The sequence below is a fragment of the Myxococcus guangdongensis genome, from assembly GCF_024198255.1.
Classification (GTDB): domain Bacteria; phylum Myxococcota; class Myxococcia; order Myxococcales; family Myxococcaceae; genus Myxococcus; species Myxococcus guangdongensis.
Map to the genome: position 1 here is coordinate 1 of NZ_JAJVKW010000019.1, position 57,671 is coordinate 57,671.

General features: G+C 69.3%; 37 protein-coding genes and 1 tRNA gene (1 of these 38 running past the window's edge). 26 read left to right on the top strand and 12 right to left on the bottom strand.

Annotated features, from left to right (window positions below; genetic code table 11):
* Positions 1-319: 319 nt before the first annotated feature.
* From LXT21_RS39045 to LXT21_RS39085, 9 genes are all read left to right on the top strand, one after another.
* Complete coding sequence (locus LXT21_RS39045; protein WP_254043330.1) at positions 320-1,609, top strand: serine/threonine protein kinase; 1,290 nt, start codon at positions 320-322, stop codon at positions 1,607-1,609.
* Positions 1,610-1,730: 121 nt separating this feature from the next.
* Positions 1,731-3,080, top strand: coding sequence for a hypothetical protein (locus tag LXT21_RS39050; RefSeq protein WP_254043331.1), 1,350 nt, complete (start codon positions 1,731-1,733; stop codon positions 3,078-3,080).
* Positions 3,081-3,432: 352 nt separating this feature from the next.
* Complete coding sequence (locus tag LXT21_RS39055) at positions 3,433-4,608, top strand: DUF2380 domain-containing protein (RefSeq protein WP_323395571.1); 1,176 nt, start codon at positions 3,433-3,435, stop codon at positions 4,606-4,608.
* Positions 4,605-5,072 (top strand): NUDIX hydrolase, encoded by a 468-nt coding sequence (locus LXT21_RS39060; protein ID WP_254043333.1) that lies wholly within the window; start codon positions 4,605-4,607, stop codon positions 5,070-5,072. The genes LXT21_RS39055 and LXT21_RS39060 overlap by 4 nt, the downstream gene beginning before the upstream one ends.
* Before the next feature lie 960 nt (positions 5,073-6,032).
* Positions 6,033-7,388 (top strand): OmpA family protein, encoded by a 1,356-nt coding sequence (locus tag LXT21_RS39065; protein ID WP_254043334.1) that lies wholly within the window; start codon positions 6,033-6,035, stop codon positions 7,386-7,388.
* Positions 7,385-9,067: an AMP-binding protein gene (locus LXT21_RS39070; RefSeq protein ID WP_254043335.1), complete on the top strand. Its 1,683-nt coding sequence runs from the start codon at positions 7,385-7,387 to the stop codon at positions 9,065-9,067. The genes LXT21_RS39065 and LXT21_RS39070 overlap by 4 nt, the downstream gene beginning before the upstream one ends.
* 4 nt (positions 9,068-9,071) lie before the next feature.
* Positions 9,072-9,458, top strand: coding sequence for a DUF4280 domain-containing protein (locus LXT21_RS39075; RefSeq protein ID WP_254043336.1), 387 nt, complete (start codon positions 9,072-9,074; stop codon positions 9,456-9,458).
* On the top strand, positions 9,451-10,488 hold the full coding sequence (locus LXT21_RS39080) for a type VI secretion system protein IglI family protein (protein ID WP_254043337.1): 1,038 nt from the start codon (positions 9,451-9,453) through the stop codon (positions 10,486-10,488). Before LXT21_RS39075 ends, LXT21_RS39080 begins: the two co-directional genes overlap by 8 nt.
* Positions 10,485-11,402, top strand: coding sequence for a type VI secretion system baseplate subunit TssG (locus LXT21_RS39085; protein WP_254043338.1), 918 nt, complete (start codon positions 10,485-10,487; stop codon positions 11,400-11,402). The genes LXT21_RS39080 and LXT21_RS39085 overlap by 4 nt, the downstream gene beginning before the upstream one ends.
* Here LXT21_RS39085 and LXT21_RS39090 read toward each other — a convergent pair.
* Positions 11,399-13,186: a hypothetical protein gene (locus tag LXT21_RS39090; protein WP_254043339.1), complete on the bottom strand. Its 1,788-nt coding sequence runs from the start codon at positions 13,184-13,186 to the stop codon at positions 11,399-11,401. The two genes, LXT21_RS39085 and LXT21_RS39090, sit on opposite strands and share 4 nt — an antisense overlap.
* A gap of 181 nt (positions 13,187-13,367) precedes the next feature.
* On the opposite strand from LXT21_RS39090, the gene tssB reads away from it, so the two are divergent.
* The 14 genes from tssB to LXT21_RS39160 all read left to right on the top strand — a co-directional run bounded on the left by tssB (position 13,368) and on the right by LXT21_RS39160 (position 33,118).
* A complete protein-coding gene (tssB, locus tag LXT21_RS39095; RefSeq protein WP_254043340.1) occupies positions 13,368-13,901 on the top strand; it encodes a type VI secretion system contractile sheath small subunit in 534 nt (177 codons plus the stop codon).
* A 31-nt stretch (positions 13,902-13,932) separates the two neighbouring features.
* Positions 13,933-15,426, top strand: coding sequence for a type VI secretion system contractile sheath large subunit (gene tssC, locus LXT21_RS39100; RefSeq protein ID WP_254043341.1), 1,494 nt, complete (start codon positions 13,933-13,935; stop codon positions 15,424-15,426).
* A 27-nt stretch (positions 15,427-15,453) separates the two neighbouring features.
* On the top strand, positions 15,454-16,023 hold the full coding sequence (locus tag LXT21_RS39105) for a hypothetical protein (RefSeq protein ID WP_254043342.1): 570 nt from the start codon (positions 15,454-15,456) through the stop codon (positions 16,021-16,023).
* A gap of 30 nt (positions 16,024-16,053) precedes the next feature.
* Positions 16,054-17,307 (top strand): type VI secretion system baseplate subunit TssK, encoded by a 1,254-nt coding sequence (gene tssK / locus LXT21_RS39110; protein WP_254043343.1) that lies wholly within the window; start codon positions 16,054-16,056, stop codon positions 17,305-17,307.
* 1 nt (position 17,308) lies between these two features.
* Complete coding sequence (tssE, locus tag LXT21_RS39115; RefSeq protein WP_254043344.1) at positions 17,309-17,680, top strand: type VI secretion system baseplate subunit TssE; 372 nt, start codon at positions 17,309-17,311, stop codon at positions 17,678-17,680.
* A 1-nt stretch (position 17,681) separates the two neighbouring features.
* Complete coding sequence (locus LXT21_RS39120) at positions 17,682-19,319, top strand: hypothetical protein (protein WP_254043345.1); 1,638 nt, start codon at positions 17,682-17,684, stop codon at positions 19,317-19,319.
* Positions 19,320-19,331: 12 nt separating this feature from the next.
* Complete coding sequence (locus LXT21_RS39125) at positions 19,332-19,931, top strand: hypothetical protein (RefSeq protein ID WP_254043346.1); 600 nt, start codon at positions 19,332-19,334, stop codon at positions 19,929-19,931.
* A 135-nt stretch (positions 19,932-20,066) separates the two neighbouring features.
* Entirely contained in the window at positions 20,067-21,695 is a 1,629-nt protein-coding gene (locus LXT21_RS39130) for a type VI secretion system baseplate subunit TssF (protein ID WP_254043347.1), read from the top strand.
* A complete protein-coding gene (locus LXT21_RS39135; RefSeq protein ID WP_254043348.1) occupies positions 21,692-22,333 on the top strand; it encodes a DotU family type IV/VI secretion system protein in 642 nt (213 codons plus the stop codon). The genes LXT21_RS39130 and LXT21_RS39135 overlap by 4 nt, the downstream gene beginning before the upstream one ends.
* 10 nt (positions 22,334-22,343) lie before the next feature.
* Positions 22,344-22,646 (top strand): hypothetical protein, encoded by a 303-nt coding sequence (locus tag LXT21_RS39140; RefSeq protein WP_254043349.1) that lies wholly within the window; start codon positions 22,344-22,346, stop codon positions 22,644-22,646.
* Positions 22,647-22,649: 3 nt separating this feature from the next.
* Positions 22,650-26,306, top strand: a complete 3,657-nt coding sequence (locus LXT21_RS39145) for a type VI secretion system membrane subunit TssM (protein ID WP_254043350.1) — start codon at positions 22,650-22,652, stop codon at positions 26,304-26,306.
* Positions 26,303-26,743 (top strand): hypothetical protein, encoded by a 441-nt coding sequence (locus LXT21_RS39150; RefSeq protein WP_254043351.1) that lies wholly within the window; start codon positions 26,303-26,305, stop codon positions 26,741-26,743. Before LXT21_RS39145 ends, LXT21_RS39150 begins: the two co-directional genes overlap by 4 nt.
* A gap of 134 nt (positions 26,744-26,877) precedes the next feature.
* Entirely contained in the window at positions 26,878-32,553 is a 5,676-nt protein-coding gene (locus LXT21_RS39155; RefSeq protein ID WP_254043352.1) for a choice-of-anchor D domain-containing protein, read from the top strand.
* Positions 32,450-33,118 carry a Crp/Fnr family transcriptional regulator gene (locus LXT21_RS39160; RefSeq protein ID WP_254043353.1) on the top strand — a complete coding sequence of 223 codons (669 nt, stop codon included), beginning with the start codon at positions 32,450-32,452 and terminating at the stop codon, positions 33,116-33,118. Before LXT21_RS39155 ends, LXT21_RS39160 begins: the two co-directional genes overlap by 104 nt.
* Before the next feature lie 18 nt (positions 33,119-33,136).
* Here the strand turns inward: LXT21_RS39160 and LXT21_RS39165 are convergent, their stop codons facing one another.
* From LXT21_RS39165 to LXT21_RS39190, 6 genes are read right to left on the bottom strand one after another with little or no spacing between them, the layout of a single operon-like run.
* Complete coding sequence (locus LXT21_RS39165; protein ID WP_254043354.1) at positions 33,137-34,150, bottom strand: phosphotransferase enzyme family protein; 1,014 nt, start codon at positions 34,148-34,150, stop codon at positions 33,137-33,139.
* Positions 34,151-34,158: 8 nt separating this feature from the next.
* Positions 34,159-35,907, bottom strand: coding sequence for a hypothetical protein (locus LXT21_RS39170; RefSeq protein ID WP_254043355.1), 1,749 nt, complete (start codon positions 35,905-35,907; stop codon positions 34,159-34,161).
* A 6-nt stretch (positions 35,908-35,913) separates the two neighbouring features.
* A complete protein-coding gene (locus LXT21_RS39175; protein WP_254043356.1) occupies positions 35,914-37,407 on the bottom strand; it encodes a TolC family protein in 1,494 nt (497 codons plus the stop codon).
* On the bottom strand, positions 37,404-39,515 hold the full coding sequence (locus tag LXT21_RS39180) for an ATP-binding cassette domain-containing protein (RefSeq protein ID WP_254043357.1): 2,112 nt from the start codon (positions 39,513-39,515) through the stop codon (positions 37,404-37,406). The genes LXT21_RS39175 and LXT21_RS39180 overlap by 4 nt, the downstream gene beginning before the upstream one ends.
* On the bottom strand, positions 39,512-42,235 hold the full coding sequence (locus LXT21_RS39185) for an ATP-binding cassette domain-containing protein (protein ID WP_256572367.1): 2,724 nt from the start codon (positions 42,233-42,235) through the stop codon (positions 39,512-39,514). Before LXT21_RS39185 ends, LXT21_RS39180 begins: the two co-directional genes overlap by 4 nt.
* Before the next feature lie 2 nt (positions 42,236-42,237).
* The gene (locus LXT21_RS39190; protein WP_254043359.1) at positions 42,238-43,455 is read right to left on the bottom strand and encodes an HlyD family secretion protein; all 1,218 of its coding nucleotides are present in this window, start codon (positions 43,453-43,455) and stop codon (positions 42,238-42,240) included.
* A 1,240-nt stretch (positions 43,456-44,695) separates the two neighbouring features.
* Between LXT21_RS39190 and LXT21_RS39195 the strand changes: the two genes are divergently transcribed.
* Positions 44,696-44,769: transfer RNA gene (locus LXT21_RS39195), tRNA-Ile, on the top strand.
* Between the two features lie 72 nt (positions 44,770-44,841).
* On the opposite strand, the gene LXT21_RS39200 is transcribed toward LXT21_RS39195, so the two are convergent.
* Positions 44,842-46,239 (bottom strand): metallophosphoesterase family protein, encoded by a 1,398-nt coding sequence (locus tag LXT21_RS39200; protein WP_254043360.1) that lies wholly within the window; start codon positions 46,237-46,239, stop codon positions 44,842-44,844.
* Between the two features lie 44 nt (positions 46,240-46,283).
* Positions 46,284-47,927 carry a helix-turn-helix domain-containing protein gene (locus LXT21_RS39205; protein ID WP_254043361.1) on the bottom strand — a complete coding sequence of 548 codons (1,644 nt, stop codon included), beginning with the start codon at positions 47,925-47,927 and terminating at the stop codon, positions 46,284-46,286.
* A 400-nt stretch (positions 47,928-48,327) separates the two neighbouring features.
* Here LXT21_RS39205 and LXT21_RS39210 point away from each other — a divergent pair, with 400 nt between their 5' ends.
* Positions 48,328-52,065 (top strand): serine/threonine-protein kinase, encoded by a 3,738-nt coding sequence (locus LXT21_RS39210; protein WP_254043362.1) that lies wholly within the window; start codon positions 48,328-48,330, stop codon positions 52,063-52,065.
* 129 nt (positions 52,066-52,194) lie between these two features.
* Here LXT21_RS39210 and LXT21_RS39215 read toward each other — a convergent pair whose 3' ends face one another.
* Positions 52,195-52,380, bottom strand: a complete 186-nt coding sequence (locus LXT21_RS39215; protein WP_254043363.1) for a hypothetical protein — start codon at positions 52,378-52,380, stop codon at positions 52,195-52,197.
* A 174-nt stretch (positions 52,381-52,554) separates the two neighbouring features.
* Positions 52,555-54,126, bottom strand: coding sequence for a sigma 54-interacting transcriptional regulator (locus LXT21_RS39220; protein WP_254043364.1), 1,572 nt, complete (start codon positions 54,124-54,126; stop codon positions 52,555-52,557).
* A 153-nt stretch (positions 54,127-54,279) separates the two neighbouring features.
* On the opposite strand from LXT21_RS39220, the gene LXT21_RS39225 reads away from it, so the two are divergent.
* A complete protein-coding gene (locus LXT21_RS39225; RefSeq protein ID WP_254043365.1) occupies positions 54,280-55,137 on the top strand; it encodes a hypothetical protein in 858 nt (285 codons plus the stop codon).
* Between the two features lie 12 nt (positions 55,138-55,149).
* On the opposite strand, the gene LXT21_RS39230 is transcribed toward LXT21_RS39225, so the two are convergent.
* A protein-coding gene (locus LXT21_RS39230; RefSeq protein WP_254043366.1) for an nSTAND1 domain-containing NTPase crosses the window boundary here: on the bottom strand, positions 55,150-57,671 show its 3' portion. Its footprint extends 2,149 nt past the window's final position; only the last 2,522 of its 4,671 coding nucleotides appear in the window; the start codon falls outside the window, past its right edge — the gene reads right to left on this strand; the stop codon is at positions 55,150-55,152.

The following is a 57,671-nucleotide window of genomic DNA, read 5'->3' on the forward strand; positions in this document are numbered from 1 at the left end:
GACCTCCACGCGCCGCGCGTGGGCACAGCGCTTTAGGTCTGAGAAGGCCCGATCTTTCTCCCCTCTGCGGGCATGTCCTACATTCGAGCCCTCGCTCGGCTGCCCCCTCCAAAGATCACGCCGATGACGATCGTTGGTTTAGTTCCCCTCTGAGAGCGTAAAGGGCCTTTGCAAAATGAGCCTCTCGGGTTCACTCCGGGCAAAGGATAATTCCATCTTTTTAGACCTGTCAGGTCGTTCAGGTCTGGAAGGGCTGGCAGTACCTTGAGTCTGCCTTTGCGCGAATCCCTGTCGCGCGGGCACTCGGAGCTTCCTGCCCATGTCCAATCCGTCTGACTCTCGGCCCGCCGGGAGCGCTGTCCTATTCACCCACGGCGACACCTCCTACGAGTTCTTCCGGGACTTGGGAGAGGGGCGCGTCGGAGAGCGAATCCTTCTCGCGCGGACCCGCACGCCCAAGGGCCTCGGAGAATGCGTGATGCTCAAGTGCCTGCCCCTGCCGAAGGTGGCGGACGCGACCGAGAGCCACCAGCACACGCGAGCCCGGCTGGAAGAAGAGGTGCGGCTCGCCCAGTACCTTCGCCACCCGAGCATTGCGCGCGTCCATGGCCTCTTCGAGTCGGGGATGGGCCTATGCGTGGCGATGGAGAACGTGGAAGGGCTGTCGCTCAACACCCTGTTGGCCGTTGCCCAGGCGCGTGGCCGCTACTTCTCCGAGGCGTTCATCCTCTACGTGGGCGCGGAGGTCGCGGCGGCCCTGTCCTACGCGCATGCCTGCACGGATGACGCGGGCTTCTCGCTCGGCATCGTCAACCGGGACGTGAATCCCGCACGCATCCGCCTGGGGCCACACGGCGTGGTGCGACTGACGGACTTTGGCGTGGCGCTCTCTCGCCTTTCGGGCCGGTTGGCCACGTCCCTGCCGCGTCCCCGAGGTGAGGTCCTCTACTCGGCGCCCGAGGTGTTGCTGGGCGATGTGGTGGACGCGCGAGCGGACCTGTTCTCCCTGGGGCTGACGTTGCTGGAGTTCGCTACGGGCCGACACCTCTACGACCCGGGACATGTCCGCGTTGAAGAAGTGGAGGCACGGCTGTCGAAGGAGGAACGAGAACGCGCGCTCGCGGCTTCCGTGGCCTCCGTGGTGACGGAACTGCCCGCGGTCGCTGAGGATGCCATCTGGTGCGCCATGGCCTACGGCTCCGAGGATGTCGAGCATGCGGCGCAAGGGCTCTCGGTGCCGCTCCGGGACATCCTCCACACGTTGCTGTGCCGCAACCCCGCCGAGCGCTTCGGGACAGCGGCGGAGGTGGAGCTTGTCTTTCGTGCGCAGTTGGCGCGGCTGGGCGGGTACACGCGCGCGGAGGCATTGCAGGAGGCCCAGCACGCGCTCGGGGAGGCCAGCGAGGGACTCTGGGACTTCGAGTTGCCGAGCGACGAAGGTGGCATCACACCCCCTGTTACCGAGGTGTGGCGCCGCTCCGAGCCCACCACGGATTCTGTCTCGCCTCGGGGCACGCCGCGCACGTCGTCGCGCGCCCCCGATGAAGTGCCAACGGAGCCCGGTGCAGATCCGCGCCGTCGCACGTTGACGAAGCAGCCGAGCGCGTAGCGGCGGCACCTCTTTCCCCTCACCACCGTGGATTCACCACCGGCGCGGCGCGAGTCGCTCCAGCCGACCGGGAGACGTGTGTTCTTCGTGCCTCATTCCGGGGTACGCACAGGAGGCGTGTATGCACAGGAAGCGAAGCTGTCTGGCCGCGCTGCTGCTGTTGCTGTTGCCGACGCTGGGAGGGGCCTCGGAGCCGCCCGCCCCGCAGGAAGAATCATCCACCGCCCCGACTGCACCACCCGCACGCAAGTGGCACTACCTGACGCGCGTGGAAGCCACGTCGCTCGCGCTGTTGCCTCGCGCTGGCGCGGGGGACGACGAGGGTTTCGTGCAGGTGGAGCCCACGTTCATCATCGATGGTGGCCCCGAGTTCGGCGTCAACCTTGGGGCGCCCGTGCGCTTTCGTCTTTGGGGTGGGAATGACGGCAGGGCCCTCGTGCGTCGCGAGGACTGGGACTCGCTCTCGGATTGGGGGCAGCTCGTTCGCGGGCTCCTGTTGGGTTCGGATAACGCGCCGCTCGGAATCTGGTTTGGCCCGCTGGAGGAACACAGGCTCCTCTCGGGTCATCTGGTCCGTCGCTACTCCAACCGGACCAATCCGAACTACCACCCGGCCGGAGGCATCTTCACCGGCACGTTGGGCCCGCTCTACACGGAAGCGTTCGCCTCGGATGTACTCGGCACGCGGTTGTTGGGAGCGGAGTTCTCCCTGGACATGGAGCACCTCCTCTTCGGGCAGCCCAAGCAGCGGGGCCGGTACACGCTGGCCGTGTCCGCCGTCCATGACTGGGGGCGAGCGGGAGGGGCAGCGCCGTCGATGACGCTGGCCCACCTGGACGCCATGGCGGTGGTGGTCGTGCGGCCCGGCATGGAGGCTTACGTGAATGCCGGGTGGGGTGGTCGTCCCGGACAGGGCGGCGCTTGGGGTGCTGTCGTGGGGGGCGGGGTGGACTCCCTCTCCGAGAGATTCAACCTGCGCCTGCGGTTGGAGGCGAGGCGCCAGCATGGCGGCTTCCGGCAAGGCTTCTTCGGCGCGGACTACGAGCTGGCACGCTTCCAGTCGGCTGGCTCCAATGGCGTGCCGCTCGCGGATGCGCACTTCCCGGACGGCTACTCCGCATTCGCGGAAGCCCTCGTGGAGTGGGATGCAGTCAGTTACGGAGGGCCCTACAAGCACCTGCGCCTCTCGGTGGGCGCGGAAGCCTTCTCCTGGGGGCGCGTCGACGTGGACGGTCGCGCGGCGGTGCAGCTCTTCGCGCGCGCCTTGGAAGTCGCGGTAAAGGGGCTCGCCGTTGGAACTGGGAAGCCCGGGGCTCGCTACCTGGGGGCGGCGGAGGTTCGCTGGAGGTTCCTCGGCGGGAAGCTCTACGCGATGGGGACGGGCGGCACGCTGCTGTTCCCTACGGCTGACGGGACGCTGCGACCCGGGGCCTTCGCCTCGGTGGGCCTGGGGGTGGACAATGCGCGCTAACGCACTGCTCCTGCTCGTGTTGCTTGCCACGGGATGCGCGTCGGTGCCGCAGGCTCCCGGGCGGGGCGGAACGCTGAGCTACACGCCTCGCGGGGGGACCTCTCCCGAGCGGGAGGACGTGCTGAGTGACGAAGGTCCTCATGCCTCCGGCTCCCCTCCGTACTCCCTCGCGGGCTCTGGGGCTGGGCAGCGCCTCTTCCGTCATGTCGGGCCACGAGGTGCGGCAACGAAGGCAGCACCTGGCACCGCATCTGGAGCTGTCGGAGGCAGAGGCCCGCAAGCCGCCTCGGCGCGGCAAGCCTTCCTTGACTCCCTCGACGAGGTGAAGGACTCGCTGAAGGAGTCCGAAGCCATGTTCTCCAAACTCGCGAAGAGCGCTCCCGTGTTCAGTGGCAGGGCTCTCAGTGGGGGAGCGTTCACTCGCTATCTCGACCACGGCACCCATGAAGTGGCGTGGATTCGCGGCGCCCTCGGAAGCGCGACGATGCTGGCGGGGGGCGCGTCGGAGGTGGAGGACTCGGAGATGGAGTTGGCCCTCCTTCGCATGGCGGGCCCACGGCTCCAGTCCGCGATGTTCGGTGCCCTGCTGTTCGCCACCTGGGTGGACTTCCTCCAGCTCTCCGACGTCCTGCTGCGCGAATGCCCGATGTGCGGCGACGAGAAGCTGTTCGTGGACCTCCACCGCGTTCAGGGCTTGATGGAGCCCACGCTCGCGGACCTCGCTTCTCGCGACCCCGAGCGAGTGGAGGCGGCGGCACTCGCGATGCCCGAGCTGATGGGGAAGCTGACGCGCGAGTTCAACATGATGCACGCGGATGCCAAGGCCGCCATGGAGACCGGGGGCAAGGTCATGGTGGCGGCGCAGGTGTTGGAGATGCTCGCCATGATTTCCACGCTGAAGTTGGGGATGCCCAGGCTTCCACCGTCCGCCCCTGCGACGCTCGGCGTGGGACTCGTCATGAGTTCAGGCGGCGTCATGGCGGGCTCCCAGCTCGTCGTCTCCGCTGAGTGGGTGGAGATGATGCGAAGGCTGGTGCAGGCGGGCGTCATCTCGCTTCCCGTCGTGAGCGCGGCGGTCCGCATCCACGGTGGGCAGGTGATGATGGCCCAGGCGCACCAGGACTTGCCCGAAGGCGTGCGAGAAGCGCTGGGGGACAGTCCCGAGGTGCGCGGTATGCGGGTGACAGGTAGAGCTGGGGCGGGCATGTCCGAGGCGCCAAGGCACCATGTCATGCCGAAGGAGCATCGCGAGTGGTTCGAGCAGCGCGGCTTCAAGGGCGACATGGACATCGACCAGTTCTGTGTCCGCTTGGAGAAGTCCCACCACGAGGCGATTCACGGAGGGGGGAACTGGAAGCTGGGGCGCATGTGGCCCGGAGAGTGGAGTCGGATGATCATGGAGGCCCTCCGAGACGCCGAAGCGAAGGCTGGCCGGATGTTGACGCGGAATGAGGTACTGGACATCGTCGCGGAGCGCATGACGGACTACAGGATCCCGATGAACTTCACTTCCGGGAGAGGACGATGAGCGGCGGAGAAGCTTGGCGGGGCGACATCAAGGCACGCCTATACGAACGGGTCCGCGAGCGAGGTTTCGACTCACTGACCGCCTTTGCCGATTCGCGCCCGGCCGTTCCGTTGCATGTGCTGGCCGACGAGCTTGGCCACGACGTTGCTGCCGTGCAGATCTTGAGCGGTATGCTGGCAGAGGCGGAAAGGACCAAGAAGGTCACGCGGTTTACCCGCGATGTCCTTGTGCGTCTCCTGTCGCAGAGTCTCCCCAGCGGTTGGCCCACCGTGATGGATGATGCAAACCGATTCAAGGTGGCCAAGGCCCTTGGCTCGTGGTCTGCCTATTCTCCGGAGACACACAAGGAGCGCGCTCGGCGGGTCGGAGACGCGCTCCTTGCAAATCCACCTTCAGCTGGATGGCGCCCACTCGGACCCGACGACGAGCTTCTACGGACGCTCCTGCCGGACGACGAAGCCTGAACGGAGCTGGTAGTCCTTCGAGTCAGTGACGGAGCCACCGTGTGCCCCAGTGTGCCCCTCCGGCGTGGTTCGAGGCGGCACCTGGGGGACAGCGCGTGCACCACCAGGAGCGCGCGGGAGGTCTCCCGACCCAACCCATCCCGCTCGAAGTGGATTTGCTGCCCACCCACGGCCATCACCGAGAGACGCCCGTCGCGTTCGTATTCGTAGCAGGTGTCATGGGCGGTGACTTCCCGGGACAAGCGGCCGTCCTCGTCGTATTCAAAGGAGTATCGTTCGCCAGCGGCATTGATGACTTCGGTCAGCAGCGAGGGCACCTGGCTCCACTGGTAGCGGAGCACCTGGGCGCCATGACTGAACTGGGTGAACCGTCGGCTGCACCCGAAGCGGCGGTAGACGAAGATGGAGCCATCCGGACAGACGGCGCGCAGCAACAACCCTCCCGCGTCGTATTCGAAACGAGTGCTGCGCTCGTCGGAGTGCCGTCGAACGTGAACGTCCACACCGCGCCGGTGCGAGTCACCTCGCGGACCATCCGCCCCGCGGAGTCATACGCATAGGCGCTCGTGAAGCCGGCGCCGTCGGTGACCTCCGTCAGTCGACCGTCGACGTAGCGATAGCGGACGAGGGGCACCGCGGAACGCGAGGCGTCGGAATGGAGCGCCGCCAGCCGCCCCGTGCCGTTGTACGCGAGATAGAAGGCCCGTGACGACGAGGTGCGCCTGCTCGCCGCCATGGCCCGCTGGATGTCAAACAGACCGATGACGCGCATCAACACCATCTCCCGATGACGTCCGGCGCGGGAGATGGTGAATGGACCGGGCGCGTGTCTGGACCGCCGCGCCATCCACCGAGGCTGTGAAGCTCATCACAAGTACCTCGTGAAGCCGCTCACAGCTCCCCTGGGGCCGCGTCAGCACAGTGCGCCCCATGCCCCTCCCCACTTCGCGACGAGGCGCCGTGGTGGCGCTCCTCCTGTCGGGCTCGACGGCCGGGGCACAGGTCCCCGGGGCCAGCTTCGAGCTGGAGCGAATGGAGCTCAACACCGGCCGGGGCACGCTCCAGGTCGGCAGCGGCGAGCTGCTCGCGCCCTCCGCGTGGAACGTGGGGCTGTTCGGCCACTACCAACTCCAGCCGCTCGTGGTGCGCAACGGAGCGAGTCAGCTGGCCCGGGTCCGCCATCGCACCTCCCTGCTGCTGGCGGGCAGCCATGGCGTGTTGCCGTGGCTCGAGGTCGGCGCGCAGGTGCCCGCGGTGCTCTGGCAGCGAGGCGCGGACGTCAGCGCCCTGGCGCTTCCCGCCGTGAGCGCACGGGGGCTCGGAACCCCCGTGCTCCAGGCGCGGCTCGGCTTGCTGTCACGGCGTCGGGAGCACCCCGTGGACCTCTCGGTGGACCTGGGTGTGGGGCTCCCCGTGGGCAGCAGCGCGGCCCTGTCGCGCGACCCGGCGCTGCGAGCCCATGCCCGCGCGGCGGCGGGCTGGAGCTGGGGGCCACTCCATCCCTCCTTCGACGCGGGCGTTCTGCTGCGCTCCGCGCATCCCCGCATCGGCGCCACCTCGTCGAAGCAGGTGCCCGAGCTGCGTCTCGGGGCGGGCGTCGCACTGGCCCGACGGGGCTGGCGCGGTGAGCTCAGCCTCCGAAGCGCCTTCGCCAGCGACGCCCGCCAGCCGTCCATCGAAGCGCTGGCGGGAGTCCGGGTGCCCGTCGCCACGAGCTGGGAGCTGAGCGCGCTGGTGGGCCCTGGACTCGGCAACACCCCGGGCACCCCCGCCGCTCGCGCCCTCGTGGGCCTCACCTTCCGCTCGGAGCCCCCCGCCCGCCTGGAGCGGCTCGTGGAAGCATTTCCTGCGCTCCGCCTCGAGCACGATACGCCCGACACCTTGGAGACGGTCCTTTCCCCGAGCGTGGAGCCCGTCCCCACCCGGGAGCTGCTCCCCACCGGGTCCCCCGCGAGCACACCCCCTGTCCTCCAGGCCGCGGTCCTCTTCGAGCCGGGACACGCCGAGCTGTCCGGCGACCTGGGGCCACTGCGCGCCGTGGCCCAGCACGTGAGCCGCCTCTCCGGTGCGCTCGTCATCCAGTTGGAGGGACACGTGGGCCAGGAGGCCGCGGAGCTCTCGGACCCGTTGTTGCCACTGCGCAGGGCCCAGTCCGTCGCGCGATACCTCGCGGACCGGGGAGTGTCCATGGCGCACATCCGCGTGCGCATCGCCGACGCGCGCACGTCCACCGAGCCCGAGGAGCGCGCACACGCGCGGCGGGTCGAGGTGCGCGTCTCGAGCGGGTCCGCGCCTCGCGTCGAGGAGTCACCATGACCTTCGACCTCCACGCCATCCTCCATCACGTCGAGCAGGCCGCGCCCTCCGAGGACCTCCCTGAGTGGCTCCACCGAAGCTGGACCGAGCCAGCCGCTTTCACCGCGGCGCTGGCCTCCGCGCACGTGGGCCGAGGCGCGCCCCTCAAGAGCCGCGTGGGCCAGCACCATGACTTCTTCCACGACCTGGTGGGCCGTCACGCCACCACGAACCTCATCGCGCTGCGCACGTACGAGCGCCCCCACGGGTGGAGGACGCTGAGCTATCGGCGGCTGCACGAGCAGGCCACGCGACGGGCCACGACGTGGGAGCAGCGAGGCGTCAGGCCCGGCGCGCGCGTGTGCCTGCTGCTCCATCCAGGCCCCGAGCTGTGGGTGAGCCTCTGCGCCGCCCTGTGCCTGGGCGCCCGCGTCAGCCTCCTGCCGCCCACGGGCACACGCTTCGTCTCGCGCCGACTCGACGCGCTCGCGCCGGAGCACGTGGTGGCCGAGCCTCACCAGACTCCGCTCCTGGGCACCCACGCCCGAAGTCTGTTGCCGCTCATCGAAGCCTCGACTCCGACGGCCACCTCGCACAGCTACAAGCCCGATGAGCCCGTGGGCCTGCTCTTCTCCCCACTGGCGGACCCCTCGTGGCGACCCGTGCCCCTCAAGGCCGCGGACGCGTGGCTGGGCGCGCTGGTGGATGGGTTGCTCACCTTCGCGCTGGCCCCCGGAGACCAGCTGGCCGCGCCTGGACTCCACCCGCTTCAGCACCTGCCCGCGCTCGTCTTCTCGACGCTGCTGCGCGGCGCCACCTTCCTCCACCTGGAGCCGTCGGACCTGGAGGCGCGCCCAGCGCTGCTGACGGAACATCCCGTGCGCGCGCTCGGCGTCACCCCAGCGCTGAGGGACCTGATGCTGCGCACGCGGACCCCGCTGGCGAACGTGGAGGGCTGGTTCCGCGACCCCGAGACGCCGCTCGACGGCGAGCGCTGGAAGGCGTGGGTGCAGCAATGCGGGTTGTCCTCGGCCCCCTGCGCCAACGTCCTGGTGGACTCGACGGCGGGAGGCGCGGTGCTCTGCTCACCTCGCCGCGTGGGCGACGTCCACGCCGAGGCCGCGCCCGCGCCCGGCCGCCGGTGGGCGCTCAAGGACCTCCACCGCAGCGGCCAGCCAGCCCCCACGGACGTGGGCCTGTTCACGCTGTTGCCCGAGGAGGGACGGCCTCCGGGCCACCTCGTCCTCTCTCGAGTCCGCCAGCAGTACCTCCACGCGGGCTCCCGCGACGCGCGACGCGATGGACACGTCATCCCCACCGACGAGGTGACGGACGCATTGGATGACCTGGAGCCGCCCGTCTCCACGTCGCTGCTCGTCCTCCCCACGGGCGGCCCGACGGGGGCACCATGTCGGGTGCTGCTCGTCTTCACCGGCGAGGCGCCGAGGCAGACAGCTCCGTTGCTCGCGGAGGTGCGCCGACGGCTCGAGCAGCGCCTGGGCCCCGAGCACCTCCCCGACCGGGTCGAGATCTTCCCCCTGTACCCGAGGCTCCGGGACGACCGGGTGGATCCGGCGTGGTGTCACACGCAGTACCTGACGGGCTCGCTCCATCGAAAGGCCACCGACCCCTTGTTCCAGACCCTCACCGCGTTGCGCGGCCGACTGCGGCCACTCGCCCCACTGAATCCAAGGAGCTGACCCGATGGCGGACCAGGTCGTCATGGGCGCCAGTCTCCGCTGCAGCTTCGGCAAGGCGGCGTCACCCCTGTGGGTGCTCCCGGTGAACAAGGTGCTCGCGGGCATGCCCGCCGCCAACATCCTCGACAACAAGCCCTTCTTGAACATCCTGCCCTTCGGCGCGTGCCAGTCGCCGACCAACCCCCTGGTGATGCTGGCCACCGCGTTGGCGATGGGGAAGCCCACCCCCGCACCCTGCTTCCCCGTGACGCTGGCGCCCTGGGCCCCTGGCTGTCCCAAGGTGCTCATCGGCAACCAACCGGCGCTGGACAGTGGGTCCAAATGCAAGTGCCAATGGGGGGGCGTCATCCAGGTCGAGAAGCCCGGGCAGACGGTGGTGCAGGATGGCTGAGCACGCGGCGGCGCTCCGCGCGCTGGACTCCGTGTTGGATGCGGGCTCCGGCCCTCCGTCCTCCCTGGCGGACGAGCAGCGGGAGACGCGCGTCGAGAGGGTCATCGCGATGATGGCTCGCGGCGCCCATGACGAGGCGGCGCGGACCTCCGAGGCGTTGCTGCGCGAAGGCGTTCGGGACGTGCGGCTGGTGGGCCCGTATGTCTTCGGTGCCTTCCTGTCGCATGGGGTCTCGGCCCTGCCCGCGCTGCTCTCCACGCTGCACGACGTCTTCACGCGAGGCTGGGAGCGGCTCGGGCCCGAGGACAACAAGGCCCTCCTGGCCGACAGCGGCCTGCTGTGGTTGTTCAGGTCCCTGCACCGACACCTGGACTTCCATGGACGGGCCCAGGACGACGTGTGGGAGCGCTGGTGCTCGACGTGCACGGAGCCGCACATCCAGGAGGCGCTCGAGCAGGCCCGCGCGCTGGTCGCGCTGCTCGAACAGCGGCTGAACGCGAAAGGCGGCGCGAGCAGGCTGGTCCAGGTGGTGGGCTGGCTGACCGAGAATCGCGAGCGCTTCCCCCGGCCGGTCGAGCCCCCACCGGAGACTCGCGCCGACCCTGTCGAGGTGGCCGTGACGACAGAAGCGCGCGCGGCCCCCACAGCCCCGGACGAGGTGCGCATCCCCGAGCCCACCGTGGCCCCTCCGGAACGCGAGCCGCGGTCATCCCCGCCCGCGCCTTCACCCGCGTTCGAGCAGTTGCTGCGGAAGCTGGCTGCCTTCGAGCAACTGGTGAAGCGCCAGGACTACACACGCGCAAGCGTGGTCGCCACGGATGTGCTCCACGTCATCGAACACTTCGACCCGCTCACCTATCTGCCCTCGCTCTTCTCCCCATTCCTCGCGGGCATGAGCGAGCACGCCGAGCACCTCGAGCCCCGGCTCCAGGGCGCCAGGTCCCTGGGTGGGCGCGTCCTCGAGCAGCTCTATCGGACGGACCTGGAGGCCTTCGTGCGCGGCTCGTCCAGCACGGGGGACAGGCCATGAACAGCCCTCGGCTCGAGCAGCGCATCCGCGAGCGCATCCGCGACTTCGACATCCCCGCATTGCTGTCGCTGCTCGCCGCCGCGGGCTATGGCGAGGACGCGATTGAGTACCGCAGCCACCGCACGCTGGCGCACCAGGGCCACCTGGTGGACGACATCCAGTTCCTCGACGTGCCGCGCCGCCGCGTCATCCTCACGGTGAATCTGGGGCTGCTCGGGGTGCAGTCGCCGCTGCCCATGTTCCTGTTGCGACAGGTGGAGCACCTGGACCCGGCGGAGACCGAGCGGATGGAGCGGCTCCTCGGCTACTTCGACCACGCGCTGCTCCGAGCCCGGTTCGCGGGGCTCCATCCCGAGCGGGATTCCACGCTGCTGCCCGGCTGGGAGGCCGCCACCCGGAGCCGCTTGAGCCTGATGAACCTCACCAGCCCGAGCACCCTCCACTGGCTGTTCTCGCGCGCCTACCCGGAAGCCGAGGTGTCGGTGCGCAGGGAGGTGTATCCGCGGAGGCTCGAGACTCGCGGCGCCCAGGTGAGCGCCACACGACTGGGGGACACGACGGCGATGGGAGGGTTCGCCTCGGTGCCCACGGGCGGCGTGGAGATCACGCTCGTCTTTGATGATTGCCATTGCGGCACGGGCATCCCGTGGGCTTTGGAGGCGCCGCGCAGGCTGTCCCAGGGAGTCCTGCCGCTCCTGGCGCGGACGTCGGCTCCGCTGGGCGTCTGGATGGTCTTGAGAGAGCCGCCGGGCCCCGCGCGGCTCCAGCAAGACAGCTACCTGGGGCATACCCCGCTGATGGAGGTCGAGCCGTCCCTCGCACGGCACCTGCTGTTCCGGGGTACCCCACCGGTTCCGGGTGTGGCGGCGAAGTCGCGCGAAGCGTCCCCCGCCGCCCGGATGCGACGGGCCTAGAACACCCCTTCGGCGTAGCGGAACATCGGGCGGTCCAGGGCCACGACCTCGCGGTCCAGGAGGCCCAGCAGGTAATACATCGAGCGCACCCGTCCAATCTTGGTCTGCACCACGGAGCTGTAGGCCGCTGACTTCATGTCGTTGTTCTTCACCAACCCCAAGGACTCGAGCCCGGCCAGCGTCTTCAGCGTCGCGCGCATGACCTCGTTCTCGGAGCTGAAGGCATCGAAGTCCGCCCCCGTGGAGAGCGTGGAGGAGGGCTCATCGCGAAGCGGCAGGGTGTACTGCGTCGACCAGTCCCCGCTCTTGATGCCGGAGGCCGGGCCATTGGGATTCGGACTGACGCTGCGGAAGCCAAGCTCGACGGCGGCGCACCAGGGACACGTCTCCTTCGGCCGGTTGCAGAAATCCCCCACGTCATTGATCCCCTCGTATGGAAAGCACACCAGCACATCCGCGCCCTCACAGAAGTACGACGACGCCGTCATGAGCGCCGCTGGCTCCGCGCAGTTCAGCGAGTGCCAGTGTGCCAGGGACAAGTCCACGCCGGGGGCGACCTGGGGTGTCTCCATGGAGGTCTCCTTGACGCCGATGCTGCCGACCTCCGCGAACGACACATAGCTCATCAACGCCTGGCGCGCGGGCCGCCTCAGCTTCAGCAGCGTGCGCGCGCGGTAGCCCAGCGCGGCGAGGTTGGTCCTGTGGATCATCGTCTCGTAGTTGAAATTCAACGCGTGGGCGACTCGCTGCTTGGGAAGCTCGATTCTGTGTGCCTCCCTGGCATCCTCGGCGAACTGCCTCATCTTCACGCCCAGCTCAGGTCCCGTCCCGGTGTGCTTCTCCCGGATCTCGGCCACCCCACGAGTGTACGCAGCGCTGCTGTTGTAACCGCGCTCCTCGAAGTCGGGAAGCGGCGCGCACCGCTCGAAGTTCGGAAGGCCCAGGTGTCGACCGTATCGCCCGAAGTACTCCGCATCGGGGTCGGCCTTGGAGACACTGGAGACACCCAGGACCGGCACGTAGACAGGCCCAGACTCCCCTTGATGGCGAGTCCAGGACACACAGATGCACCCCACCGTGTGATGGAAGTCGCGCAGGGTGTCCGTCCCGAAGCTCAGGAGACGATTCAGCGAGAACTGCGCGTCTCCCAGCAACGCGTAGCGCGTCATCAACCCATCGGAGATGGACTTCGCGCTCGCCAGGAACTGACTCTCCGACACCATATCCCGAAGCCACTCATTCCGCGGGAACACCGCCCCCAACGCCGTGTCCTCGGGAGCCACGATGAAGCCCCGACTCATCAACATCAGTCGAATGGCGGCGTGATACTCCCTCCGGGCCAACGCCTTCACCGAGTCCGTGGCCTCCCTCGCGGCTTTCGAGGCGACCTCGGCTCTGAGCGTCTTCAACGCCTCCTGGAACGGAACCCGCGAGGATTGCTTGTGCCACGCCAGCTGAGCCTTCAAGGACTCGCGACACTCCTGGATGTAACTCCGCTCCTCCTTGAGTTCCTCCTGGATGGCCGCTCTCGCGAAGGCCATCAACGCGTCCGAGACCCGCCCGTTCGAGCCAAGCACCCTTTCGGCGAGGCCGTCACCGCTCGCCATCCCCGCCTCGAGCTGTATCTCGTAGCCCTCCAGGTTCTTCAGCGCGGCTTCGAGCCCCCGAAGGGCGTCCTTCGGGTCGGACAACGGCTTCTTGCAATGAAGACAGTCAGCGCCGTCCTGGTCCTGGACGGAGCCCGAGGCCTTGCGCCCCGGACAGTGCGCATTGGTACAAAACATGTCACCTTCGATCACCCGACGCGACGCGCGTCCCGGCCTCCGCCACTCTCCTGGCGCTCGCGGGGGCGTGCTGTGAAAAGACTCACACTCCGCCTATGAATTCCTTCACAGCGCGGCTCGGCCGCGTCCTCCAGATTGCTGCGTCACCAGGCCTCACCTGTGCTCTGGAGGAGCTGCCCCCGTGTCCATCCAAGACACCCTACCCACGTCACGCATCACCCTCACCTACCGCACCACCATCAACGGCCAGGAGGAGGAGGTCGACCTGCCCTTCCGCATGCTCGTCCTCGCGGACCTCTCGCTCGGCTCGTCGAAGGACCGGCAGGTGGACCTGGACGAGCGCAAGCTGCGCTCCGTGAAGCCGGGCGGCCTGGATGACGTGATGAAGGACATGGGCATGTCCCTCCAGTTCCAGGTTCCGGACCGGACCTCCCCCAACGCAGAGGGCACGCTCGACGTGAAGCTCCCCCTGGAGCGGATGAAGTCCTTCCACCCGGACGAGTTCGTCCAGCACGTGCCCAAGCTCAAGGCCCTGCTGTTGATGCGCAAGCTCCTGCTGGAGATGCAGGCGGACATCGACAACCGCAAGGAGCTCTGGCGCACGCTCTCCGAGCTGTACTCGCGTCCCGAAGACATCCAGCGCCTGCTGGAGAGCGAGTCCCTCAAGGGCTTCGAGCACCTGCGCCTGCCGCCGGGTGACACGAAGAGCGCCTGACCCCACCCCTCTCACCTCCAGGGCACACCACATGGCCGAGAAAAACTACCTGCAAGAGCTCTTCAAGAGTCGGGGGCTGGGCTCCCCCCCCACGTCCGCCGAGCCGATGATTGGCACGGGGCTGGTCCCCACCTCGCTCCAGGAGAGCGAAATCTCCACCGACAGCCGGTTCCTCTCCGCGCTGGCGGCGCTGCTCCACAACGTCAAGCCGCTCGAGGACGAGGACAGCCGGCCCCGCTTCGACAAGGGCCAGGTGATGAGCGCCGTGGCCCGCCTGGACGAGGTCATCCAGGCCCAGGTGAACGAAATCCTCCACCACGAGACCTTCCAGCAGGCCGAGTCCACCTGGCGCGGCGTGGAGGACCTGGTCAACACCACCAACTTCCAGGCCAACATCACCCTGGACGTGCTGGACGTGGCCAAGCAGGAGCTGGCCCAGGACTTCGAGAAGAACGCGAGCAGCATCTTCTCCAGCTCGCTCTTCTCCAAGGTCTACACCCAGGAGTACGACCAGTACGGCGGGCGGCCCTTCGGGGTGATGCTGGGGCTGTATGAGTTCACCGCGTCCCGGCCGGACCTCCAATGGCTGGAGCGCATGAGCTGGGTGGCCAACGCCGCGCACTGTCCCTTCGTCGCGTCCGCGAGCCACAAGTTCTTCGATTGCGAGAACATCGAGCAGCTCGAGTCACTCAAGAGCCTGGATGGCGTGCTCAACCACCCGCGCTACGGCAAGTGGGCAGAGCTGCGGGAGAGCGAGTCCGGGGCGTACATCAGCCTGGCGCTGCCGCGCTACGTCGTCCGGCTGCCCTACAACCCCGTCACCTCCCCGTGCGAGGTGCTCAACTTCACCGAGGAGGCGCACGGCGACTCCAGCAAGTACCTCTGGGGCAACGCCGCCATCCTGTTCGGCCGCAACGTGGCGAAGGCCTTCGAGCTGTCCGGCTGGTGTCAGTCCATCCGCGGCCCCAAGGGCGGCGGGCGCGTCCAGGGCCTGCCAGTGGACACCTTCTCCCTGCGCGGTCAGCAGGAGCTGCGGATGCCGGTGGAGATGTGCATCCCAGACTTCCGGGAGTACGAGTTCGTCCGCCACGGCTTCATGCCGTTGGTGTACCGGAAGAACGAGGCCGAGGCGACGTTCTTCAGCACCCCGTCCATCAAGCGCGCCAAACGATACAAGGACCCCAAGGACTCGGAGAACGCGCAGCTCGTCACCAACCTGGCGTACACGTTCTCCGTCACCCGGCTCGCGCACTACATCAAGAGCATCATGCGCGACAACATCGGCAGCTCCGCGGATGACGTCTACATCCACCAGCAGATCAACCACTGGCTGATGGACTACGTGACGGCGGTCAGCAACCCGGATGACCTCACGCTGCGCCGCTTCCCGTTCAAGGCCGCCCAGGTCCAGGTGACCAGGCGCCCGGGCGAGATTGGCTGGTACGACTGCAAGGTCTCCGTCCTCCCCCACATCCAGTTCGAGGGTCTCGACGTCGAGCTCCAGCTCGAGTCGCGGCTCGGCTAGCCCCCTTCCCCTCAACCCGAGAGCGTCATGATTCGATTCAGCCGCACGCTGGACGTGTACCACGCGTTCAACTTCAAGAAGGACAAGCAATCCCATATCGGCGTCGTGCTCTCCATGAAGGTGGGAGGCAAGGAGCTGAAGGCGGACCTGGAGAGCATCAAGAATCCGGAGCAGCCCACCAAGGACCTCAAGGTCGTCGCCGTGCTCAGCAAGTTCAATTGGGACACGGGCATCACGGACCCGATTCAGCTGCTGGGTCAGCTCTCCCTCCAGAACCGCCAGACGCTCGCCATGCTGCTGTTGGGCGACCTGACGAACACCGAGGTGGTCTTCAGCTTCGCCGTCTATCAGTACGACGCGCAGGACAAGACCTACTTCAAGTCCTGCTTCCACAAGGACAAGCTCGCCGGAGTGGTGGCGAAGGACAACGAGGTGCTGACGCTGCGAGTCTCCGACGATGCGTCGGAGCTGGTCAGCTCGCCCCCGAACTTCACCTTCCAGCTCGCCGTCAAGCCGCAGCCCAAGCCACAGCAGGTGACGATCGCCAGCGCGCCGCAGATGAAGGTCGAGAAGAAGTGGGGCTCCAAGAACGGGTAGACGCCCGCCCCCTTCGAGCCCGCGCACGCCATGACTCCTCCCAGAATCGCCCGCATCCGCTGGCAGGCCGGGCAGCTGCTCCTGCCCGAGCACTTCCGGACCCAGGACGAAATCCTCTCGGCCGAGGCACGGCTCACCGCGGAGCTCACGGGTGTCCCGCTGTCTGGCATTGGAGCGCTCGAGCTCGATACGGCCCGGCTGGCCGAGGGCCTCTTCGTCCTCGGCTCGCTGACCGCCCTCATGCCCGGGGGACACCTGGTGCAGGTGCCCGGCAACGCCACGGTGGCGCCCTTCTCGTTGGAGGAGACGGGCCGCTCACGCCTCACCGTGTACCTGCACCTGATGCACGAGCAGCACGGCGCCGAGCGCAGCCCGCTGTATGCGGAGGACCCGCCCTCGCTCCACCGGGCGCTGCACGTCCTGCGGCTCTCCGTGGACCCGGCGACGGAGGGGGCGCGCGGCACGCTCGCGCTCGCGGAGCTGGCCAGGAACGAGCACGGCCAATGGGAGCTGTCGCGCGTCCAGCTCCCGCCCCTCTCTCGCACGGGCCCCCACCCGTTCCTGACGGAGTTGTTCGCCCACCTGGACGCGCTGCTGGACCAGGCGCGCGGCCAGCTGCGCACCGCCCTCCGCGACAACTTCGTGCGCGGAGACAGGCGCTCCGACACCCGCCGGGCCTTGTGCCAGGTGCGCGCCGTCCAGGGCCTGCGCGAGGACATGCGCCAGGGGCTCCACCTGCCCACCCACCACCTCTTCACGGCGCTGCGCCAGCTCTACCTGGAGCTGTGCTGCTATCTGGAGTGTGAGCCGGAAGAGGAGCTGCCCGCCTACCGGCACGACGAGCCCGGCCCGGGCCTGTGGCGGTGGATGACGCTGCTGGAGCGCGGCCTGCGCCCGAGCACGAGCCAGCGCTCGTTCCAGGCGTTCGACTGTCGCGACGGACGCTTCCTCCTGTCGGGCCTCCCCCAGCAGGAGCCCCTCCCGGACGACTTCTATCTGCTGGTGCGGCGTCAGGCGCGTGACATGCCTCGGAGCCTGGAGGGCGTGAAGCTCGCGAGCCCGCTGCGGCTGTCCCTGGTGAAGCGGCTGGCCCTCAAGGGGCTCACGCTCCGCCACGTCCCCTACCCCGCCTTCCCGCATGCGTTCGACGCGGACATCGACTGGTACCAGCTCGCGACCGACGGCGAGGAGTGGCGGGCCGCCCTGCGCGAGGACGCGGTGGCGCTGTCGGTGACGCCGCCGCTCGAGGGCGCCCAGGTCTTCCTCTACTGGCGGAGGACCTGACATGGCGCGCCGCCCGTTCCTCGACCGCTTCAGCGGCCCCACCGCGGATGCGCTGGCCCCCGTGCTGCGCAACCTGGAGGCCGTGCTCAACACGCGCGAGGGCCACGGCGCCTTCCAGCGCGGCTTCGGGCTGGGAGACCCCACCGCGGACCGAGGCGGCCAGGAGCTGGTCCCCTTCCTCACGCAGACCTTGAGACAACAGGTGGCCTGGTACGAGCCCCGGCTGCGCGACGTGGAGGTGACGCCGCGCGGACAGGATGGCGCGCTGCACCTGCACTTCGAGGTGACGGGCCTCTTGGGAGGCGCCCCCGTCCGACTGGACCTGCGCTTCGACACCGTGAGCAGCCGCGTGCGGCTGGAGAGGAAGGACTGACATGCACGAGGACCGGCTCGCCGTCTGGCTGACCCTCACCCTCGGCGGAGAGGCCCACGTCATCGCTCCCGGGAACATCCGCGCCTTCGACCTGGAGCTGCACGGCTGGGGCGTGGAGGGTCGGGTGGAGTTCATCCTCGCGGACCCACCCCCCGCGAGCGGCGCGAAGAAGGACACCCTCCTGCCCGCGTTCCTCCGGTCGGACCTGGGAGAGGTGTCGCTGGAGCTGCGCGCCGTCCACACGGACACGCGGCCCGCGCAGCGCACCACGCCCCTGAAGCTCGTGGCGCTGGTGTCGTCCAAGGAGCTGGTGGAGCTGTCGGCCGAGCCCGCGAGGAGCTCGCCCCTCCTGCACCGCCGCTACACCGTGCGCTTCATCGACGCGGCGCGCCTGCTGTGGCGCCAGCATCACCCCTGCGCGCTGTACACGCAGAAGACCTTCAAGGACGTCCTCGAGGACCACAAGGGCGACCAGCTGCACCTGAGCTACGACTGGGACGCGGTGCTCGGCGTCACCCACCCGCTGCTGTTCCTCGGTCTGGAGCGAGAGGCGGGCGCGAGCTTCCACGACTTCTTGCTGTGGTACCTGGACCGTCACCACGGCGTACTCACCTACGACGCGCCGACGGGCGGCTACACCCTGCGCGGCGCGAAGCCCGCATCGGGCAAGCCCATGGAGCTGGAGTCCTCCGACGTGGCCTCGGTGGAGGTCCTCCTGCCCGAGGTCCTCCGCCATGGCGCCACCGTCATCAACGCCGTGGCCGAGCGCCCCCAGCGCCAGTCATTGACCCACGCGCGGGCGGTGACGGGCCTGCGCCAGGACGTGCTCCTGTGCACGCCCCTGGCCGACGTGGTGCAGGCGCGGGTGGACCAGGAGCAGCTCCGGCTGAAGCCGCGAGGGTGGATGCTGGACCTGACGTGGCGGCGCATGCCCGCGGACGCCTTCGCGCCGGGCGCCCTCGTGAAGCTCTCTGCCGCCAAGGGCTGGAACCCGGCCAGCGTGGCGGCCCGGGACACCTTCCGTGTCCGCTCCCTGCGCCTGAGCGGACGCTCGCTGGAGCAGGACCTCGATGCACCCCTCGACGGCGCCGATGGCCGCTTCGCGTTCGAGATGAGCACCCGACTGGAGCACCTGGACGAGCCGCACGTCGACCTGCCCGCGTACACCCCGCCGCGCTACCCGCGCCACGTGGAGGGCGTGCTGGTGAGCGAGGTCGGCGAGAAGAAGCACGAGACGTGGCAGGTCTACACCGAGGAGAAGACCGCGATGGACTGCTACCACGTCAAGCTCCCCGTCTGGGACGACCAGGTGGTGAGCGCGCCCTTCAACCCCAACCTCCAGCCGGGCCACTTCTACTTCCCCGCCTACAAGGACGAGCGGGTGCTGGTGGCGCTCGACTTCCAGAAGGCGTGGGTCAAGCGCTTCCTGGACTGGCGCGCCGGCGCGAGGCTGCCTCAGGAGAGCCAGGGCGTGCAGTTGCTCATGGGGAAGACGCCCACCAGCGGCGCTGCCCTCCAGCAGTCGTACGAGGACGACAAGCCCGTGCTCGTCTTGCGTCGCTCGCACGAGAAGGACACGGGCGTCATCCGCCTGCGCGAGGGCGCGCTGCGAATCCAGGTCAAGGAAGAGCAAGGCTAGGAGCCCGACGCCATGGCGAAGCTCATCTGCACCATCGACCTGGACAAGGAGAAGGGCCTCATCGTCACCGTCGAGGCCCCCGAGGAGAGGCTCACCCAGACGGTGACGTTGAATGGCAAGACGCTGACGTTGGAGGTGAAGAGCGACTCCGACACGAGCACCTTCGTGCAGCGACCCGAAGGCATCCGCGTCGAATGCGGGGAGTTCGCCGTGGACGCGGACTCCATCCGACTCCACTCCCGGAAGGAGTCCGAGTGGACGAGTGACAAGGGCATGCGGTTGCGGAGCCAGGAGGACATGTCGCTCACCTCCAGCGCGAAGCTCACGCAGAAGGCCACGCAGGACGCGCTGCTCTCCTCCAGCGCGGACGTCCAGGTGAAGGCCACCCGGAAGCTGTCGCTCGAGGGGATGGAGGGGAGGCTGCGCGGCACCGCGGGGCCGCTGAAGCTGGAGGGCGTGACGCTGGAGCTCGAGGGCAAGTCCCGCGCGGAGCTCGCGGCGCCCCTCGTCAACGTGAAGGCCCAGGGCCAGCTCGGGCTCGAGTCCTCGGGTGTCGCCGAGCTGAAGGGCGAGCTGACGTCCGTGAGCGGCTCGCTGGTGAAGCTCGGCTGAGGACACGCCCGGGCCGGGTGTGAAGCCGTTCACTTCTTTCCTATGGGGCGCCTCACAGCCCCGCCGCTTCGGAAGCGCCACAGTCAGCGCTGCCTGGGTCCTCGTGGGGCCCAGGGGGAATGGATGCGTCACGCAATGGGTGCGACGACACGGCTGTATCAGGACTACCTCGCGGAGCTGGCCGCGCTCGAGCGCTTCCGCCAGGAGTTCCGACACACCTATCCCGGCGTGCCCCTGGAGCAGGAGGACCCGGACGTGCGCCGGATGGTGGAGGCGCTGGCCTTCTTCTCCGTGCAGACGCGCCACGCGACCCTCCAGAACCTGCGCTCGACGTGGACGCGGCTGTTCTCCAGCTACTTCCAGAGCCTGCTGGAGCCACGTCCCGCCGCGGGCCTGGTGCAGGCCGTCCCCACCGAGAAGATGGTGGAGGCGGTGGTGCTGCCTCGCGGCACGCAGCTGCGATTGCGGCCCGCGGGCGGCGAGCCGGGTTGCTTCCGCCTCCAGTCGGACTTGCGCGTGCTGCCCATCTTCCTGGAGGAGACGCGGGCGGTGCCCCTGGCGGGCGGCGGACATCGCCTCATCCTCCGCTTCGCCGCGGCGTTCCCGCGCAGGGACCCGGTGGGCGTGCTCGGCCTCCACGTGCGCCACCTGGAGGACTACGCCAGCTCGCTGGCCACGCACCACGCGCTGCGCCAGCACCTGACGCGGGTGAGCGTGGTGTACGACGCGAAGGCGGATGAGCGCTCGACGGGGCTGGCCTGCGAGCACTCCTTCGAGCGCGCGCCCTTCGACGTGGACAGCCGGAGCACCTACGAGAATCCCCTCGAGCGCGCCCGGTCCTTCTTCCAGCTCCCGGAGCAGGGCTTGTTCCTGCACGTGCGCGTGGCCCCCACCCTGCGGGCCTGGAGCGGCTTCAGCCTGTGTCTGGATTTGAAGAAGGCGTGGGCCGGGGGACTGTTCCATTGCTTCGTCGCGCCCGTCGTCAACCTCGAGGCCGCGCCCGCCCAGCCCATCACCCTGGATGGCACCCGCACGGAGCACCCGTTGCTCGGCGCGCGCAATGAGCGTGGCGTGCGTTTGCACTCGGTGACGGGCGTGTACCTGCAAGGCCCGCGAGGCCGTGAGCCTCTTCGCCCAGCGCAGGTCCCTGGCGCGGGGCCCGCGTACGAGTTGGAGACGCTGAGCGCTCCGGACGGAGGCCCGCTGCATCAGGTGCTGGTCCACATGCCAGCGGCGTTCCTGGAGCCGCGCCAACTGCACGTGGAGGCGCTCTGGTATCAGCCCCACTTCGCCGCGGAGGCCACGGGCCCGTTGGAGGTGACGACGCCGGGTGTGCACGTGGAGGGGCTGCGCTGGCGGGCCGTGGGCGATGTCCAGCCCGCGAGGGACAGTGACGTGCGCGAGGACGTGACGGCCCTGGTCCAGCTCCTGTCGTGGAAGAACCGCTCCACGCTGGAGCGCGACGAGTTGGTGGCGCTGCTGTCGCTGCTGGGCGCGTCGGAGCCGGGCGCCCTCCGGCCCATCACCCCGCTGCTGCGCGCGCTGCGGGTCGTGGCCCTGCCGGGAGCGAGTGCGCGAGGCACGGGGCTGCGCCATGTGTACGACGCGCTGCTGGAGCCCTTCGAGGCGGGCCTGGAGCCGCTGGTGGCGTGTTGGCTCGAGCAGGTGCACGCGCTGCTGGATGCGTGGAACGGAGAGGCGGCCGTGGAGCTGCGCGCCGAGGTGGCCGGGGCGGGCCCCTTCGAGCCCTGGGGGCGCGGATGAACCTGGAGCTCTGGAGGTGTGTCTTCACCGAGTACCGGCGGGTGCTGGGCCTGCTGGACCAATGGCTGCCGGCCGAGAGCGACGGGGCCGAGGGACGCACCGAGGTGCGCGTGGGCCGCGTGGGGCTTCAACAATTGCAGGCGCAGCTCCTGTCCTCGGTGGAGGGCTTGCGCGCAGGGCTGGGCGCACACCATCGCGCCGAGGTGGTGGAGGAGGCCTCCAGGCCCTTCATCTTCCTGGTGGATGAGCGCGTGCTGCGGCGGCTCGCCGAGGCCGAGCAGTACCTGTGGCCCCTGCTCCAGCAGCGACTGCTGGGCGAGGAGGGCGGTGGGGATTCGTTCTACGAACTGGCGGACCAGAAGCTGGACCAGCCGGGAGCATCGCCCCTGGTCTTCGAGCTGCTGCACTTCTGTCTCACCGCGGGCTTCGGTGGCAGGCACCATGGCGACACCGCGAAGCTGCGCGAGTACAAGCAAAGGCTGGCGGCCCGCCTCGTCACGCCGGAGCCCGCGCCATCGCCAGCCGCGCCGCACGCCGACGCGCGGCCTCTGCTCTACGAGTTCCCTGCCCGCTACTACGCCGGCGCGTGCCTCTGCGTCCTGGGGCTGCAGGGCCTTCTGTGGTGGCTGTCGCGCTGAGGGCCACGCCATGGACACTCCCTCTCCGAAGACTGGACCCGCGAGAGTTCCGGACGACTTCGCACCCGCGCTGCTCGCGACGCTGGAGCTGCGCGTCGATGCGGAGCTGGGCCCGCTGAAGGCCGGCGTGGCGCCGCTGATGACCGAGCTGCGCCAGGGCGTGGCGGCGCTGCACCCCGGGCCAGGAGGGCTGCACCTGCCTCCCCAGCGACAGCAGGAGGAGCGCGTGCGGCTCGCGCGGGTGCTGGACACGCTCGAGGACATCCTGGAGGCGCTGCAGCGTCGCGCTCGCGCGAGCCAGGCCGAGGACTGAGTCATGCAGACACTTCGCGACCTCTGGGCCGGCGCGGCCCCGTACAAGCCCTGGCTCCTGGCCGTGGTGGCGGCGCTGTTGCTGGTGGCGCTCGTCATCGCGCTCGCGCGGTGGATGCGTCGACGCCCGCGTGGCTCCCCGGCGTCGAGTGCACCACGGCCCATGTCGAGCCGTCGGCTGCGCAAGGTCCGCGAGGCCTTCCACGCCGCGTTGCCCTGGCCCCAGCGGACGACGGTGAAGGACTTGCCGTGCGCGGTGGTGCTCGGCCTGGCCGGCAGCGGCAAGTCGAAGCTCATCGACCTGGACGTGGACTGGCGACGACAGGCGCGCCAGTTCCTCCCCAGCCACACGAGCGACGCGCTGCTGAAGCTCTACCTCGGGCCCGACTCCGTCGTGCAGGAGCTGTCCGCCACGTTGCTCGAGGATGACACGCCACAGGCCCGCTCGGCCCTGCGTCGGCTGTGGAAGGACTCACTCGGCCGGGGACAGCACGGGCTCGCCGTGCTCGTCCTGGACGCGCGCTGGCTTTCGGAGACAGCACCCGACGAGGTGCGCCGGGCCGCACAGCTCTTGCGCGGCAAGCTCAACCTGCTCGCCGACGTGCGCGGTGGCCCCGTGGACACGCGCCTGTGCTTGACCCACCTGGACTCGCTGGAGGGGTTCGAGGACTTCTGCCGGCTGCTCCAGTCCCACCGCGTCCCGCTCTCCTTCCCGCTCCCGCCTCGCGGCGAGGAGGGCCAGGTGGCGTCCCTGCTGGCCTCGCAGGAGCAGCACCTGGCGCTGGGGCTGACGTCCCTCCCAGTGGACGCGTTCGACCGGCTGGAGCGCTTCTACTCCCAGGGACAGCGCCCCTTCGAGGCCCTGGCGCGCTTCACCACCTCGCTGCTCGAAGGCGACACGCTGGCCTTCGTCCCCCGACTGTCGCGCGTGTACCTGTCCTCGCCCTCCGCGCGGGCGACAGGGGTGCTCTCCGTGACGGGCGACGTGCATGACGCCCAGGCCCTGCGCGGGCGCTATCTGCGCACGCACCTGCGCCGCGCGGCGCTCCTGGGCCTCGCGTGTGGCGCGCCCATGGTGGCCGCCCATGCCCACCTCGCGTGGCGTCTGTCCGAGGCCCGTGAGCACGTGGGGCGCTTCGAGAGCACCGTGAAGCGGATGCGTGACCAGGGACAGGCCATCTCCGGCGGCGTGGCGCGGGAGCAGGTGCTCGCCGCGGGTCAGGCCATGGACCGGATGTGGAGAGCCATGGGGTATTGGCCCCCGCTCGCCTCCGCCTTCTCCGAGGACCGCGAGGACCTGCGCAAGCGGCTGACGCGTGGCATCCGCGAGGCCCACCTGCGCCCCGCGCTGGAGCGCTGCCACCAACAACCGGACACGTGCCGCCCCGAGCAGGTCGTCTTCCTCCTGGCCGCCCTGCACGCCTCGAGCGCCGAGCCGCTCGGCCAGTTCGTCCTCGCCAGCCTCCACGGCCAGCGCACGTGGAACCTCGGAGAGGATGCCCAGTCCCACTCCGCCACGGAGCCCGCGCCGCTCGAAGCCGGGCGCTCGTGGCTGAGCGCCGTCAACCTGGTCGAGTCGCTCGTCGGAGACTATGTCGCCATCAGCGACAGGCCCTGGCAGGCACCGGCCACACCCGAGGCGGACTGGGCCCGCTGGCCGTTCCGCGAGGCCTTCACATTGGAAGGACAGCTCGCCCCCTGGCAGGAGCACCTCAAGCGACTCCACGAGTTCCTGAGAGACCAGGCCGTGGAGCCGTGGGCGAAGACTCGGCTCGACGCGGAGCTCGCGGCGCTGCGCGACGAGCGCGGACGGCTGGGAGCCTGGCTCGACGACAGCGTGACGTTCGCCGCCCTGCCGCGCGCGCTCGAGCTGCTCGAGGCCTCCGAGGCCCGGGTCGACACGCGCCGCTTCCTGGGGCTGCCCTCCACGCTGCGAGCCCTGGAGTGGATGAACGCGCACCGCGACGTGCTCGCGGGCATCCTGCGCATGGAGGACGAGGTGTACCAGGGGCTCGAGGCCGCGCGGCGGATGAGCGTGGCGGAGCTGCTCGTACGCGACGGCCTCTGGACTCCTGGCGCCACCACCCGGGGTCCCTTCCAGGTCACCGTGACGCAGGGGCCGCTCGAGTTCCACCCGACGGACAGCGCGCGGCAACTCCACCAGGCCCTCCTGCGCCAGTACGAGAAGACGGGCCACCTGACCTTCGGTGCCGAGGAGGCGCCGGGCCTCCGACCGTCCACCCCGAGCGTCGTCGAGGCGCGGCGGACGTTCGACACCCGCATCCGCCCCCTGGTGGACGAGTTCTCCCAGCGCATGAAGAACGCCACCCTGTCCGTCGAGGAGTCCTCGCAGCGACAGGAGCAGGTCCGTCGCCAGGTGGACCAGTTCGCATCGCAGTACCGTCAGCGGCTCTTCCAGCGCGTGCGCGCCCACGCGTTCGATGCGCCCACTCCAGGCCTGCTCTCCGAAGCGCTGACGCAGCTGCTCCAGCCATCCTCGGAGCTGGTGGACCTGCTGCGCGACACGGCCAAGGGCGCGAGCCTGGAGCCGCTCGAAGGGCCGTACTACGAATCGCTCCGCAACGCCGTGGCCCCGTTCACGCCCATCGTCCAGTTGATGAAGCCGGACGAGCGCGGCAACTACGAGCTGCTCACTCCCTACCGGACGCTCGTCGCGCAGCTCTCGGACGAGCTCCACGCCACGTCACCGGCGAGCGCCCCCGCCGCGGTGGACACCGCCGACAAGCGAGGTCGAGGCGCCGCGAGGCTCACCGAGCTGCTCACCCCGCTGGGCCGGGTGGCGCTCTCGATGATGCTCGAGGAGGAAGGCTCGTACCTGCGCAAGGTGGACGCGTGGTTGGACCAGCGAGGCGTCATCGGCGAGCTGCGCGAACCCTTCCGTCAGCCATTCCTGCGAGCGCGCGCGCTGGGACAACAGGAGCTGGAGCGGACCTTGCGGCAACAGTGGGAGGAGCACAGCGCGCTCACGCTGCGCCCCCTGATGAACCGCTATCCGTTCGCCCCCGAGGCGCTCCAGGAAGTCGAGCCGGGGGACCTCGACGTGCTTCGCCGGAGGGATGGCGGGCTCTGGGCCTTCGTGGACCGCGTCGTCTCCCCCGTCGCCGAGGAGCGCGGGACGGAGTGGGTCCACCGGGGCGCGCTGCGCGGACGGCTGAACCTGCCCGAGGACCTGCTGTCGACGCTCAGCAGGCTCTCCAGACTCTCCAAGTCGCTGTGGGATGACGAGGGGCGTCCCCGTCCCCTCATGCTCCAGGTCATGGCGCTCCCGTTGCCCCAGGCGCCCAGACCCGACAGCTTCGTGACGCTGGGCTCGCTCAAGTGCGGAAGGACCGCGGCCTTCGCCTACAACCAGAGCCCCTCCTGGCAGGCGTTCTCGCTCGACTGGTGGGACCAGCAGACCGCGTCGCTCGTCCTGGAGCTGCGCTCGCCCGAGCAGCAGGCCATCCAATACGCGTCCCTGCCCAAGAGCCGCTCCGCCTGGAGCTGCTTCCGACTGCTCGAGGAGTCGCAGCCCACCGGCCAGCAACAACGGCTGTGGCGGCTGCGCTCGCGTGGCGCCGCGAGCCCCCAGCACGCGATGGAGCTGCGCTTCGGCATCCGGGGCGAGCCCTGGGCGCTCTTCCGGGAGACTCCTCGATGAGACGTCAAATCGGAGGCTGCGTCGTCGCGGCCCTGTTCTCGGCCGCCTGTGGGCCCGCCACGCTCCAGCTCAACGTCAGGGCTCCACCCGGCACCAATCAAGGGCGCCCGCTCTACATGCTCGTGCGCAAGGTGGAGCCCAAGCAGTACGCCACCGAGTCCTACGACGACGTCTCCGCCCGCGTCGTCCAGCCCGGCCCTGCGGTCATCCACTCGGAGATCATCTATCCGGGCACGCTCCTGCGCGTCCCCGTGAAGGTCCCCGCCGACTCGGCCCTGGCCGTCTCCTTCCTCTTCACCGCGCCCGACGGCGCCTGGCAGTCCTTCATCGCCACCCCGCTCCCGCCCTCCGTGGACATCGAGCTGCGCGAGGGACGCATCCAACAGCACGGCGCCGCGGAGGAGCCACCCGCGGCCCCCCCCCTCGCCAGCGACTGAAGCCAGCCCCGCGCCGCCGCCCTGAGCGCGGCATCGCCCGCCCCTCGCGGCCCACCACGCGTGCCCGGACTCCGGCGCGCGGTCGGCCGCGCCATGTCTCGACTCCCTCCCGCGAAACGCAAGCGAGGTGCGCAATGAAGTGGTCTCCTTGGCTCGTCCTGGCGGGGCTCCAGTGGCTCTGCGCTTGTGGCCCCACAGCGCCGTCCGCCCCTCCCGAGAGCCCGTCGTCCTCGGGCCTCGTCGTCAGTCCGCCGAAGGGCTCGATGATTCCCATGAAGCTCGAAACCTCGGGCCTGGGCTTCGACCCTCAGCGGGTCTGCACGCGCAGCGACGCGCGGGACGTCCTCATCCTCAACGACAGCCAGACAGCGCGGAGGCTGCACTTCGTTCGCGCGACGGGGCCCTTCGCGTACACGGAGCTCCGCGACGAGGCCGGGGCGACAGTGGCGCTGCCCTATTCCCTGGGGAGCCAGAAGACCGTCCGAGTGCGCGTCACCTTCGAGCCGAGCATCCCCGGGCACACCTCCGGGAGCCTGTTCATCCACAGCGACGAGCCGAGCGGCCTGCCCCTCGAAGTTCCTCTCTCGGGAAGAGGGACGGGCCCGAGGCTCGAGCCCATCGCCTCGCCGCTGCGAGTCTCCCTGGACGAGGCGGGTACCACGGGGACGCGCACCGTGATGTTGATGAACAGCGGCACGGAGGAGCTCACCTCGCTGAGGACCAGCGTCAACAGCCCCTTCTCGGTGCAGCTCGCGCAGTCGCGCGTGGGAGCGAACGAGCAGCTCCCCATGAAGGTGACCTTCGCGCCACCCGCCACGGGCGAGCCCCTCTTCATCGAGACCCTCGTCGTCTCCAGCAGTGACCCGTGCCTGCCCGCCCAGCGCATCCGGCTCGTCGCCTCTCGCAACGCGCACCCCACGCTCGTCCTGAGCCCTCCCTCCCTCGAGTTCGCGAGCACGGTGGGCGCGACGAGTGCCTCGCTCCCGGTGACGGTGAAGAACCAAGGAGGCGCGAGGCTGGACATCTCGAGCGTGGGACTCGTGGGCCAACCGTCGCCCGAGGCGGCGAGTCACTTCGAGGTGACACCGGTGTCCCCCGTGTCCCTGGAGCCCGGGGACGAACACACGCTCTTCGTGCGGTTCAAACCCACGCGCGCGGGCTCGCACGAGGCGCGCCTCCGCGTGACGAGCAACAGCCAGGGGACAGCGCCGACGGTCCTCCTCACGGGACAGGCCGCCGCGACCCTCCGTGCCTTGAACCTCTCCCCCTCCTCGCTCCAGTTCTCCACGCGAGCGGACGGCAGCGCGGACCGGCAGAGCCGTGAGGTGACGCTCCACAACCAGGGCAACATCCCCCTGGAGCTCGCGCTCTCCACGCTCACCGCGCGGGCCGTGAATCCCTTCGGCGTGAATCCTGGCGCGCTCGTCATCGAGCCCGGCCAGAGCAGGGCCGTGGTGGTGACGTTCGACAGCACGGGCCAGCCCAGTGGACCGGTCGACGGCGCGCTCCGACTCGTCGACGCGGTATCCAACACCGTGTTCGAAGCGCCCCTCCAGGGCCTCGTCGTCAAGAGCCTGCTCGACGTGACGCCCTCCGCGCTCGACTTCGCGGACCACGACCTGGACCTGGACAGCGCGCGCTCACAGTCCGTCCACCTCACCAATCACCGCGCGGTCCCGGTCACCATCGTCGCCTCGGTCGAACCTCCTGGCCCGCCGTACTCCGTCAGCGGCCTCCCGGTGGAGGGGCTCGTCGTACCGCCCCACGAGACGCGAAGCCTCCTCGTCACCTTCAGCCCCTCACAGCCCGCGAGATTCACGCGGACGCTCGTCATCCAGAACACCCTCGACGCGACCGGGACGTCGGTTCCGCTGACAGGCACCGCCCGCGTCTCCCTGTCGCTGGACAAGAGCGCGCTGTCCTTCAGTCCCGAGCTTCCCTTCGGCCGCTCTCCGTCCCAGTCGGTGACGCTGACGAACCAGGGGACGAGGAGCGTCACCCTGGACGGAATCTCCCTCGGCGGGAGCGAGGACTTCACGCTCGTGAGCCACGTTCCCCAGCCCCTGCTGCTCGCGCCTGGGATGGCGCAGAAGCTCGACTTCGCCTTCACACCCCAGAGCGCTGGAGCCAAGGCCGTGGCCCCCCACTTCCAGGCCCGGGTGGGCACGACGCAGGTTCGCGGCCCCGAGCTCCTGCTCCAGGGCACGGCCTCCGGTCCCATCGCGGACTTCGACCTCTCCTCGCTCGCGTTCAGCGCGACGCAGCTGGGAAACACCCGCGAGCTGATGCTGGGCATCAGCAACAGGCCCACCAGCACCGCGAGCCTCCGCATCGTGGACGTCAAGTCCAGCTCCGCCGTCTTCACGACGGACTTCATCCCGGCCAGCGAGCTCGCCATCGCGCCGGGTGGCTCGCGCAGGACACCGCTCCGGGTCACGTTCAAGCCCGTGACTCACGAGCTCTATTCGGGAGAGCTGAGCATCACCTATGAAGGCGCCACCAGCACGCCCCGCGTCACGCGGGTCATCCCGTTGAGCGGCCGGGGCGCCCAGCTGCTCGTGCAGTTCTCGCCCTCCAGCCTCGACTTCGAGACGCTCCCCGGGGGGACCCAGGAGAAGACCGTCACGGTGACGAACGCGAGCGAGGTCACCATCCACATCAATGACTTGGACATCCTGCCGTCGACGGACGCGGGGACGACCTTCACGTACGCGGTCGACCGTTGGCCGGAGACCCGCATCGACCCCGGTGCCGAGAGGGCCATCAAGGTCATCTTCAATCCGACGTCGAGCACCGCCTCCGAGACGCGAGACCTCTCGGTGAGCTTCGCGAACGCGCCGACGCGGAACATCACCATTCCCCTCACCGGACGGGTCGTCACGCCCATCGGTGACTTCGGGCCGCCGCTCACCCAGTTCACCAACGTCCCCAAGGACGAGCGCGTGGTGCAGACGCGGACCATCGTCAACCGGGGCTCGGCGCCACTCGAGATCTCCAAGCCCTACCCCGAGAGCGAGACGCCGAGCGGCATCGTCAACATCGGCGAGCCCCGCACCACCTCGGGCAGTGGGCCTCCCGTCGTGCACCGGTGGCCCATCCGAATCCCGGTGAACGGGACGGTGCTCTACGACGTCACCTTCCACCCCACGAAGGCCGTGCCGTCCTCCATCAACGAGAAGTACTTCATCCAGAGCAACTCGAACGGGGACAACACCTCCACCTTCACCTTCTTCGTGCAGGGCAACGTCACCGCCCCGGAGCTGGAGCGACTGGGAGCGACGAGCCTCGACTTCGCCCCGCCCCTGAACACCGCGAGCGCTCCGAGCACCATCGTCCTGTTGAACAAGGGCACCGCGCCGCTGCGAATCGCCGCCATCACCCTCTCCAGCGAGGCGACGCCCTACTTCTGCACGTACTACACGCTCCCCGCCGACTGCGCCGACGCGGTGACGAACCTCACCCTCCAGCCCGGCGAGCAGGTGGACCTGCGCGTCAGGACCCAGCCCATCAGCGACACGGTGACGCACACGGGGAGGCTCATCATCGTCAGCAACAACGCGAAGGCGGAGCCCAACGCCAGCTCGCTCGAAATCCCGCTGAGCGCCAAGGCCTCCGCGGGGCTGCTCGTCTCACCGCTCCAGGTCCACTTCGCGCCGACGAACGTGCTGGCGGAGTCCCCCGCGCAGCTGCTGCGGCTCACCAACGCGAGCACCGTGTCGCTGACCGTCTCCGGTGTGCAGTTCGAGCCACCCGGTGACTTCCGGACGGGCGCGCTCCCCTCCGGCTCGCTCGCGCCGCTCCAGCACGTGGACCTGCCGCTGTACTTCACGCCGCGGAGCGGCTCCTCGGCGGGGCTGAGACGGGCGAAGGGCACCGTGTTCCTCGCGGGCTCGCTCCCGGTCGACTTCGACGTGATGGGGACCGCCACGACGACCCGCCTGCGGGTGAGCCGGCCCGAGACGGGTGACACGCCGGTGAGCCAGGTGGACTTCGGTCGGGTCCGCGTCGCCACGACCTCCACGCCCATCACCCTCACGCTGGAGAACGCCGCGCGGGCGGACGCGGGCACGCAGGCGGATGGAGGGGTCACGGCAGCGGGCGAGCTGACCGTCACCAAGGTCGAGCTGGACGGCCCCGACAAGGACCAGTTCATGGTGCTGAGCCCCCCTGGGGCCACGACGCTGCCGGTGAAGGGCTCGATGAAAGTCACGGTGCACTTCAAGCCCACGCGCCTGACGAGCTCGGCCGCGAGCCTGGTGGTGACGTCGGACGACTCCTCGAGCAGCCGGTACAGCGTGTTGCTCTCAGGACGAGGCTGGTCCAGCGTGCTGGAGCTCTCGCCGGAGGAGCTGGGCTTCGGCAAGGCGGTGGCGGGGTCCGCCGTCGCGCCCAGGAAGCGGGTGACGCTCAGGAACGACTCCATCGCCCCCATCACCATCACCTCCGTGTCCGTCGTCGAGGACGCCTCGCGGACGGCCGTGGACACGCAGGCGGACCACTTCCACGTGCCGCCCTTCAGCTGGTCGCCGCTGGCCCCAGGCGAGTCCCTGGACGTGGAGGTGACCTTCCTGCCGAGGGCCGGCGTCAAATCGATGGCGGAGCTGAGAATCACGAGCGACGCGCCCAGGCCCTCGGGCACGGGGAGCGAGACGATGGAGGGCTCGGTGAATCTGCGGGGCGAGGGGCTCACGTCCGTCTTCAAGGACCTGAGGCCGGTGGTCGACTTCGGCACGCTCCGCCTGTCCGAGCGGACCTCCGAGGTCCTCGAGCTCACCAATGACAGCAGCGAGACCGTCACGCTGCTCCGCCCAACACCAGACGGGGAGCGCGCGGGCGACTTCCACGTCTCCTTCCCGGACCAGGACGACAGCAGGTCCGAGCTGAGCATCCCGAGTGGAGGACGCATCAAGATGAAGCTCGAGTTCGCGCCCCAGGTCGTCGCGCGCTCGGAGGCCCGGCTGGTATTGGCCACCTCCACGCAGCCCGAGGCCGCGACGATGACCCTCCGAGGCCGCGGCGAGGAGAGCTTCCTGTCCGTCGACACCACGAGCCTGGACTTCGGCTGGGCCGACAAGGGCGTGCCTGGGGAGCCGCGAACCGTCACCCTCACCAACAAGTCCGACGTCCCGGCCACGGTCCACGTATTGAAGCCGCCAGGAGCGGCATTCATCCTGGAGACGCAGGACTTGCCCCGGCAACTACCGCCCGGAGGCAGCCTGGAGCTGTCCCTGCGCTTCTCTCCTCAGGCGGGAGGCCCCGCCGAGGAGCACCTCGGCCTGCGGCTGGCGAGCGCGGACGCGTCACCCAGGCCATTCCAGGCGGAGGTGGTCATCACATTGCGAGGCCAGGGCCGGGCGCTCGACAGCGAAGGAGGCGGACTGTCCTGCGCCGCGGGCGGAGACGGAGCACTCTGGACTGGCGGGCTGCTCCTGCTGGGCCTGGGCGTGAGACGCCGACGCCCGTCCGGAATCCATGATGAGACAGGCCCGCACGGAGGAAGCGCCGCGAGACATGGCACTACAAGCCATTTCACGTCTTGCATTGATGGCATTGTCGCCATAAAAAGCCTATTGATTGGTATGTTTTCTTCACAGACAGCGAGCATGGGCTCAAATCGAGACGTGGCTGGACCGCCACTCCCCCAATTCCCGGGCGGAGCCAACACGCCCCAGGAGTCCCATGTCTTATTCAGGATTGCTCGGTCAGGTGACCCTCTTCGAGGGACTTCCTCGCGAGGAGGTGGACCGGATCTCCACGCTGGTCCATGCGCAGCGCTACGCCTGTGGAGAGGTCATCTTCCACCGAGGTGACATCGCGACGACGCTCCACATCATCCGCAAGGGACAGGTCTCCATGCGCCTGTCTTCCTCGGACGGGAAGGAGGTCATCCTCTCGCTGCTGCAACGGGGTGACTTCTTCGGTGAGACGTCCCTGCTGGATGGAGCGCCGCTCTCGACGGATGCCGTCGCGCGGGGGGAGGTCGATGTCCTGCGATTGCAGCGCAGGGACTTCCAGCACTATCTCTCCACGCGTCCCCAGGTCGCGCTGGGGTTGCTCACGACGCTGAGCCGGTTGGTGCGACAGGTCACCCAGCGCATCCATGACACGAGCTTCCTCGACGCGCGCACGCGCCTGGAGCGCGTGTTGCTCGAGCTCGCGAGGCACTTCGGGAGCCCGGGCGAAGGGGGCACCACCATCACCCAGAAGTTCACCCAGACGGAGCTGGCCAACCTGTGCGGCTTGACGCGGGAGAGCACGAACAAGTGGCTGCGGACCTTCGTGCGGGATGGCTGGGTCCGCTACGAGGGCGGTGACATCACCCTCGTACAGGAGCCACGGCTGGAGGACGAGTGGATGGGTTTGAACCGGCCCTGAGGGCCCCCATCCCTCGCGCTAGAAGCGCGTGAAATCAATCTGCAGGACGGGGGTGTCCGCTTCGATGTCCCGCTTGAACCGCCCCCACCGGTCGAGCGTGCTCTCGTCGAGCACGGCCGGGTCGCGATACTGGTGGAACAGCGCGTAGTTCATCGAGCGCTGGAGCGCGAGCAGGTCCGGCACGGCCGCGAGCCACTCGCGCTCCATCGGTCGGTGCTCCCGATACCCTTCGAGGAACGGCCCCAGGAACGCAGTGACGGCTGCGTCGCGCGCATCCCGCTCCTCGCCACGCGCGATGTAGAAGAGGAGCACCGCGATGTCCTTGACGAACCACGCGTACTCGCTGTTGTCGAAGTCGAACGCGGTGATCTTCCCTTCCGCGAAGCAGAAGTTGTGCATGTGGAGATCCGCGTGGATCAGCCCGTAGCTCTCCGGCGTTCGCGGCAGCTGGTTCAGTCGCGCGATGATGGCCGCGGTGCGCTCGCGAACGAGCTTTTCCTCGGGGGGCGCGAACCGGTCGATGTCGACCACGTCGTACTCATGCCATTCCTGGCGCTTGAGCCTGGGGCTCGACGGCACGTAGGTCTGGGCGCGGTTGTGGAGCCGCGCGAACAGCCGGCCCAGGTCGCGGAACAGCGGGGCCTTCCAGTAGCGCTCCTTGAGCGGAGGCGCGTCGTCGAAGACGATGCCCGGCGCGCGCTCGAACGCGGTGGCGACGAAGTAGCTGCCGGGCTCGCGGTCTTCGATGCGCTCCACGAACTGCCCCGAATCGGAGAGGACCGGCGAGGCGATGGGGATGCGCGCGGCGGCCAGGTAGCGGACGAACTCGACCTCCCCCAGCGTGTAGTCGATGGTTCGTCGCGTGCTGTGCGAGATGCGCAGGATGAGGCTCTCGCCGTCGTCGTTCTCCGCCTCGTAGACGAAGTTCTCGAAGGCCTTCAGCTCGGTGAGCTGCTCGGGCGACAGGCCATACCGGCGCGCGGCCTCATCGCGAATCGGTTCGTGGAAGCGGCGGACGAGCTCTGGATGCATCGAATCCTCTAGTCCTTCAGCGTGAGGTTGCGCTCACCGTAGCTCAGCACGGTCGAGGCGGCGTGGCTGGTGACCGAGACGCCCAGGCCGCGCGCGAGGGTCTCCGCCAAGGGGGGGCCATTGCGCGGCCTCGTGAACGCAGCCAGGTCCATGCCGGTCAGGGGGTGATCCTCGCGCCGGAGCCGCTGGTTCAGCATCGACTGCTCGCGCTCGACGACGCGCAGGCACCGACGCTCGAGGGCGAACACACTGGCAACGACGCCAGCGAGCTCACCGCAGAGGGGCTCCGCCACGACCTTGTCTCCCGGCAGCCCATGCGCGAAGAACTCGGCCAGTCTCCGCTGACTCGTGGCCTGCTCGGCGGGGTCCAGCGTCGACAGCTCATCCAGCGAGGTGCCCTGGGGCGTGCCGGGGAAGGCCTCGCCAATGCGGGCGAACAACCAGCGGCTGAGCTTGATCTCTCGCTGGTAGGTCTCGACGAGGGGGAAGTCGTCCCGGAGCAGCGGGTAGCGCGCGACGTCGATGGGCGCCTCCACGAACTCCTGCAGCGCGGTGCGCGGGAGGTGTCCGGCGAACGCCGCCCGGAGCCGCTCGTGGAGCAGCCCCTGGCTCGCCCCGAGGAAGCGGACCACCGACTCGACGCGCTGCCCGAGCAGGCCGTAATCGAGCGCGGCGTCGAGATCCCCGAGGCGCGCCGCGATGTCGGGCTGGACATCGATGGGCGCTGGGGCCGCGCCGGTCAACACCTGCATGTACTCGTTGATCAGCGCCGGCGGCCCGGCGCACACGCCGTGCGGACCATGGAAGACGGCGTGACGCTCGGCGTAGTCCATGATGGTCTGCGCGGTGACGGGCTGCTCGGGGGCCTCGCGCACCAGGTCGTTGGTGACCAGGCGGACTCCGTCGATCAACCGGAACATGGCCGAGAGCCCGCTGTCGAGCTCTCCGTTCCGCGCCGGGTCGACGCCCCGCACCAGCACGTACCCCACCGACGCGAGCGTGCAGACGACCTGCATGTGGAGCTCGCCCGCGGTGAGCACGCCCGGGGTCCGGGGCGGCATGCGCGCGAGGTAGGCCCGGCGGAACTGCTCCGTCAACGAGAGCAGCTCCGGCCACTGACGCGCCATGCCCTTCATCGCGGTCACGTTCATCGGGAGCTCGCTCTGGTAGCGGCTCCCCGCGTAGTGGCACTGCTTGCGCACGGTGGGGAGGTCGAGGAACAAGGTGCGCGGCGCGACGTTGTTCTCGCCCACCTGTCGGCCGTCACTGTCGAGCGCCGGATGCGCCACGCGGTAGACCGGCACGACCACCTCGAGGTTCGACAGCTCGAAGGCCCGCCCGAACGCCTGTTCGGTCAGCACGGGGCAACGATTGTCGTGGGCGCCGAACGTGAGCGGCTCACGCCCGGCGGGCACGTCTCCCAACCGCTCAGGGTAGGACACCGCGGTGCGGCCCACGGGCGCCTCCGAGACGCGCCTCAACACCCGCTGCTCCATCAACATCTCGAGCAGGTCCCGGATCTTCTCCCAGGAATGGGGCGCGCCGTCCGACCACGCCATGGCGTCGGAGGCTTGGAACTGCTCGAGCTGGAGCAGCTTCTCACCCAAGGGCGCGATGTCCGGCTCGTCGAAGATGAGCTCCACCTCGCCATAGAAGAGGTGCAGGACCTTCTGGCCATCACCTGCGTCGATCCGGTCGTGCGTGAGCCGCTTTCGATTGGGAATGTAGAGCAACTCATCCGCTTGCAGCTGTGCCATGGCTTATCACTCCCGATTCAGTGTGACGTCGCGCGACCAGGTGCCGCCGAGCGAACGATAGACCGCGACGCGATGGTTGAGCAGCAGCCGCTGCGCTTGCAGACTCGCGCGCTCCAGCCCGACCAGATTCGTCAGGGCGGAGAGCACCGTCAGATAGTCCGAGCGCCCCTGCTCGAAGAGCCGCCTCGCCTCGTCCAGGAGCTGCCGCCCGAGCTGGACCTGCGCACGCAGGGCGCGCAGGCTCGTCGCCCCGGTCTCCTCCTGGACCACGGCATCCTGCACCCGTCCGATCGCGGTGTTCAGGGCGAGCTGGTATTGGACATGGCGACGGTGGAGCTGGATGGGCAGGCGCTTGTGCTCGGTGAATCGCCGTCCGTCGAACAGGGCCCAGGTCAGGTTCACTCCGGCGAAGGACTGGCCGAGGACCGGCTCCGAGAGGCCGACCTTCGCGGCGCCGATGCTGCCCACCAGTTCAATCGTCGGAAGCCAGCTCGCCCGGTTCGCGTTGATGCGGTGCTCGACCTCGGCGACACGCAGCTCCGCGAGCCGCATCTCGGGCGTGTTCGCGTTCAGGTCTCCTGGCGATCCGAGCCTGGGCGAAGGAGGAAGGTCGGGGAGCTGTCGCTCGGGGGGAACGATGTCGTCCGCGGGGCTGGGGACCCGGCCCAGCAGCGCCTTCAGCTCCGAATTCAAGAGCGCGTTCCGGGCGGAGATCAGCGGCACCTGCGCTTCGAGGTTCAGCAGCAGCTGCTCCTGCTGCAGCACCGCGAGGTGGGGCGTGAGGTGCTGCTCGAACCGCGCTTGAATCAGCCGGAGCAGCTCTTTGTTGTAGTCGATCTGCCGCTGCGTCAGGTCCCGGAGCGCGCGGGCCTCGAGGATGTCGAACCAGACCTGGGTGATGCGCAGCGCCAGGTCCTGGACGCGGGCCTCGGTGAGCTGCCGCTGCTGCTCCGCGAAGTTCATTCCCGCGCGGCGCTGCGCGGCGAGGTTCCCGAACAGGTCGACCTGGTAGGACACGCCGAAATCGGCGGTGGCGAGGCTGTACCTGGCCTGGGTCGCCGGCGCGGGCGGAACGATGGCGACCACATGACTCAGCCCCGCCGGGTTGAGGATGCCGACCTGGAGCGGGTACCACCAACCTTGCGGCACGTTGGGGTCCAGCTGGTTCTCGTAGATGAGGTCCCGCACGTCGTGCAGGACCAGGCTGTTGCCGAAGCACTCCTGGATGGCCGTGTCGAGCGCCGGGTCAGCGAACGCCGACCACCAGACCTCGTCCTGGGTGACGTGCTCCGCGGGCTGCGCGGGCCCGCCCTCCTTCGGCGGCGGAGGGCTTGGAGCCGCACCCTCGGGTGCGCTGGACGGTGGGGGCGGCTCGGGGCGCGGCTCGACGGCGGTCGAGTAGCTGCCTGGCGCCGGAGGCGGTGTGACGACGACGGGACGGACCAGCCCACAACCGGAGCAGGTCGTCGCGAGGAGGGCGAGCGTGAGTCGAAGGCTCATGGGTGACTGACGACCACGAGGGCTTTCGCGTGGTTGAGGACGCAGCGCTGCGCGACCCGCATGGTCTCGGGATCCAGGGAGGCGAAGCTCTCATCGAGGATGACCAGCTCGACCCCCTGCAGCAGCGTGCGCGCGATGTAGAGCCGGCTCTTCTCGCCGTGGGAGAGCTGCCAGCCGGTCTCGCCGATCATCTCCTCGAGGCCCGCGGGCATCTTGGCGATCAACTCGTCCAGCCCGAGCTCCTTGCACAGCGCGGCGGCCTTGGTCCGCAGCTCGGGCGAGGTCGGCCACTCGCGCCCGAGCAGGAGGTTGTACGCGAAGCTGCCGGACAGGACGTGGTTCTCGTGGAACTGCGGCGCGGCGGTGATGCGCTTGCGCCAGCCCGAGGAGCCGAACGTCGCGCGGTCCAGCGCGTGCAGCAGCATCACCCCACCCTGCGGCGCCCTCAGGCCCGTGAGCAGCGACACCAGCGTCGACTTGCCACCGCCCGAGGGGCCCTCCAGCAGGATGCGGTCATCCTGCGCGATCTGGAACGAGCAGTTCTCGAGCACCGGCCGGGTGCGCGCGTCGTGCCGGAAGGTCACGCCCCGCGCCTCGATGAGGGTCCTGCTGGCGGCGTCCGTGGGCTGGCCTCCCTCCATCTCCAGTGGAACCTTCGATTCCAGCTCGGGGCGGCCCACCGCGAGCAACAAGTCGCGGATCTGCTCGAACGACACCGCCGCCTGGGAGACCTGCTGGAAGTAGACGGAGACCTCGTCGAAGGCCCGCAGCGCGAGCAGGACGCCGCCCACGGACACCGCCAGCGCGCTTGCATTGGCGGTCCCGGTGCTGAACGCCGGCAGCAGGGTCAAAAGGGCGAGCACCAGCCAGCCGTCGCGCAGGAGCGCGGTCAGCTGCATGGTCCTGCGGTCCATGACCTTCGAGACCTCGGAGTAGGCGCTCAAGCGGACGTCTTCGCCGTCATGCCAGCGCTCGAGGGGGAGCTGCGCCAGCCGCGTCCGATGGCCGAGCATGCGCTCGAGCAGGTCGTGGGTGATCTCCACACGCGAGTTCGACCAGGTCCGCTGGACGCCGTAGTGGCGGCGCGCGAGGACGAACGCGACCACGACCCACAGGACGAGCACCAGCGTCTGGGGCCACCCTCCCGCCCCGAGCACGAGGATGGCGCCCGCCAGGACCAGGTCGACGAGCGACAACACCGCGAGCAGGGCGCCGCCGACCGCCAGCTGCTCGACGACCTCGGCCTCGGCGACGCGGCCGAAGTGGCGGCCGATGCCGTCGAGCCGCACCTCGTCGGGGGTCAGCTTGAGGGTCCCCGCCAGGAGCTGCTGCTTGAGCAGCGTTCCGAGCCGGATCGAGAACACGCCCTGCCACCACACCTCGAGCATGCGCAGCGGAATCGCGCAGGCAATCACGGCGATCCACCCCAGGAACCAGCCGGTCTCGAGGTGGGCCTGGAGCGCGGCCCGGCCGAGCAGCCAGAACGAGCCGGCCAGCACCAGCGAGAGGAGCGTGTGGCTCACCAGGATGCCGGCGACGAGCGACGGGATGTCGCCGAGCAGCGTCCGCCGGCTCGCGGTGCGCCGGGGGCGCATGATCCACCCGGTGCGCAGCTGCGCCTGGCCGAGCCGCTGCAACAGCATCTTCGAGCGGGCGTGCTCGCGCGCGCGGGGCGACATCTCCACGCCGGCGAGCAATTGGTCCACCTCCGCGACGGTCGCCTCCTGCTCCTCGCGCAGGAGCGCGAGCGCGCTCTTGCTCGGGACCAGGACCACCGCGCCTTCGCGCGCGAGCAGGCGCAGCTTCCCGCGCCGCGTCCCCAGCAGCACCAGGTAGGACGGGACGCCGGCTCGCCGGACCTGGAGGATGCAGGGCGCGGCGCGCGCGAGGACGTCGGGCAGCTCGTGGTAGAGCGGCGTGATCGGCTCGAGCTCCACGCCGAGTCGATCTCCGAGCGCGAACATCCAGACCCGGCTCGGCTCGACAGCCGCCGCGGGCGGAGCGATCTCTCCCGCGGGCCTGCCATAGCCCTGCCGCTGCGCCAGTTGCTCCAGCGCGTCGGGCAGTCGCTCGACCGGCCACAACAGGTCGGAGTGCGAGGCCGTCATCCCACCAGCTCCAACCCGCCCGCGGCGGGCTTCTCCACCGGCTTCGGCGCCGGCTTCTCCACCAGCTGGCCGCCCGACAACCACCAATGGCGCCAGTTCCCACCGCCCCAGAGCAGCGTGCGGTTCTCCTGGTCGGCGCGAAGGAGCACGGCGTACCGCGAGTCCTTGTTCGCGAGCAGCTCCTTCGGCGACCCGTTCTCGAGGATCCGACCGTTCTCGACCACGAGCACGCGATCGAACTCCTGGGTGTGCTCGACGTCGTGGGTGACGCAGAGGAGCGTGATGTCCGCCCAGAGCCGCCGGGACTCGGCGAGGAGCCGCGCGCGCCGGTCGCGATCCAGCCCGCGGAAGGGCTCGTCGAGGATGGCCAGCCGCACGCCGGAGCGAAGCATCGCGCGCGCCAGTCGCACGCGCTGCCCCTGGCCGCCCGAGACCAGCCCTCCGCCTTCGCCCAACGACGTCTGCAGCCCGTCTGGGAGCGCCTCGAGGATGTCGAGCATCTCGGCGCCCTTCAGCGCCCCCGACAGTGCCCAGCCGTGCGCGCCGTCGTTGCCATACCGGAGGTTGTCCAGGAGGCTCTGGTTCCAGAGGCTGATCGCCGGGTCCACCCAGGCCGAGGTGCGCCGCAGCCGCTCGATGGCGGCCTGGTCGAGCACCTGCCCGTCGACCCGGATCTCCCCTCGCGCCGGCCGGAGCCAGCCGAGCAGCAGGCCGACCAGCGTCGACTTGCCCGCGCCGGAGACGCCGACGACGGCCACGTGCTCGCCGGGGGCGATGTTCAAGGAGACCTTGTCGAGGATGGTGTGACCGCCGCCCTTCACGCGGACCTTCTCCATCACGATGGAAACACCGCTCGCGGCCGCCGGGGACTCGGGCGCGACAGGCGCCTGCGCTGGCACCTCGGGCAGGGCCCGCGGCTCCTGGATGTCACCGATGACGTCGAGCAGCCGACGGACCCGGTTCATCGCATTGGGGAACGCCCGGCTCAGCATCATCAGTCGCTGGCCGAGGATGGGGAAGCGCAGCGCCCAATAGACCACCAACAACACCAGCGAAGCCCGGCTCGTGCCCGCGAGGTACGAATAGACGAGCAGCATGACGAAGGCGTAGCTCACCAGCATCAGCACGCCTTCGAACCCGACCGACAGCGTCTGCAGCCAATAGCGCGCCTGGGTCCAGCTGACGAGCAAGGTCTCCTGCGCGCGGCGCAGCGACCGCTCGGCGCCGTGGATGCGGATCGGCGTGAGCCCGACGAGCGCGTTCAGGGTGAACCCGCTGAGCGCGCCCGAATGCATCTGCACGCGCAGGTCGGGCTCGAAGAGCAGCTTCTGCGCGAGCAGGGGCACCAGCAGCGTGACGGCCGCGAGCGCGAGCACGATGTGCCAGGCGTACGGTGCGGCCCAGATGAGCGCGGCGGTGATGCTCACGACCTCGAGCGACAGAATGGCGGCCTGCGAGAGCAGGAGCGGCAGCGACCGCATCGCCTGGATGTTGTGCGTACGGGACGCCATGTCGGAGGCGAGCCGGCTCTGGAAATAGCGGTCCTCCATCTCCGGGAGCTTCTCGAAGTACGCCTTGCGCAGCCGCACCTCCAGCCGGCGGCCGATGCCGAGCAACCCCAAGGAGATGGGGATCTGGATGAGCATGAAGCAGAGCGCGACGCCCGCGAGAACGGCCATGCCCGTCGCACGCTGCGCGAACGTGCCCAGGTCGCGCCCCAGGTCGAGCACGCCCCGGAGCATCAGCGCCTGCAGGAGCCGCCCGAAGGTGGCGAACAGCAGTCCCACCGCGATCAGGCCCGGAACGACCCACGAATCCTGGCCCCGCAGGCGCAGCAGCGTCCGCGCCGGGCTCACCTGCTGGGCGACGAGCTCCGTCGCCAGGTCGCTGGCGAGCACGGCCCTGGGCGCGTCTTCGCCCTCGCGCGGGGCCTCGCGCCAACCGCGAACCCGCATCAGCACCGCGCCGGACATCGACAGCTCGCCGTCCACCTCGGGGTTGGGGCGGACGGACCAATAGGTCGCGGGAATGGGCACTTCGCCGGAGTCGTCCTTCGCCATCATGGACTGCAGCAGCCCCGCCGCCGTCCGGCCTCGCCGGATGGCGCCCGCGCGAATCATCGCCTCGGACGCCCGACACGCGGCGTCGAGCCTGGCGATCGACAGGTACCCGGGGTCCTCGAGCGCCCGGGCCACCAGCGCCCGCGCCTGCGTCGCGCCCAGGTCCAGCAGGCGGCGCTCGAACGTCGCGACCGCCTCCTCGGTCCCAGCCCACTCGCGCCAGCCAGCCTCCGGAACGGAGGTGGTGTGCTGATACAGGTGGCTCAGCAGCGTCGAAATCCGGGTCCAGTGACGGCCCGCCGCCGGGTCCATGACCTGGATGAACGGGCCGACGCGCTTCCACAGCACCACGAAGTGCGGCCGTCCTCCCGCGCTGAGCGTGACGATGATGGCGGGGAGCGCCTTGGCTTCGGGGACCACCACGTGGTCGAGCGGAAGCATCACCTGCTCGGAGTCGAGGCCGAGCTGGTTCGCGACCTCGTCCAACGTGACGATGGAGGTGCCGTCGACGTCCGTCTGACACACCTCGCGAAGGACGCGATAGTTGAGCTCGGCGCCCATCCCCGCGAACAGGCTCTTGAGTGATGCGGGGCCGCAATCCGTCGCCGAGATCTGGATCACCTCGGGAATGACTGAGCGCCGGCGCCTGGGAGCAGTCATGGTCAGCGGGCCTCGGCTTCCGGCCGAAACACCGTCACGGGCGGTTGCTCGGGCTGCGGATTCCATTCGCCGACCGACCGCATCAGCAGCGCGACAGGCGACGCCCGCGCGACCTCGACCTCCACCGTCAGGGTCATGCCGTGGCGGAGCTGGATGCGGGGATCCTCCGGCGGCGCGAACTTGAGCTCGACGCGCACCGTACCGGGAATGGCCTCGGGGGTGGCGGTCTGGCCGGGCTCGGTCCCGACGGCCGTCACCCTGGCGGGGACCGTCCCGTAGATGGTCATCGGGTAGCCATCGAGCTTGAGGCGCGCCGTTTGGCCGGGCTCGATCAACCCGACGACCTCCTTCGGGAAGCGGGCGCGCACGCGCACCTCGGCATCGCTCGCGACGATGGTGCCGACCCGCTGCCCGTCGGCGATGAACGCTCCCGAGCCGAGCTCCGCCACGTCGACCAGGTGGCCCGTGGCCGGCGCCCGGTACAGCTTCCGCTCGATCTGGTACTCGAGGCGGTCGATGGCGCCCTGGAGCTCCCGGATCCGCCCCTCGGCGCCCAGCGCCTCGCGCTCGAGCGTCAGCAGCTGCGCGGCGAGGGCTTGACGGCGCACGTTCTGCTCGCGCCGCAGTCGGGTGATCGCCAGGCTCTGCGCCGTCTGCGCGGAGCGGAGCGAGTCGACATCGGTCGTGCGCTCGAGCTTCTCCATCTCCGAGACCGCGCCCGTCGGGCCCTTGAGGGCCAGCTCCGCGCGCTCCACCGCCAGCCGGTGCCTGGGCCCGAGCTCCTGCTCCCGCTCCAGCGCCTCCTTGATCGCGACCTCGTCCACCCCCGCCGTCAAAGCCGCCTCGTCACGCTTGTTGGTGATCTGCTGGCGGATGATGGCGAGCTCCTTCTCGGTCGCGGCGAGCGTCGCCTTGCTCCGCTCGAGCTCGAGGCGCTCGGCCCGAGCGTCGAACTCGATGAGCAGGTCGCCCTCCTTGACCGTCTGGTCGAGCTTGAGCAGCGAGCGCACGACCCTGCCCGCACTGGGCGGCTCGATGCGATGGACGGCGTTGTGTGGCTCGATCCGGGCCTGTGAGCTGGCCTTGACGAGCGGGACCTTGGCGAAGAACGACCAGGCCACGAGCCCGCCAGCGCACAACACCATCAGAGCGACGAACACGAGGCGCGTGTCCGACTCGTAATTCAGGGAACGAAGGGTTCGCTCGAAGGGATATGCCATGGTCCGCGAACGAAAGTCGCCTTAATCGTCGCGCCGTGTCAACACCTCGGAAGCTGCTTTGGGATTCACGCGCCCATTGACTGAATACAGCCGCCTCGATGCAACACGGGGCCTCATCCACATCGCCGCAATGCGTCGCACATTGATCGTTTGTTCGATTTGACATCCAGACTCGATTACACTTAGCGTTCGTCTTGAAAGGAGGCACACATGAAGATCAAGATCCACGTCCGCGGCGGCCCCAAGGCTCGCTAAGTAGTGAGTTGTCTTGACGCCGGATGTCTCGGCGGGTCGTACCTCATTTCAGACTGTACGAGAGGAGTTGATGGGGCTCATTCCATCAGCTCCTCTTTTTATTTCCGGCAACGTCTTGCCCCTACAGGGACTCGCTCCTGCCAGGTTGCTCGAGCCCCCATCAGGCGGCACCTCAATCCCAACCTCGCGAGTCGGGCAGGTCCGCCTGGCATTCATCCCTGCTACGCCGTGTGCCACGCGGCATGGATGAGTGAATCAGCCGGCTTGAGATGATTTCGCGCCAGCCACGCGCCTGATGAATCAACCACCCGGAGTGAAGGCTGGCGTGCAGTGGAGAAGCCTACCCGAAAGGTGCGGCCACCCTCCGAAGCAATGTCTTGGGGCGTCCTGACGGAGGTTCTTCAGTGAACTTCTCACCGTCCTCGCAAGACTTCTTCGTCGTCACTGGATCCACCCGTCGGCCGGAACCAAGCCCCCAGCCTGGAGTCTCAGGACCGCGCCCAGGGCCCGCGGGTCCAGCTCGAAGAGCGCCTCCGCCCACTGCGCCAGGTAGCGGTGAGCCTCGAGGTCGTTGTCGCATGAGAGGTTTCATCCGGTGCGCTTCACTTCATGCCCCGGACCTCCATGGGTGGCGTCGGCGACGCGGATGGCAACGCGCTGGGCGAGCCTTCTTCGCGAGCCTCGGGTGCAAGTGGCCCGACCGGCGAAGTTCCCGCGCTCACGAACCGTGGCCTGCCCCACCCGGTCGCTGGGACTCGGCGAGGGCGGTGGTGCGCGCGCATCGGCGCGGTCCGGAGGACCCGTCTCACGTTCCCTCGGAGGCCTGAAGTCGCGACCTGAACCCCCGAGGGCGGGAGGCCCTGTTGCCAGCGCCCTCCGCCATGCGCCCGGACCGCCAGTCCGCCCCGAGCAGGCCTCCCCGAGTCCCCCCGCGTCGAAGTCCTTGCGGCCGCCTCTAGGTCCCGCTATACGGGCGTCACTTTGTGGCCAGGTAGCTCACCTGGTTAGAGCGGCGGTCTCATAATCCGCAGGTAGTCGGTTCAAGTCCGACCCTGGCCACTGCCCCGGAGTCACTTTCCCAAGTGATTCCGGGGTTTTTATTTTCCGGGCCCCCGCTCCTCCGGCCCCACCCTACCCCCGCGCCGCCAGGCACTGGCCGGCCTGCTGCGGAGGGACCTGGGTGGACGCCAACGCCCACAGCCCCCCGGAAGGCCTCCACTCCACCAGGGACACCTCGGCGCCCCCCTGGGCGTGAGGGCCCAGCACCACCGCGGTGAAGCGCTGCTCCAGCCGGGCCAGTCGCTGGTGCTCCGGGACCAGGGCGGGGTTGCGCTGGAGCTCCTGGAGGAAGTCCGCCCAGACCGACGCGGGGGCCTCCGGCGCGGGCAGCCGCATCAACCAGGTCCACGTGCCCGTGTTGGCGTAGAGCAGCCCCTCGTCCTGCCGCCACCGCGCCGCGTGGGTATGCCCCAGGAGCACCACCCCCGCCCGGTACGTCCGCGCCAGCCGACACGCCTCGTCCCACTCACCCCGCCTCGGCGCGAGGTCGAAGCAGCGCTCGCTGGCGTCACCCGCGATGCACCGATGCCCCCGGGCATAGAACTCCAGCGCACAGCGAAGCAGCTTCTGCTGGGCCCGCTCGAGCGCGGGCTCCGCCTCGACGAAGTGGACCTGCCCCACGCCGCACAGCTCCGCCAGCGCCTGCTGCTCCTCCAGCGTGAGCCCGGCGCCGGCCACCCGCTGGGCGAGCCCCAGCTCCAGCTCGGAGTCCTCCAGCTCGAAGGCCAGGGCGCTCACGCTCCGGCGCAGCAGGTGCCAGCCCATGTGCAGCGAGGACCGCTGGAACACGAGCTTCACCGCGGCCGGATTGACGGCGAGCGCGGCCAGCAAGGCCCCCTGGAAGTCGGGCATGAGCAGGTCCAGGAAGCGCATGCCGTAACGCCGCTTGAGGGGATTGAGCAGTTGCTTCACCAGCAGCGAGCCCGCCGAGTAGCGATACCCGGAGGCCACCACCCCCTCCGGCGCCCCCGGCCCCGGCAGCCGGGCATGGTCCACCTCGTTCCACGGGTCATGCTGCTCACCGTGCGCCAGCAACACCCGCGTGCCCCCCTCCTCCAACACCCAGGGCACGTCGCCGCGCTGGAAGACGAGCCGCCGGGCCACCCGCCACGGCTGACGGAGCGCGCATCGGAAGACGGCCTGGACCTCGGCGAGCGCCAGCTCCACGTCGTGGTTGCCCAGGCGAATCACCACCTCGCCCTCCGCCGCCAGCACGCGCCCGAGCGCCTCCAGCACCGCCGCCGTGGGAGGCGCGGCCACCAGGGCCCGGGCCTGCTCCACGGCTCGCGCCACCTCGAGCCCCAGCGGGTCGTCGTTCATCAGGAAGTCCACCGAGTCCCCATTGAGCACCACGCGCGTGGGCACGTGCGCGAGGGTCTCCAGGAAGGCGGGCAGCGCTTCGGCGCCAGCGAAGATGTCATATCCCTGACCGTTGCCCAGGTGCAGGTCGCTCAACACGACAGTCCTCATACGGATGACTCCTTGGTTTGACTCGAGGAAACGTGGAGGGGACCTCAGCTTCCGGGGCGCAGGGCCCTCAGCGCCGCGAGCCCGGCCTCCGTGTAGACCCGCCGCCACTGCTGGAGCCGCTCCACGGGCACGCCGACACGCAGGGCCAGCGCGCGCTCGGACTCGCCGCCCCGGAGCATGGCGAGCACGGCCCGCGCCATGTCGTCGACATCCAGGGAGGCCTGGCTCGTCAGGGGAGCTGGGGTGACAGGCAGGGCCTCGGACCGGGTGAGCGGCAGGCGCACGGCGGGGTCTCCCAGGAGGACATAGCCCGCGAGGTCCTGCCGGAGCATCCACAGGTGGGCGAGCGCCACGGCATCGACCGGGCTGGCCTGTCCTGACTGCCGCGCGAGTTCCTCCTGCTCGTAGAGCGTGGTGAGCTCCGTGTTGGCCATGAGGAACGAGCGCAGGAGCGCGCTCAGGCCGACTCCGGCGCGACAGCCCTCCACGAGCCCGCTCAGCATGCCCAGGAACCGGGAGGGGCGGTCCCTGGCCGCGCGCCCCATCTCCTGGAAGGAGTACGTCCAGGCCAGGTCCACGTGTCCGATGACGGCCAGCGGTCCCCGAGGGTTGGCGAGGACGGCCTGGGGGAGCGCCGCGACGAAGGGAGGCGCGCCTTCACGAGGCAGCGACGCCATCAGCCGTTCCAATCGGCCCGGGTACTCCCCTGCCTCCCGCAGACGCGAAAGCCAGGGGTGAAAGACACTTCGCGACGGAGTGCCCGCGCCGAAACAGGCGAGGAAGAACCAGAGGCCCCCCGGCACGAAGGGCGCCGTCGCGAGCGCGCTGGGCTCCAGGACCCCCTCCCGCCCCAGGCTCATGGCCCCCTGACGCGCGCGCTGCTCCTGGAGTGAGCGCCATCCGTCGCGCGGTGCCCCCAGGCCGTGGCTCATGGTGAAGAGCACGGACGCGTCGGCCGTGGCCGCCTGCGTGAGGAGCTGTTGCGCGGACCAGGAGGAGGCACTTCCCACCTCGGCGGGCAGCGCGGCGAAGAGGCCTCCGTCCTCCTGCCTCCTGCGCAGGCTCTCGAGGCTGGGGGCCATCAGCGCCTGGTAGCCCACGGTGGTGGCGGCCGTCCCGTCATGGGCGGTGAAGAGCAGCGCGCGAGCCTTGCGGATGGGCGCGGGAGCACGACTCCAGCGCAGCACCTTGTCCACATACGCCTCGTAGCCCGCGTCCGACGAGAAGGTGAGCCGGCCGGGAAAGCCGTCCGCGGCGAGCACCTGCTGTGTCTCGAGGGAGACGCCGTCGAAGTCGCCCAGGAGCAACAGATAGGCGGGGCGCTCCGCCTCATCCACCGCCTCGTCACACAGGACGGTGTCCCTCCACCGCGCGGCCTGGACGGCACCGAGGCCCGGCGGCGCGCGGTACACCCGCACCGCGGCGCCCTGCTCCTCGGCACGCGACGCACACAGCGGACCGACCAGAGCCAGGAGCCTGTCGCCCACAGCGCCCTCGGGCACCACCACGCCCCAGCGTTGATCCACCAGCGAGTTGGGGTCCCTGTCGGGGCGGCTCAGCACATCGTCCGCCGGGGAGGTATCCCGCACGGGGGGCCGAGGCTGATGACTGGCCGCGGCGAGAGGCAGGGCATTCTCCAGCACGGCCCGCTGTTCATTGGCGTGGGTCAGCAGCAACTCGAAGTCCATTCCAGGGGGGCATTGCCATTTCCTTGCCAGCTTCGACCGAGGTGGAGGCGTCTGACATCCGCCCGGGAGGACGTGACGCTGGCGCGTCAGCCTCCGTCATTTACGCGTCAGCCACCGCGCCAACCTCCCGCGAGGCGGCGTCGGCCCGAAGCCCCCGTCCTGGTTTGTGCCTTGCAGTCGTGGAAGCAACACCTCCCCACTGGCGCTCCGCGGACAATGACTACCACTCCCGGTTTCCGAGGCATCCCCAGCCGCTGGTGTCCGCGTGACTCAGCCGGGGTGAAGCCACCCCTGTCCCTCCTCGGGGGCCGGTCAAGCGCAACAACCTCCATGCTAGCATTTGACTCAACCTTGCCCGCGGCGCGCGGTCTACACAGACGCGCCGACGTGAGGAGCACCGATGCGTGAGTGTTTCGAAGCGGAGTTACGCGTCGCACAGGCTCGCGGGGTGGTGTCCCCGGACGAGGCCGAGGCCCTGCTCTCGAAGAGCCGGCGCGAGGGGCACCATCCCCTGATGCTCCTCGTGGAGACCGGCGTCATCTCCGAGGACACCTTCCTGGAGATACAGGCGGTGGCCCGCGCGGACCTCACTGCGCCTCTCGACTCGCCGTTCCCCAGCAGTGAGTCGACTGCGATTGACGAGACGCTCATCCCTGGAGCCACCGCCCCGCGCCCAGGGGAGGCCCTCCTGCCCGGCTCTCCCACCCTCACGCTCAACCCCACGCCGGCGGCGCTGGAGACTTCATCCCTGGAGCCAGCCTTCCCGGTGCCGGGCTGGGAGCGCTACCAACCCATCCGCTTCCTGGGCCAGGGCGGCATGGGGCGCGTCTATCTGGCGCATGACCCGCTCCTGCGCCGCAACGTCGCGCTCAAGTTCGTGCGCGGGGATGACCCGGACCTGGTGCGGCGCTTCGGCACCGAGGCCCAGGCGCAGGCCCGCGTCGAGCATGAGCGTGTCTGCAAGGTGTACGAGGTGGGCGAGGTCCGGGGGCAGCCGTTCATCGCCATGCAGTATGTGGAGGGGCGCTCGCTGCTGGAGGTGGCTCGGGAGTTGTCGTTGGAGCAGACGGTGATGGTGATGAAGCAGGTCACCGAGGGTGTGCACGCCGCCCACCGAGCCGGGCTCATCCACCGGGACATCAAGCCCTCGAACATCCTCGTCGAGCGGGGCGAGGATGGACAGTGGCGGCCGTTCGTCATGGACTTCGGCCTCGCGCGCGACTGGCAGCGGGAGCACACCGTCACGGGGACGGTGCTGGGGACGCTGCACTACATGGCGCCGGAGCAGGCCCGGGGTGACATCCGGCTGCTGGACCGGCGCGCGGATGTGTACGGCCTCGGCGCCACGCTCTACGTGCTGCTCACCGGCAAGATGCCGATTCCGGGCGACAACAACCTGGAGGTGCTCACCAATCTCGCCAACCAGGACCCGCGCCCTCTGCGCCAGTGGAACAAGAACGTGCCGGCGGACCTGGAGGCCATCGTGCTCAAGTGCCTGGAGCGACAGCCCGCGCACCGGTACGACTCGGCGCGTGCGCTCGCCGAGGACCTGGAGCGCTTCCTCAACGGCGAGGCGGTGAAGGCCCGGTCCGTGGGCTCGTGGTACCGGCTGCGGAAACAGGCGCGCAAGCACCGCGCGCTGCTCGCCATGGCGGCGGTGCTGGTGATGATTGTGGGCTTCGCGCTGGGCCAGGCGATGCTGGCACGCAGGGAACTGGAGCGAAGAGAGAGACAGGCACACCACTTCGGTGAGCGGGCCAGGGACGTCCATAGCAGGACGCGCATCATGCAGCTCAGCCGTCTGCATGACACGACCGCCGAACTCAAGAACCTGCGTCAGGAGTTGGCAGCCATCAAGCAAGAGATGGAGCGAGGCGGAACGTCCGCGCTGGGCCCGGGACACTATGCTCTCGGACTCGGATGGTTGGAGCTCGGAGAGCCCGACAAGGCACGCCATCACCTCGAAGCCGCCTGGAAACTCGGCTTTCAGCAATCCAGTGTCGTCTCCGGGCTGGCCCTCGCGTATGGCCAGCTCTACAACCTCCGTCTTCGTGAGGTGAACCTCGATATTGAGTGGCTCGCCCACTTGCGGAGCCTGACCGCGATCGAGCCCACGTTGAAAGAAGATGACCTGGCTCGAACGTATCGGGAGCACGCAATCCACTGGCTGAATCTGAGCGAGGAATCCCGCACCCTTCCTCGCGAGTACATCGCCGCGCTGCTGGCCTTCTATCGGGGCCACTCGAACGAGGCGCTCGCCAGGCTCGACGAGCTCAAGGTACCAGCCCCCGGCTTCTACGAAGCAGCCAAACTCCGGGGAGACATCTTCTTCAGGCGCGCGACGACGCCGTCCGCTCCCGCGGCGCACAATCCAGAGCAGACGGCGCAAATCCTTGCGGACCTCACCGCTGCTCGTGAGCAGTACATCCAGGTCACCGACACCGCCCAGAGCTGGCCCGAAGCCCACTTCGCGCTGGCGCGTGTCGATGCTGAATTGCTGTTCATGTCGTCTCCTCCGGGTAGCGACAATCAACAAGAGCGCCAGGAGCATGGGCGGAAAGCTCTCGAGCATCTCGAACGAGCGGTCAGGGCCTCGCCGGACCACGTGCCTTCATTGATACTCACAGCCATGGTTCAACGGAATCTCGCCGGATTCGAGCAACGTGCTGACGCTCAGCAGGCCATCCTCCGCAAGGCCATCCAAGCGGGAACAGCCGCCGTGGCACTCGCGCCTTCGAACACACTGGCGCGAAAGGAGCTGGCCATGGACCTCCGGGAACTGGGGGCGAGCATTCAAAGGGAGGGGCTGGATCCTCGTGGGCCACTGAATCAAGCACTCGAGGTCCTGGAGAAGATTCCAGCAAAGGACCATGACTACTATGTCCACCACACCCGGGCCCTCGTGTTCATCGTGATGGCGGATCACGCAGACTCGACGGCCATGGGCCTGCAGTATCGAGACAAGTCGATTACAGACCTCAACGCCACACTCACCCTCGCAGACCGCTACAGCCCGGCACTAAACAACCTGGCAGATCAACACATCTCACGAGCCGCCCATCCCCAGAATCCAAATCGAGAGAAGGACCTTCAGCTGGCGGGAAAAGCATTAAAACAAAGCCTTTCGCTCACCCCCAAGAACCCGTCCGTAATCTATCGAGAGGGTGATTACCACCTGGTCTGGGCGCAACATCTGCGCGACAAGGACGAGGATGGGCGGCCCTCATTGAAGGCTTCAGTCGAAGCCTGCCGCAGAGGCCAGGCCATCGCTCCACGCAGGGCGAGTCTCTTCTTCATCGAAGGATTGGCGTGGATGGAGCTGGCACGAGCGGCCTGGGAGCTCGGTGAGCCTCCCTTTCCAGACCTGGTGCATGCCCAGAGAGCGTTCGAGCAAGCCCGAACCGTCGCCCCCAAGAACAAGCTCGCCCACAGCAACCTCGCGAACCTGCATGCCACGCGCGCGGAGTATCTCCACAGGCTGGGGAGAGATTTTCTTTCGAGCCTTCATGACGCACGTCTCGCCGCGCGGGAGGCAACGAAGCTCTCCCCCACGGCGTTCGCACCGCGAAACAATCTCGGGAACACCTCCCGGCTGCAGGCCGAACACATGCTTGAAAGTCAGGGCACCCCGGGTCCTCATCTCCCCCTGGCGCTGGAAACACTCGGACACATCCGGGCGGATGAAAAAGGCGACGAACACACCGTGTTGTATCTGGCGCAGGCGCAGACATTGCAGGCCCGCGCGCGGACGCGACAGGGTGGCGACGCGGACGGCGACTTCGAGAAAGCGGAGCAGACCTACCGTGCCGCCGTCGAGATGAGCACCACGCCTCTCGATGCCCGGCGCATCCACGCTCGCCACCTCCTCGAATGGGCCACCTGGAGACGTCAGACCGGACGCGACGCCCGCCCCCTCGTCGACCAGGGCCTGGCGCTGCTCGACGAAGTCCTTCGAGCCCGGCCCTCCTGGGCCGAAGTGCGCGCGCTCCACGCCAGCCTCCGGTTGCTGCGCTCCGACGACCCGCAGACATCGGCTCGAGCACGGCAAGACCTGCGGGACGCGCTGAAGGACAATCCCAATCTGCGCTTCGAATGGGAGAAGCGCGCGCACCTGAGTGTCTCGCGCGTTACGGACTGAAGGCCGCCTGGGCTCCCTCGTCCTCCGAGGCGAGCCTCGCGGTCATCGCGCCCTGCAGAATACGAAAAGCGGTCGCTGGCCCGAAGAAGCCAACGACCGCTCCTGATTCAGCGCCACGAACGCGCGGCACTACGCGTGCTCGGGATCCTCCACCTGGGGATTGGTGCTGTCGGCGAGGCCGCCCTTGGAACCATTGTCATCATCATCGAACGGAATCGGCCTGCGATCTCCGGGGCGCGGCTCCTTCCTGGGCTCGACGCCGTCGTGGCGCTGTTCGGGGAGAGCGGAACTCCGCTCGGAGTCTTGCGTGCTCATGGTCAGACCTCTTGTCACTGGGGGTGGAGGACCCATCGCGTCGGGTCCGTTCCCACCATGAGCAACCCGGGTGCCAACCGTTGCACGTCTGTACAACCTCACAGCCGCCGCGGCACAAGACGCCCCTGGCGCGTCAATCCGCGGCGCTTGCGCGTCAGCTGACGCGCATCCGCGTCAGTCGCTCTCCAACCCCAGCTCGCGCACCCTGCGCTGGAGCGCCCGCACGGACACCTCCAGGCGCTTCGACATCTGCTCCAGGTCCCCACCACACGCCAGGTAGCTCTCCCGGAGCTGCTCCACGCTCAAGTCCTTCGCCGTGCGGGCCTTGGTGCTCTTCTTCATCAGGTTGTAGAGCGACGCCCGGGTGATGCCGAGCTGGTTCGAGGCCGCCGCCAGGTCCCACCCGTGCTCCCGCAGCGCGACCATCATCTCCTCCTCCGACACCTCCGCCGGCTTGCGCCGTGCCTCGGTCGGCCCCTTCAGGGAGACGACGGGCGCGGAGCCCTCCACAGGCAGCGAGCCCAGCTCCTGCTCCAGTTGCGGGTCCACCTGCAGGCTCGGCAGCCCCCGGCTGCTGATGACCAACTGCCGCGTCACGTTGCGAAGCTGGCGGACGTTCCCCGGCCACGGGTAGCGCACCAGCCGAGACGCCAGCGTCGTCGGCAACCAGGGCTCCGAGGACGGCTCCTGGCCCTCGAGCCGCCACAGCTCCCCGAGCAGCTCCAACTCCTGTCGAGCGAAGTGCAGCAGCAACAGCCCCAGGTCCTCGCGCCGCTCCCTCAAGGGCGGCACCCGGATTTCATACCCCGACAAGCGGTGCAGGAGCGGAGCCCGGAAGCTCCCCTGCTGGATGCGCTCCTCCAGTCGCGCATCCGTGGCCGCCACCAGCCGAACCTGCGTCTTGATGGGAACACGCCCACCCACCGAGAACATCTCGCCCGTCTCCAGCACGCGCAGCAGCATGGCCTGCACCTCCGAGGAGGCCTCGGCCACCTCGTCGAGGAACAGCGTCCCGCCCTGCGCCGCGCGGAAGAACCCCTCGCGGGACTGGCTCGCCCCCGTGTAGGCGCCCTTCTCCGCGCCGAACAGCTCCGAGGCCGCCAGCTCCTTGGGGATGGCGCCCAGGTTCACGCTGATGAAGGGGCCCTTGCGGCGCCGTCCTTGCTGATGGAGCGCCTGGGCCACCAGCTCCTTGCCCGTGCCGGTCTCCCCCCGGATGAGGACCGGCACGTCCAGGTCCGCCACTTGCAAAACCTGTCGGCGCACCCGGCGCACCCCCGCGCTCTGCCCCACCATGCCCAACTCATCCGCCTCTGTCTTGTCGACAGGCTCCGCCATGTGGAGCAACAACACCACGCGCTCGGCCAGCTCGAGCGTGACGCCCGCCGCCAGCGCCGAGGGCGTCAACTCCAGCTCGCCCGTCAATGGGCTGCCATCCACGAAGACCTGCGGGCTGGCCCCCACCACCAACCGCACCCCACCCTGCGCGCCGGGAAGCAGACGCAAGGGCTTGCGGCTCAAGAACGGGTCCGCGAGCGGAAGCCCCAGGATGGAGCCCGGACGCATGAAGCCAGGCTCCGTGCGCGAGAGGGCCAGCTCCCGCCCCGCCTTGAGCTCCCGGAGCAGGACGCGCTCACCGCTGCGCTGGATCTTCGGGTGGGAGATGAGGGTCAGGGCAGGGACGATACCTGGCGCCCCCAGCGCGCCGTCCCGCGGCTGCCTGGTGAGCGTGGAGCTGTCTTCCACCGCGAGCCCTCCCCTTCTCCTGGTGTGTTTCTCCCGAGCACTACTTCAAGGGCCCTCTCTCCATCAAGCCCCCCGCAGTCCTGTCATCCACCAAGGAACCCTCCGATGAAATCCCGCGTCTCGAATGCTGTCTGGACTTTGACGACGCTCTCCATGGCCGTCTCATATCTGTTGACTTCACCCGCGTATGCCCAAGAGGCCTCGGATGACAATCACGTCAAGACACCGCCTACACAGAACCCGTACGTCACCATCGTCGCGACACTCTACGAACTGGGCCGATACGAAGAGGCGCTCTCCAAGGTCACCCGCTCCCTCGAAGGAGAGACCCGCGAGCGCACGGACCTCGTGTTCCTCAAGCTCATGAGAGGCGTCCTCCTGGAGGAGCTGGGTCAGAAGGGCGCCGAGGCGTCCTTCCGGGAGGCGCTGGCGCTGGATGACACGGCGCAGCTGCCCGTGCAGTCCTCCCGACGCGTGCGAAAGCTCTTCGAGCGGGCGAGGAGCGCCACGGCACAGCCGCTGGAAGAGGAGCCTCGCCCGGATGAGCTGGACCCGGCCGCGGAGCCCTCGGGCCCTCCGCCCAGGAGGTCCGGCCTCCTCGTGGGGCTGAGGGGCGAGGTGGACGTCCTCGGGCTGAGCACCACCCTGGCTGTCACCCCAGCCGTGAGCCTGGGCTACACCCGAGGCCAGTTTGGCGCCGCCGTGACGGTGCTCACCCAGACGTCGCCGGGACTCAGGCTCGAAGGACAGGCCCATCCCTTCAACCTGGGTTGGATACGACCCTATGCCAGGCTCGGGACCACGGCCTTCTTCCTCGAGAAGAGCACACAAGGCGACACGACGCGGTTCATGGGTGGCGCGAGCGGCAGGGCGGTGCTCGGGTTGGACGTGCAGTGGAACGAGGACATGTCCGCCTTCGTGGATGTCGCGTACGAGCGCTTCTTCTCCGGCGGTGAGCGCTTCGAATCGCAATCCCTGCTGTTATCGCTGGGCGCGGCGCTGTTCCCCTGAGCCCGCGCCTGCTCAAGGCTCCTCCAGCGCCTGCCGTCCGCGCTGCTGCTCCTCGCGAGCATGGGCCTCGCGCGCCTCCTCGAGCCGCTCGCCCAGGTAGCGCTGGCGCTGGCGGACATCCAGGCTCGCGCTGGTCATCTGGCACAACCGCTCACGCAGCGCGGCGTCCCCCAGTCGCCAGACCCGGGCGGAGCCATCACTCGAGGCGATGGCCACCAGGTCTCCCCCCGGGCTGAAGACCACCGAGTTCACCCGCTCGCCATTGCCGGTGAGCGACAGGGACTCGCCGCTCCCGTCCGTGGACAGCACCCGCACCGTCCCATCCCCCAGCGTGCTCACCACCCGCGCGCCATGAGGGTGGAAGCGGGCGGTGCGCCCCCGGAGCACGACGCACGCGCCGTGTCCATCCGCCGCCCACACCCGCACCGTCCTGTCCAGCGACGCCGTCAGCACCTGCGCGCCGTCCGGACTGAACTCCGCGCTCACCACGGCCTGCTCATGCCCCCCGAGCACCACGGACGCGCCCTGCCCATCCGCGCGCCACACCCGCGCCGTCCCGTCATCCGACGCCGTCACCACCCGCGTGCCCTCCGGACTGAAGGCCGCCACCGACACCCGCCCCGCATGCCCCTGGAGCACCACGGGCTCGCCCTGCCCATCCACGCGCCACACCCGCGCCGTCCCATCATCCGACGCCGTCACCACCCGCGCGCCCTCCGGACAGAAGGCCACCGTCCGCAGGAACCCCATGTGTCCATGGAGCACCACGGGCTCCGCGCCCCCATCCGCGCGCCACACCCGCGCCGTCCCGTCCCAGGAGGCCGTCACCACGCGCGAGCCCTCCGGGCTGAAGGCCGCGGCGACCACGCGGCCCAGGTGCCCGCGGAGCACCACCGGCGTGCCCTCTCCATCGGCGCGCCACACCCGCGCCGTCCCGTCGTCCGACGCCGTCACCACCCGCGCGCCGTCCGGGCTGAAGGCCACGGTCCGCACCTCCGCCCCGTGGCCCTTGAGCACGACCATGTCCACGCCGCCGTTGAGCTTCCACACCCGCGCCGAGCCATCCGCGTGCGCGGTGGCCAGCAGGTCCTCGCGAGGGCTGAACGCCAGGGCCTGCACCGCCCCCGCGCGGCGATGCAGGGTGAGCACCTGCGGACGCGCACGCGAGCGCCACACCCGCGCGGTGCCGTCCTTCGACGCGGTCACCACCCGCTCACCGTCCAGGCTGAAGCTCGCGCCGAGGACCTCGTCCGTGTGGCCCAGCAGGTCCGCGGGCTGCCCCTCGCCATCCGTGCGACGCACCCTCGCGGTCCCATCCCGTGACGCCGTCACCACCCAGCGTCCATCCTGACTGAAGGCCACGGTGAGGATTTCCCCCAGGTGCCCCGCCAGCCGCAGCTCCCCGCCCTTCCCGTCCGTGCGCCACAAGCGCACGGCACCATCCGCGTGCGCGCTCACCAGCAGCCCCCCATCCGGGCTGAAGGCCACCGCGTTGACGAAGCAGGAGTCGCTGCGCAGCAGGATGGGCGCCGTCGGCTGCTGCGCGCGCCAGATGCGTATCGCCCCGTCCACCGACGCCGTCGCGACGCGCGCGCCATCGGGACTGAACACCGCGGCCCGCACATCGCCTGGATGTGGCAGCACCACGGGAGCACCGCCCTCCATGCGCCACACCCGGGCCGTGCCGTCCCGAGAGGACGTCAGCACCTGCTCACCGGTGGCATCGAAGGCCGCCGAAAGCACCGCCTGCTGATGCCCCCAGAGCACCACCGGGAGGCCCGCGCCGTCCGCGCGCCACACCCGGGCCGAGCCATCCCTCGACGCCGTCACCACGCGCCGTCCATCCGGGCTGAAGGCCACGGCGCCCACCTCGCCCTGGTGACCCGCGAGCACCTCCGGCGCGCCGTCCCCCTCCACGGGCCACACCCGCGCGGTCCTGTCCGCCGAGCCCGTGACGAGCCGGCACCCATCCGGACTGAACGCCACCGCCACCACTTCTCCGCGATGGCCCGCGAGCACCCTGGGCCGCCCCGTGCCGTCCGAGCGCCACAACCGCGCCGTCCCGTCGCGCGACGCGGTGGCCACCCACCTGCCATCCGCGCTGAGCGTCACCGCGCGCACCGCCCCGCGATGGCCGCGCAGCACCGCCGTGGCGAGCGGCTGCTGGAGCACCTCCAGCGCGGCCTGCGTCCAGGCCAGGTGTTGCCCGGGCGCGCCCACCTCCAGCAGCACGAGCAGCGACGCGGTGGGGTCCTCGGTGCGCAGCTTGTCCGCGACAATCAGGCGCGCGAAGTCCTGGAGCTGCTCCTGGTGCCTGCGGGACTCGCGCGCCATGCTCTCCGCCATCGCGTTGCTCGCCTCGATGAACTGCCGCATCGACTCGTCCAGCTCCCCGGGGTGCGCCTGCTGGAACTCCAGCGCCTCCTCGAGGAAGCGGCCTCGCAGCAGATGGTTCGCCTCGGGAGCACTCTTCTCGAGCGCGCGCCAGGCCTTCGCGCCCGCGCGAAGCTCGTGGCGCTTGCGACGCCGCGACT

Bases quoted from the DNA above. Each gene is read 5' to 3' on its own strand.
- LXT21_RS39045 (WP_254043330.1), top strand. From the start codon at position 320: ATGTCCAATCCGTCTGACTCTCGGCCCGCCGGGAGCGCTGTCCTATTC.
- LXT21_RS39050 (WP_254043331.1), top strand. From the start codon at position 1,731: ATGCACAGGAAGCGAAGCTGTCTGGCCGCGCTGCTGCTGTTGCTGTTG.
- LXT21_RS39055 (WP_323395571.1), top strand. From the start codon at position 3,433: ATGTTCTCCAAACTCGCGAAGAGCGCTCCCGTGTTCAGTGGCAGGGCT.
- LXT21_RS39060 (WP_254043333.1), top strand. From the start codon at position 4,605: ATGAGCGGCGGAGAAGCTTGGCGGGGCGACATCAAGGCACGCCTATAC.
- LXT21_RS39070 (WP_254043335.1), top strand. From the start codon at position 7,385: ATGACCTTCGACCTCCACGCCATCCTCCATCACGTCGAGCAGGCCGCG.
- LXT21_RS39075 (WP_254043336.1), top strand. From the start codon at position 9,072: ATGGCGGACCAGGTCGTCATGGGCGCCAGTCTCCGCTGCAGCTTCGGC.
- LXT21_RS39080 (WP_254043337.1), top strand. From the start codon at position 9,451: ATGGCTGAGCACGCGGCGGCGCTCCGCGCGCTGGACTCCGTGTTGGAT.
- LXT21_RS39085 (WP_254043338.1), top strand. From the start codon at position 10,485: ATGAACAGCCCTCGGCTCGAGCAGCGCATCCGCGAGCGCATCCGCGAC.
- LXT21_RS39090 (WP_254043339.1), bottom strand. From the start codon at position 13,186: ATGTTTTGTACCAATGCGCACTGTCCGGGGCGCAAGGCCTCGGGCTCC.
- tssC (WP_254043341.1), top strand. From the start codon at position 13,933: ATGGCCGAGAAAAACTACCTGCAAGAGCTCTTCAAGAGTCGGGGGCTG.
- LXT21_RS39105 (WP_254043342.1), top strand. From the start codon at position 15,454: ATGATTCGATTCAGCCGCACGCTGGACGTGTACCACGCGTTCAACTTC.
- tssK (WP_254043343.1), top strand. From the start codon at position 16,054: ATGACTCCTCCCAGAATCGCCCGCATCCGCTGGCAGGCCGGGCAGCTG.
- tssE (WP_254043344.1), top strand. From the start codon at position 17,309: ATGGCGCGCCGCCCGTTCCTCGACCGCTTCAGCGGCCCCACCGCGGAT.
- LXT21_RS39120 (WP_254043345.1), top strand. From the start codon at position 17,682: ATGCACGAGGACCGGCTCGCCGTCTGGCTGACCCTCACCCTCGGCGGA.
- LXT21_RS39125 (WP_254043346.1), top strand. From the start codon at position 19,332: ATGGCGAAGCTCATCTGCACCATCGACCTGGACAAGGAGAAGGGCCTC.
- LXT21_RS39130 (WP_254043347.1), top strand. From the start codon at position 20,067: ATGGGTGCGACGACACGGCTGTATCAGGACTACCTCGCGGAGCTGGCC.
- LXT21_RS39135 (WP_254043348.1), top strand. From the start codon at position 21,692: ATGAACCTGGAGCTCTGGAGGTGTGTCTTCACCGAGTACCGGCGGGTG.
- LXT21_RS39140 (WP_254043349.1), top strand. From the start codon at position 22,344: ATGGACACTCCCTCTCCGAAGACTGGACCCGCGAGAGTTCCGGACGAC.
- LXT21_RS39145 (WP_254043350.1), top strand. From the start codon at position 22,650: ATGCAGACACTTCGCGACCTCTGGGCCGGCGCGGCCCCGTACAAGCCC.
- LXT21_RS39150 (WP_254043351.1), top strand. From the start codon at position 26,303: ATGAGACGTCAAATCGGAGGCTGCGTCGTCGCGGCCCTGTTCTCGGCC.
- LXT21_RS39155 (WP_254043352.1), top strand. From the start codon at position 26,878: ATGAAGTGGTCTCCTTGGCTCGTCCTGGCGGGGCTCCAGTGGCTCTGC.
- LXT21_RS39165 (WP_254043354.1), bottom strand. From the start codon at position 34,150: ATGCATCCAGAGCTCGTCCGCCGCTTCCACGAACCGATTCGCGATGAG.
- LXT21_RS39170 (WP_254043355.1), bottom strand. From the start codon at position 35,907: ATGGCACAGCTGCAAGCGGATGAGTTGCTCTACATTCCCAATCGAAAG.
- LXT21_RS39175 (WP_254043356.1), bottom strand. From the start codon at position 37,407: ATGAGCCTTCGACTCACGCTCGCCCTCCTCGCGACGACCTGCTCCGGT.
- LXT21_RS39180 (WP_254043357.1), bottom strand. From the start codon at position 39,515: ATGACGGCCTCGCACTCCGACCTGTTGTGGCCGGTCGAGCGACTGCCC.
- LXT21_RS39185 (WP_256572367.1), bottom strand. From the start codon at position 42,235: ATGACTGCTCCCAGGCGCCGGCGCTCAGTCATTCCCGAGGTGATCCAG.
- LXT21_RS39190 (WP_254043359.1), bottom strand. From the start codon at position 43,455: ATGGCATATCCCTTCGAGCGAACCCTTCGTTCCCTGAATTACGAGTCG.
- LXT21_RS39200 (WP_254043360.1), bottom strand. From the start codon at position 46,239: ATGAGGACTGTCGTGTTGAGCGACCTGCACCTGGGCAACGGTCAGGGA.
- LXT21_RS39205 (WP_254043361.1), bottom strand. From the start codon at position 47,927: ATGGACTTCGAGTTGCTGCTGACCCACGCCAATGAACAGCGGGCCGTG.
- LXT21_RS39210 (WP_254043362.1), top strand. From the start codon at position 48,328: ATGCGTGAGTGTTTCGAAGCGGAGTTACGCGTCGCACAGGCTCGCGGG.
- LXT21_RS39215 (WP_254043363.1), bottom strand. From the start codon at position 52,380: ATGAGCACGCAAGACTCCGAGCGGAGTTCCGCTCTCCCCGAACAGCGC.
- LXT21_RS39225 (WP_254043365.1), top strand. From the start codon at position 54,280: ATGGCCGTCTCATATCTGTTGACTTCACCCGCGTATGCCCAAGAGGCC.